The following is a 57,671-nucleotide window of genomic DNA, read 5'->3' on the forward strand; positions in this document are numbered from 1 at the left end:
CTTATCAATCCCCATAGTCAGCTATTTCTACCCGGTTGTCGGCAACACGCGCGCTCAGCCTTTGGTTTGCAACCAGGCAGAACGCTTAGTTGTTATGCCTAGTTGTTTATCATTTCATTCAGATTTATTATCTCATAATTTTTTATTTTCGATGGTGGAGTTTCTCCCATATAAACCGTTTGAAATCTAAAGGTTTTTCCTTTGTAGTAAAGGTCATTTATTGAGTTATTGAATACAAAGTATTTCTTAGTAAATAATATGACATAAATTGTTTTTTGAAGGGATTCAAGTCCGTTTAATCTGTTGATATAGATTTCTGTTTGAATGAAAGAAGATACAATTTTATTTATTTCATCTTTAACGCTATCGATATCTTTATTCCAGCCAATTTGCTTGTATTCAACCAGAAATGAATTACTACCATTTATGGCTAATGTATCTAATCTGCCATTTTTTAATTGCACTTCTGATAATGGGAAGTAACCTTTATGAAAAAGAAATGTTTCAAATTCTTTTTGGAGTTGTTTTTCTCCTTCTGGAAATTCATCTGCTTTTCTAAAATTTTCCATGAAAGTTATAAATTGGTCAATAGAAACATCGATGGAAAAGCCTTCAAGTATTTTTTGTTGAAGGTATTCCTTTATTTTCTTACAGTCTGTTAAATAGGTTTTATCATCTGTCAACTTATCCCCAGAAGCTACAATTTCATGAAAAAATCTTTCATTAAAACTGTTAGGAATTCCTATTGGATTTATGGCTTTATACAAATTAAATAATCGTAATGCACTATTAGCTTCAGTTTGTTCCTTTAAAAAACCAGTTAAATATTCAAGTTTTGATATTTGCTGACTGTAATTCTCCATTAAAGCAAATGTATTTCCCCAGTTTGTTTTAGGTTTTGTGTAGTCCCAACGGGTGAAAATCTCAACCAATATTGAATATATTGCCTTTAAAACAACGGTCTCCTGTGGTTTTGGTAGGGCATCATATTTTATCAATTTCAGAAATAAGTCTTTCGCTTGAATTGATAATTCAGTTTTAAAGGGATTTTTCCAGCCGTCATTAATTTCTTCCGGTAAGTTGTCAAGCCCAATTTCATTTATTATGACGTTTGATACTTCTCTAATTGAGGAGCAAATTTCAGAGATTATGTCCCGGTATGTTTTGTCGTTAAATAGATTTTTGTCATACGCTAATAACTCTCTAAAAGGTAGTTTAATAATATCGTTTGTATATATAAAATGAGTAAAGAATGCAACTTCTTTATGGTAGTTTAAATAAGCACCTTTCGCATTATTATTTGAACTATTTATTGCTTGTTGGAAAGCATCTTCAACGATTTCTATTCTAAAATCAAGCGCTTTTAGTATTTTTTCAATCATCGGCTATTTTTTTACAATTAGGCATAACGGATTGTGTATGAAACGTGGCAGTCTGCGGAGAGCGACATTGTCCACCGACAATGACGTTAGGAGCGGGCTGATACGTTTCATGCTTGTACAACCTCTGCCATGTTTTATACACTTTGTTAGCGGTTGTTTTTTTCGGTCCAATAATTGCTTTCTCTATTTCTAAATGGAAACTCCTCAAGGTCACTTATATGGTTAGTCCGTTTCAAAACACTTTTAATTAGAAAGCTTTGTAAAGAGTCTGCATATAGTGAAGCATATACAGAAGGTTTATTCAGGTCGTGGTTTTCAAATCCAGTTGAAATATAATAAATGGGATTTGTCAGATTGTCTATTACCATGTAATAGAACCTCTCAATTGGAAATATAAATGGAATATTGTTTTTAATCATTGTTGTAGGACTAAGTCCTGAAATTTCCAATTTTTCATTAATCAACTCTTTTATTATAGTTACGTGTACAGGATAGCTATAATAAATTGGTTCATAGTTATATTGCATTCCGCTTTCTCCAAATGTATTTACGCCAGGTACATTTGTTCCATTTACAGTTTTATAGAACTGTTTTAGTTCATACGGGAATTCAAAGCCTAATTCCTTTTGAAATTCACCTATTTCTCTATCTGATAAACCGATATTCCACTTGGTTCCTTTCTGAAAATCAAGACCATAAGCTTCTTTATCTAATTCAAATTCCTCAAAGTGTTTTTCACTAACATCTTTGAACCAAGTCATAAATTCGTCAAATCGCTCAGGATGTTTCATGTTGTTCTTTTAATAACCGCTAACTATTCTGTAACCGTCATTGTATGACGGTTATATTTCCTTTGTCCGTTGTTCCGCTTTCTAGTTTGCGGCCATTAGTATTGATAATATCCTTTAAGTGGCTTTTAATCATTATAGTGTGTTGATTGCTCATATAGTAATGCATATCAATATATTGTTATAAAATTAAAATTTTAAATCGTCACTTCCTCTTTTATCATAATCCGATACAAGTTGGTAAGTAATAATTCTATATTTCAGCCAAAGTAATCCTCCATGCATATGTATTCTTAATCTTTTATTGACTTGCGATGGAATTTTGCTAGCTCAGATCGTAGAATATTTTCATAAATTCTCCTTCTACCAAAAATCCAGTTAGTTTATACGCTTTTAATATTGTCTCAATTCCTTTAAAATAAGCACATTGTTAATAATTATATTGATTTTAAGATGAATACTACATGGTTGACCATCATAAGCATAATTTCTGTCTTAAAAGATTATTAATCGTCTAGTTACGATATTAAACGTTTAATAATACGGTTAAATCACTAGAGAAATTTTTATTGGAACCTATGGTTATATGATTGTAAAATTCAAATGTGTCAGTATAATTCAAATTTAATCCTGAATAGTCTATATAAGTTTGATTAATTGGCAAATAATAAACTTTAAGTAATGCTTCGCCGCCTCACTCACAATTGCGTGTTAAGAGTAAGTCGATGTTTTTAAGTCAATGACTATACTCTTGAAAGCCAAACATCACTCATCACGCTCCCACACAAACAGCTATTGTATAATTCCGACTTAGGTTTGATTGCTATCATAAAAAAACATATTTAATTTCAATAATCCAAATCAAGAAGATGATCAAACCTATACGAATAAAAGGAGATAATAATATCATATGGTATGAATATGCGCTGCAAAATGTATGTGCTAAATGTCTTTAAAAAGGTATGCTGAAGCATCAATAGGGGAGTGTAAAAACAAAAAAACCTGATAGTTAAACTATCAGGTTTTTGTTTGGTACCCAGAGCCGGGATCGAACCGGCACGATATTGCTATCACTGGTGTTTGAGACCAGCGCGTCTACCAATTCCGCCATCTGGGCAACATTCAAAAGATCGTTTTGCTTTTGCGGTTGCAAAGATAATTCAAGTTTCCATTTCTGCAAACTAAATCTTTAAAATGTTCTTAATTTTATTAGTTGATCTGAGGTGCTCCTTTTTTACTGTCGAGCCATGTTGTGACTTTGCCATAGATAATCAGTGAAATAGCTGAAATAGTTGCAATTCCCACAAACACAAACCATATATAATGGGCATGATCATAAGCCGTTAGTTTTTCAGTCTCCGATAACAAATCCGGATCAGGGCAATACTTTTCCAATAAGAAACCAGATAACCCAAAACCTAAGATTGAAGATAAGAAAGAGTGAAGATGACTAAATCCAAGGTAAAGACCTTCTTCTCCTTTGGGTGCCTGTAAGGAGAAATATTCCAAAAAGCGGGGTGAGATAAATGATTCAGCAAGACCTTGAAAAGCAATCCCTACAATCATCATAAAAGCTACCGGATGCATGGTTGTGAAGCCCAGGTCAATACTTTCACCGTTAAGCATATTTCCAGCTGCCATCGCAAATGCCGAGACTGGCATGATAAACATACCAATAGTCATAGAAAATAGTGCTGTTCTTTTTTTGAATAACGAGGTTATTAATCCAACAGTTGTAAATACAACCAATGGGTTAACGTTGGCATACCACGATGGAGATGCACTTTCACCTGCCATTCGAAGTACATATTTAGGCATAGTTGCATACAACTGATGTTGAACCATCCAGAAACCCGTAATAATTAATATCAGAATAATTAAACGGGCATTGGTTACTACTCTGATCAATGCATTCCAAATTTCACCAATTGATTTTCCTTCTCCTTTGGTTACCGATGGTCGGAAGAAGAAAATGACAGCTATCAGGGCCAATAAAGTCATTCCGGCAGAGAAGAAACTGATATCGATTAAGCCAACATTACCCATTGCTTCGCGCAAAGGTTTAACGATGGTTTTACCGGAGAAAGCTCCAATATTAACAATGGTATAAAAAATTGAGAAGCCGGTTGCTCTGCTTTTTTCATCTGTTTCTTTAGCAACAGTACCTGTAATAACAGATTTAATAAAACTACCCCCAATAATAATCAAAGCCATTATGGGTATAATGATGTACTTATCGTTTGATTCGCGCAGTCCGGTAAACTCGGTAGTAAAACCATATTTAGCCAGTCCAGCTGATTCAAGAAGTGTTGGGAAGATACCTAACCCAAAATATCCGACAGAAAGAAATCCGAAAGCGACAATTAATGATTTTTTAAATCCAATTTTATCGGCATAGGCACCAGTGAAAGTGGGTAAGAAATAGAGTAGCGCACTAAAAACTCCCGAGATCGACGCTGCTTCAAAATCAGTGAAGGCTAATATTCTTGATAAATAAAGCGTAATTACAATAAATACACCATAATATGCTGCTCTTTCGAGTAATTCGGCAAAGTTGGCTACCCAAAAAGCTTTGCCAAAACGTTTAAAAAAATTAACGATGTTCATATGTTTATAATTTGTTTTTCAAATTAATCTATTGATTATCAATAGTAAATATTGATGACTGATATTGTATTTTAAATGATTTGATATGTGTTTGAATCTATTGAACCTACAAACTAATGTTATTTAATCTATTTTTGCAATGATGATAGTCAGTACAAAAGGCATAGTATTAAATCATATTAAGTATAAAGAGAGTAGCATTATTGTAAATGTTTATACTCAACATTTTGGCCGGCAATCGTATGTTGTAAACCGGGTTCGTTCCACCAAAAACAAGGGAAACACAGTTTTATTACAACCTCTGAGTTTAATTGAAATGCAGGTTTATCATCGTCCTAAAGCTGATCTGCAACGAATCAAAGAGTTCAAATTGCTTCATCCACTCACAAGTATACCATTTGATCAGACTAAAAGAGCCATCGCTTTTTTTCTTACTGAAGTAATGTCTAAAGTACTTCGGGAAGAAGAGGCCAACGATGATCTGTTTCGTTTTATTTATCATGGAATTGAGGTGTTCGATACAGGTGTTGACGGAGTCTATAATTTTCATTTGTTCTTTCTTTTTCATTTAAGCCGTTTCTTAGGTTTTGGCCCTGGAGCTAACGACGAAAATGATAAAGTGTTTGATTTATTAAACGGACGTTTTGTTTCGTATGAACCCACGCATGGATATTTCATAAAAGATCAATTGCTTGATAGATGGAAAGATTTGTTTCAACTAAATATTAATGAGCTTAGCCGTTTAAAGATGAGTGCTGAAGTCAGAAGTCAGCTTTTGGAAATACTAATCAGGTATTACGAACTCCATTTGGATGGATTGGGAAGCATTAAATCATTTGAGGTTTTACAGGCTTTATTTCATGGCGAAGGCTAGTCTGCAGAGTAATGTTACATTTTTGGTCAAATATTTTCCTACGTTGGTAATTAAATCTGGATAGAAAAGCACAATATCAATGCATTTTATTGCCAGTTTATTTACATTTAATCATCAAATAAACACTGATAATACTCGTCACCCAAATTATGCACATTAGCACCAAATATCAAAACCTGAAATCTAATTTCTCGTCTACCATTGCACCGTTAATTAGCGAATACAATGCCATTAATCTGGCAGATGGTTACACTGGTTTTCATTGCAATTCAAAATTGATTAATTTAGTTGAAAAGCATCTGCGTGAAGGGTTGAATCAGATTGCTCCTTTTCAGGGCGAGATGGCTTTACGAAAAAAAGTAGCTCAAAAAACCGAAGAGTTATATAGCAGGGTGTACCAGCCACAAACCGAGGTAACAATAACTGCTGGTGTACAGCAGGCGATGTTTACCGCCATTTCAGCATTGGTAAAAGAAGGTGATGAAGTAATTGTTTTTGAGCCGGCTAATGAATATTGTGTTCCGGCCATACAGATGAATGGTGCTCAACCGGTTTTTGTTCCGATGAAAGAGCCCGATTTTCATATCGATTGGGAACAGGTACAGATGATGATCAATTCTAAAACCCGCATGATTATCATTAATACACCACATAATCCAACTGGCTGGGTAATGAAGGAGATTGATATGCTGCGCCTTCAGCGAATGGTTAACGGGACTAAGATTGTGATTCTGAGCGAAGAAACATTTGAACACATCGTGTTTGATGAAGAGTCGCATCAGAGTGCTGCTTTGTATCCAATTTTGGCAGAGCGAAGTATTATTATTGCATCGTTTGGCGAGAGTTATCATGTTACCGGCTGGCAAATAGGTTTCTGTCTGGCTCCTGAAGAAATTATGCGCGAATTCCGTAAAGTGCATCAGGTTATGGTACAGAGTGTTAATTCACCATTTCAATTGGCTTTGGCCGATTTTATGGAAGAAAAAGAAGAATATAGGGGATTACGTAGTTTCTACCAGGAAAGACGTAATTTCTTTCTCGATCTGATGGAAGAAAGTAAATTCAAACCCATCGTTTCGCAGGGAACCTTTTACCAACTTTTTGATTTTTCAGAAGCATCTGATGAAGCGGATAAGGATTTTGCCATTCGTCTGATAAAAGAGTTAGGAGTTGCTGTGATGCCTATTAGCGCCTTCCTGCATGAGAAATCGAAGCGTCAGGTGGTGCGTATCAATTATGCCCAGCCTGATGAAATATTAATCGAGGTGGCCAATCGACTTAAGCAATTGTAAAGGCTAAAACAGGTTGTTGTTTAAAGCAAAGGCCACCAGTTCAGCAGTATTGCACAAATGTGATTTGGTCAACATATGTCGGCGATGAGTATCAACGGTATGTTTGCTGATAAATAGCAGATCTCCAATTTCGGCACTGTTTTTACCGGAAGCCAGTAAGGTAAGTACTTCTCTTTCGCGGGGTGTAAATAAAAGAGCGATATTATTTAATTCTTCATCGGGGAAGATGAAATCAATAGGAGTGCCATAATTGATTAAATCAAAGTCAATTTTGTTGCTTGTTTTATAGTGTGTTATATCAGAATAAAGCGAAATGGTCTGACAATTAGAGTTGTCTAAGCTTTTGTCAATCATGCTGTTTTGATTTAAAACCCTTATATAATTGCCATCCTTATTTTTTATTCTGTAATCGAAAGTCACAATCATTTGATAGGGTTCTAACCTGTGCATATTTACAATCAGAAATTCTATCAGTTTTTTAGAAGCCAGTAAAATTAAGGGTAAGTCTTCAGGATGAATAAGGCTGTAAAGATGTTTCAAAGTTGTGTTTCGGGGATTCAATCCCAGTATATTCGCTATATTTTCTGAGATGTAATTGATTTTGAATTGCGGAAAACTGACAATGTGGTAAAATTGGTTGCTTAAAAGAGTTAGCTCAAAATCAAGTTGTTCATTCTTATTCGTTACTTTCTTTTTATTCTTTGTACTGGTTTGAGTATTCAACAAATCAATAACGGTAACCAGGTCTGTAAAAGAAAGGGGTTCCATACTAATAGGTTTAACTGGCTGCAAAGTTATTCATGGTGATCGCGATATGTCAATTTATTTCACGGTTTATTTTTTGTCTAAAGGATAACTTATGCAGACATAATCCTTGTTCTCAAATTCATCAGGAATTAAAACAGAGAGGTATTCATCCAGTTTATCTTTCATCATTGATAAATCGCCTAATCGCTCAAATGCTTTAGATTGCCAAAAGATAATAGCAGCTTCTTCGGCCTGGAGTTTTTTGGCTTCATTAAAATGATTTAATGCGTATCGATATTGGCGGTCTGCCTTTTTTAGTTTTTTGTCCTCAGCAAGGAAGTAATCAGTTCTGATTTCGTCTCCTTTAACAATGTATTGGATGCCATTTTTGTAATGTTCTGCAGATAGTTCACCAAGACTTTTGTTTCCTTCAATATCAAAGGTAACATACAGTTTATGAACCGATTCAATTGCCTGACCATGTTCAATGGCCGGAGCCCACAAACCACTTGTTTTTTTCAGACAGTAAACAACCTGATCATCAAGTAATTTAGAAACAGGATTGATTACTTTAAGGTCTCTTATTTCACCATCTGTTTCAATAATAAATTGAACAACTACCTGGCCTTCTTCGCCTATTACGGCACATTGTTCAGGATACTCAATCTCTTTTTGCATAAAGCAGCATAACGGACTTTGAGGGAGAACAGTTACTTCTTCCAATCTTTGAATTTCATTTGTTTTTAATCTGGCAGGAAGGTCTCCTTCATCGATGCTCTTAGTATTATTTTGAGCAATTAATCCCAGAGCCATGATTCCGAACGCCACAAGACTCAACACTTTTTTCATGACACATAGTTTAAAGTTTACAACAATTTTGAGCTAACACATAATCAAAACTACGATAATAGCACCTTGTTGTCGATACTCAATAATGAGTATAATGAGAAAGTGAAGTGTTGTAAGAGGAGTGAAGTGTTAGTTCAGCAATGGGTTATGTATTTTAATGGTTTATTCATCTTGATACAGTTTAATTGTAATGGATGAATTTGCTAATTTCATAATGTGGCCTGGTATTCTTTGAGCTTTTCTTCCATTCTCTGCATATCTCCCAATTTCTGATAAGCATACGATTGCCAGTAAAAGATGGATCCTTCCTCTGCCTGGTATTTTGCTGCTTCATCAAAATGAAATAATGCTTTTTTGTACTGTCTGTTTAGTTTTTTAACTTTTTTATTGTTGTTAATTGGGTTTTCTTTTTCATAAAGTTCGGCCTGGTATATCAGTTTCATCCCTTTGGTAAAATGATCGATAGATTGCTCATTTAGTGGAAGGTTATTCATAATATCAAAAGTGATATACAATTTATGTTCCGATTCAACTGGTTTGCCATTCTCATATGCAGGTAGCCATTTGCCACTTGTTTTTTCAACACCGTTTATCACTTGTTCATCAATTGCCTCCGAAACAGAGTTAATAACTTTTATATCTCTGATGGCACCATCGGGTTCAATAATAAATTTAACAACCACCTGTCCTTCTTCCATTTTGGCAACTGAATTTTCGGGATACTCAATGGTATTCATCAGAAAATAACTAATTGAACTTTGTGGTAAAATGGTTATCTCCGATATCTTCTGAATTTGATCGGTTTGTAACTTAGCAGGAACTCTTTCGTCTTGTTTTTTACTCCTTTCTGTGTTTTGGGCGTGAATTCCCATCGTCATGACTCCCAACCAAAATATAAAAAGTAAATATTTCATGACATTGGGTTTAAAATGATTAAGAAAGCTGAACTAACACTTAATTAAAGTTACAATGTTTTAATCCTTGTGTCGAGGGTTTTAATAAAGTAATATCACCCTTCTATATGTAATTCCAGTGCTTTGAAATTAAATTTTAAAATTCTGCTAATTTGCTTATTTTTGCAGCCGAAATAATGGTCCCTTAGTTCAACGGATAGAATAGCAGTTTCCTAAACTGTAGATATGGGTTCGATTCCCGTAGGGACTACTAAAAAGCCTGCAATCAATAGATTAGCAGGCTTTTGTATTTTGTGTTGGCAAATTAGGTGAAATATAGATTCTTAATTCCCCATATAGCTATCAGGGGGATAGAAGTGCAGTTTCTTAAACTGAAGACTTGGATTAAATCGTTGTTCGTATAGAACGACTAATTAGACCTGAAAAGCCATAGGTAAGTATTTCTGTATAATGTTAAAGATAGCTTTTTGGACTACAATATGCGTTTAAACAAAAGAGAGAATATAAAGTGCGAATTATAAATGAACTTCTGATTTGAGAATAACTGTTGTAAATTAAAATATTTGTGTCATAGAATATACCATAATGACACAAATTTTTGGTTACGAGCATTTACATCTCAGGCATCCTATTTGAAGTTGTTACTTCTATAACCCTGTCCAGCCCTAGTAAACCTTTGGAAAAAGTATAGGTAATGCAACTGTTTCTAATTATGCGGTCTGAATCGAAAAACAATCGTATGCCAGTGTAGTTATCGTATCGGTGATCATCTAATTTGATGGTGAAAAATATTTTGCTATTAACATTAGGAGGATATGTATACCAGTAGGATTCAGTGTAAAATGTTTTTGTTTGCAGGCTGTTAACAAAGAAAATTAGCCCTACAAGTCCGGGGACCAGCACCAATCGGATCAGATATCTGTAATATCTGGATAATACTTTTCGGGATGCCAGATAGGCGATAAAAAAGGTTACAGCATATGCAATCAATAGTGTTTGCCAGGTAATAACGGTATTAAGTACGGTGTTAAAAAATACAATGCCGTTAATGACTGTAAAAATCATTAATCTGAATATTTTTGACCGGATTGTTGAGGCATGCCAACCTATTAGTGATAAAACAAACTCTTTATTAAAGGTGCTGACCAGAAATTTTATCCATAATGGAAAGGAGGGAAGAATGATAATCAAGCCAATCCATAAGGCATCTTGCAGGTAAGCAAAAATAGGGATGCCAAAAATAAATAACATCAGAAAAGCAGCACCAATAAAATCAACGATAGAATTGACGGCTTCGGTGGTTCGGTATACATCCGATTTTAAATAAGCTTCATATTTCATGCGGGCATGTTCACGTGCCCTTTCGCGGGCTTTTTGTCGTTCTAAATCGTGCCATGCCTGCCAGAATTCTTCCATGGCGCTGGCTTGCGCTGCTTTATATTGTTTTGATTTTTTGTGATTATGCAGTTGGTCGAAATATTCAAAAGCCTCATTGATTAAAATAAATTTTTCATGAGCATCCGGGGCTTTATTGATATCGGGATGGTAACGCTTTGCTTTTGTTCGATAGGCCTTTTTGATTTGTTCCATCGAAGCATTGCGGGGTACTCCAAGTATTTGATAGTAGTCGTTCATTTAAATTTTCTGAGGTCTTAACATATAAGACCTCAGGTTTTGGTTTGGAAAAAATAGAAACGGATATAATTATTAAAAAAGGCCATGTATCTGAGCATCCACCTTATCAATAATCATACTCAAGTCTGATTTATTTTTTATAAAATCAATTTCGTTGGCATCAATAATTAAAAGCTTACCACTGTTGTAACCCTGAATCCATGCTTCATAACGTTCGTTTAGTCTCTTCAGATATTCAAGGCGGATATTGTTTTCATAGCTTCTGCCACGCATCTGAATCTGATTAACAAGAGTTGGAATAGAGGCTCTAAGGTATATTAACAGGTCGGGAGCCTGAACAAAGCTACTCATCAGTTGAAACAGAGAAAAGTAATTGTCAAAATCTCTTCGGCTCATCAGTCCCATATCATAAAGGTTAGGTGCAAAAATATAAGCGTCCTCGTAAATGGTTCTGTCTTGTATTACCGTTTGACCGGCTGCGCGAAACTGCTGTACAGAAGAAAATCGGCTTTTTAAGAAATAGACCTGCAGATTAAACGACCAGCGGGGCATATCGTCATAAAAATCGGCCAGATACGGGTTTTCATCCACATCTTCGTAATGAGGTTCCCAGCCATAGTGATGAGCCAATAATTCGGTTAAAGATGTTTTACCCGATCCAATATTTCCTGCAATAGCAATATGCATATTTTTGTTATTTGGTATTTAACTTCAATAATTCTTCAATATACTCGCGATTATTCGCCAGCCGTGGCACTTTGTTTTGTCCACCCAGTTTGTTTTTGCTTTTGAGCCAATCCATAAACAGATGCTCACGTGCTATTTCAACATGAGGCATTTCCAGGGTCATGTTCTTATAGCGTTTGGCTTCGTAATCGCTGTTAACTTTTTTCAATGTTTCGTCCAGCAATTGTTTAAATGCTTCAAGGTTTTCAGGAGCCTTCTCAAACTCAATCAACCATTGATGAGCTCCTTTGGATTCCTTACCCATAAAAATAGGAGCAGCGGTGTATTCTTTAATTACTGCACCTGTATTTTTACATGCTTCGTCCAGTGCTTTTTCGGCATTTTCAATCATTAACTCTTCCCCAAAAGCATTGATAAAATGCTTGGTTCTTCCTGTAATTGCAATACGATGAGGGAAAGTAGATTCAAATCGAATGGTATCACCAATTAAATAACGCCAGATTCCTCCGTTGGTTGAAATGACTAAGGCATAATCTTTTCCTATTTCCACTTGTTCGATGGTAAGTGCCTTAGGATGAGATTTTCCCAACTCCGATAAGGGTACAAATTCGTAAAAAATACCGTAGTCCAGCATCAAAAGCATGGATTGCGTTTTTAAATCATCCTGAATGGCAAAAAATCCTTCGGAAGCATTGTAGGTTTCGAGGTAATTCATCTTGTCTGATGGAATTAACTCTTTGTATTGATTGCGATAGGGAGTAAAATTAATTCCACCATGAATAAACAGCTCCAGGTTGGGCCATATCTCCAACAGGTTGGTTTTACCACTTTTATTTAATAAATGCTTTATCAGTACAAGAAACCAGCTGGGAACACCTGCCAGCGAAGTAACATTTTCTACCAGTGTGGTCTCTGTAATTTTTTCGAGTTTGGCTTCCCATTCATCCATCAGAGCAATGGATTGCTCGGGAGTACGCATAAAATGAGTCCAGAAAGGAAGGTTCTCAATCAAAATGGCTGATAAATCACCATAATAGCTATCGTTGCTAAAATTATTTATCTGATGGCTACCTCCCAACGTCAGGCATTTACCACTGAACATATCCGATTCAGGTCTATTTTCAATGTATAATGCCAACACATCTTTTCCGCCCCTGAAATGGCAGTCTTCCAGTGATTCTTTCGAAACAGGAATAAATTTACTTTTGGTTGAAGTAGTTCCTGACGATTTGGCAAACCATTTTATTTCGCCAGGCCATAAAAGGTTTTTTTCACCTTTTTGCATTCTCTCAACATAGGGTTTCAATCCTTCATAATCTGAAACAGGAATTCTCTCGGCAAATGCTTCGTAATTTTTTATGCTTTCAAAGTCATGCAGTTTACCAAAGAAGGTATGTTTGGCAGATTTTATCAGACGCTGAAGCTGTTCGTCCTGTATTTGCCCCGGATTAGACTTGAAATCTTCTATTTGCGAAAGTCTCCGCGTATTAACCAGGGATATGATGGAATTGAGTATTGGCATAAATCTGTTTCAAAGTCATTAAAGATACGCAAAAATGCATTCTTGCAAAGCGATTTTTATATCAAACAGCAAGTACATATTTTGGTTTTCGGCTAGTTGTTGAAACACAGTTAAATGATTAGTAAATAACGGTTTTGTTAAATTGAATGTGTCAATAGAATTTCTACCTTTACGACAGAAGAATACAACTATGAACTATTTTGATATTGTTATTGGGCTTATTCTGGCTTTTGCCTTATTTAAAGGGTTTAAAAACGGATTGATTATTGAACTGGCATCGCTGGCAGCTTTAGTGTTGGGCTTATTAGGAGCGATCAAGTTCAGTAGTTTTACAGCCGATTATTTATCACAACATATTCATTCCAATCATTTAGGTCTGATATCTTTTATTGTGACCTTTATAGTAATAGTAATTGGAGTTCATTTGATTGCTAAAGTGGTTGATAAACTTGTTTCGGCTATTGCTCTTGGTCCTGTAAACCGTATTTTAGGAGCCATCTTCAGTTTACTTAAATATGCTTTTATTCTTAGCGTGCTAATTGCAGTAATTAACGGATTTGATAAGGATTCAAAATTGCTATCCCAGGAGATGAAGACCGAATCATATCTTTATAAACCAGTTGCCTCCTTAGCTCCTATGGTTTTTCCATACCTGAACTTCGACTCTGTAAAAGAAAAATTTGAAGATGTTAAAGAAGGCGTTGATGTTTAGTTTAACTGCGATTTATGAATTCCTTTTAGGGCAATATTGATTTTCTGTAACAACTCATCTTTTTGTATAGGTTTACTTATCGAATCATCAAAGCCAGATGTTAAAAGAGCATTTGCTTTCTTTTCATCAATGTCGATGGATTGTGCAATAAACGGAATGCCAATACCCAGTTGCCTGATACTCTGAATAAATTCGTCGGCATCCAGACCCGGCATATTAATATCCATCAACACAAGATCGATATCGTTACGTTTCAGCAATAATTCTCTTGCTGAATTAGGTGTACGTGCTGAAATCAATGTAATTTTTGTTTGTTCCAGATTTTTGCGCATTTGCAATTGAGCAGTACTGGTTGCATCAACCAATAAAATTATCTTGTCAGGCCAGCTTACATTAACAGGTATTGTAAGATTAGGAGTTTCTTTAACCTGTTTTGGTATTTTTATAATGATTGGTTCAGATTTCTTTTCACTGATTGGTAAAAGAAATGAAAACTCAGATCCTTTGTTTTTTTCCGAAGAAAGTTCCAGTTTACTGCTCATGGCTTCCACCAGACGTTTCGAAATAGACAAGCCTAAACCTGTTCCACCATAATGCTTGGCAGTGTTTTCTTCTTCTTGTCTGAAAGGATCGAAAATGATGGCTTGCTTTTCCGGACTGATACCAATGCCAGTATCTCGAACATAAAATCTCAAATCATCATCTTCTCTTACATAACCCATCTCAATAAAGCCTTTCGGTGTAAATTTAAAAGCATTACTAAGTAGATTAGTGAAAATCTGGTTAAACCTTTTCAGGTCACATGGTACCAGGTACTGAGCGCTGTCTTCGGGCAGATTCAGGTAAAACTTAAGATGTTTTTTCGAATCCAGATCCATTCGTTTTTCATACAAATGAAATAATTTCTCCAGCACCTCATTAGGATTCGATTCCTGCAGGTGAATGCTCAGTTCTCCACTTTCTATTTTGGCCAGATCTACAATATCGTTAATCAAAGCCATCAGGTGTTCTGAGCTTGTATTGATAATTTGAATATATTCTTCTTTTTCTTCGTCGCTGATGAAATCTTCATTCAGTAAGTTGGTAAAACCAACAATTGCATTTAATGGCGTTCTGATTTCATGACTCATATTTGCCAGGAAGGCTGATTTAAGATTGTCAGCACTTTCAGCCTTTTCTTTGGCAACAATCAATTCCTGTTCCGCTCTTTTGCGCAAAGTGAAGTTTCTGCCTACCAACAGAAGTGACGACAAGTTATTATTATCATCTGTTTCGGGTGTAATAGTCCAGTCAAAAGCGTAAGTCTGTCCGTTAAAGTCAAATTCTAACTCAACCGGAGTGATGGTTTTTGAAATCAATACATCCCCAATGGCATTGTTAAGGCCTGAAATAAATTCTTCAGGTAGCATATTGAGCTCATTCATTTTTTTACCAATGCAATCAGTGGCATCGAGATTGAAATCTTTTAGAAATGCAGCATTGCAGAATGATAAAGTACCTTTACGATCGATCCTGATAATATGATCAGGTGAGTTCTCGGTGAGAGCCCTGAATTTGTATTCGCTTTGCTTTAGTTCTTCTTCTTTTCTTTTTCTTTTTGAGATGTTGTGAAGCGAAAAGTAGGCATGAAGCGTACCCTCTAACTGGATACCTGTTGCATAAATTTCGGTATGAATGATCTCTTTGTTGTTATGAAGTAATTGAACGTCTCCTATAAAATCTTTTCCTTTTAAAATTTGTTGCATGGCTTCTTCGAAGCGTTCAACAAAAATAGTATCAGGAAAGATCTCATCCAGATCTTTATCTGCGAGTTCATCAAATTGATATCCCAGCATGTTAAGCCCTGCGGTGTTTGCAAAGATCAGATCTTTCTGAATACTGAAAATGAAAATGCCATCAACAGTTGATTCTATGATTTTTTGGTTGCGAATCTCGCTTTCTTCCAGATTTTTTACAGCTTCTTTGATGGTTGAGATATCTTCTGAAATCAACAAATAGCACATGTCTTTGTCGTTATCAGGCATTTGCTTGCCTAACACACGTAACTCAACCGGATCACCTATTTTATCTCTCAATGTTACTTCCATCGAAGCAATGCCTTCATCATCAATTTGTTGATAGAAAGCATTTATCTTTTCTTCGTCTTCTTTGTCTTGGTAATAATAATCGGCAAGTGGACTGCCAATAAGCTCCTCCTTCAAATAACCAGAGGTTTGCATGATGGCCGAATTAATATATTCGATCTTTCGGTTACGAACCAGAATAATTCCGATTGGTGCCGAACTTAGCAGATTCTGCAAGAAAGCTTCCTTCTTCTCAATTTCTCGATTGATGTTAAGAATCTCGTCGCGGTTTTGTTTTAATTTCAGATTGGCATTTTCACGCTCATAGGCACCTGCCAGCATATCAGCCACCGTTGAAAAGGCTGTTTCATTGAATGAGTTGCAGGCTTTGTTTATGTTGCCAACCGTTACCAAAAAGCCCCAGAAAGCTTCTTTGGAACGTATGGGTACTGCAACAATCAGATTATTAGGCAGTATGTTAACAAAGGCATTGTTTGAACGATATTGTAAAGGTGCGGTTGCAGAGCAAAATACACCTGTTTGTTTAAATATATCAAGCCAGCCAGGAATATCTTTCTCGTAATTCAATAATTGAATTGAATCAAAAGATTTATGAATAGAATCATCCTGATAGAAATTGGTTAAACAACAATATCCGTTTTCATCACCATTTTCATAAACAAAGACTTGATCTAAAAGATGATGTTCGGCTAGCTTTTTAATGCTGCCATCAATCTTTTCTCCGAACGATAGTTTTGACACCAATAAACGACTGATATCAAGGAGTAATTTCTGATCGGAGCTTTGCTTAATTATTTGTTTCTGGTTTAATTCATTTTCATAGGCATTGGAAATCAATCGGGAAGCCAGCTTTAATAAATCAAATTCATGAGGTAGCCATTCGCGATTGAAGCTACACTCATCAAAGCCAATGAAACCAAAAAAAATGCCATTCACATGGAGAGGAATGACAAGAATGGATTCGATACTCTGAGAGGCCAGGATTCCATGCAGTTCCTCAGGCAATGATTTTATGTCGGATGCTTTTATAAAGCCATCTTCAGTTAATAATTTTTTCCAATGAGGAAACTCATCATATTCTATATCCTGAAGGAATTCAATTTGCGGGATAACTCCATCATTGCACCATTCAAAGGTGTTTTTCATCCGTTTGTTATCGGCCCAGTTTTCAAAAATATAGATGCGGCTGACTTCTGTAAATGTACCGAGGGCTTCGAGTACTTTGTTAATTCGTTCTTCAAATGGGAGTTTAGCAACCAGGATAGAGGTGATGTATAGGGGAAGTTGTTCCTGTTCATCTTCATTTAGCGACAAATCTCCTCCTTGTTGAATGCCCCAGATGCCCCGGTGCATTCGTGTAATCAATCTCTTGAGTCTTTTATTCTCAGCCTCAAGACGATGTAATTCCTGCTCTTTTTTGTTTGTCATCTAAATTTCGCCCCCTGTTAAAAGCCTTATGCAATATACTAAATCCTTGATATCGTGCAAAAAGACCTTGCATAAATTATTATGCAAATGTAACCATTCAAATATAGCTATTGTTTTTGTTACTAAAATAAAAACAACGGTTGGTGTAAAAAACTTAGAATAATAGTTAACAATTAGAATGTAAATTTCGAATCAATCTCTTATTTTTGAGAAAAATGCTTCTATGGATAGAAAGGAAGGTCTAGTTATTAAGTCTACAGGTAGCCGTTACACGGTTTTGCTCAATGATTCAACCTCATTGATTTGCCGTATCAGAGGTAAAATCAGATTGGATGAAATCAGGAGCACAAATCCCGTGGCTGTTGGTGATGAAGTTTTTGTGGATGTTATGGGTGATGAGGGAGTGATTTCAGAAGTTAAGGCACGTCGTAACTACATTATTCGAAAATCAACAAACCTTTCAAAAGAATCGCAGATTCTGGCTGCAAATGTTGATCAGGCGGTGTTAATTGTAACCATTAACTATCCAATTACAACCCGTGTTTTTGTCGACAGGTTTATTGCTGCTGCCGAAGCTTATGGAATTCCTGTTCGTTTAATATTTAATAAAACAGACCGTTATGATCCGCCTCATAGAAGGATGCTGGCTGAATGGCGGGAGTTATATGAAGGCATTGGATATCCAACCCTTGCTGTATCAGCAAAAAAAGAGGAAGGCCTGGATGAAATTAAAGAATTGCTAAAGGATAAAATCAGTGTACTTAACGGCCATTCCGGTGTTGGTAAATCAACTCTCATCAATCGTGTTGAACCGGGCTTGAATTTGAAAACTGCAGAAATCTCAGAAATTCATCAATCAGGACGACATACCACAACATTTGCTGAGATGCATCCGCTCAGTTTTGGTGGTTATATTATTGATACTCCTGGGATCAGAGGTTTTGGTTTGATACATATAGAAAAAGAAGAACTTTATCATTATTTCAGAGAAATATTTAATGCTGCAAAAGGCTGCCGATTTAATAATTGTACACATAACAATGAACCTGGTTGTGCTGTAAAAGAAGCAGTAATAAATGAGGAAATAGCGCAGTCGCGTTATGAGAGTTACCTGAGTATCCTTCTAAATAAGAACGAAAAGTATCGTTGAGGTTGTTTTTAACGGAACTTTATTCTATGTTTAACGTATTGCGTTTAAACATAAAACACGTTACTGCTAAAATTAACAATGAAGAAAGCCATCATTATAGCTATTGTTAGTATTGTCTTTCTTATACTTTCCAATGTATACTATTACGTTGATACTTATAAAAGTCAGATAAATACTCAGAAGGACATTCTGCTTAAACAATCATTAATTGTTGGCGAACAATTAAATCAATACTTCAATAAAACACATACAAATATCTCTATATTAGTATCTGAGGTTGAGCTTCGAAAATTATTTAAGGATAAGGCAGAGTCAACTGAAGTACAAAAACGACTGGAACTACTTTTTCATAGTTATTCAGAGCATCTGAATTCGTTAAAGATTACGGATGTTGATGGTAATACGTTCGAGTTGACAAAAGGGCAGGGTAATACCTTTATTTCATCTTTTGGTGTAGGTGATGTCGAGGAGTTTATTACAAGTCAGATGTATATAAATCCTCAAGGTACAAAAATTACGTATGTTCAGCCCTTGTTCAATCAAACCAGGGTTGTTGGATATATGCAGTTTGAAATGATGTTGGACGCATTCTTTAATTCTGCCTTTTACAATTTTAATCTCGAAGATTTTCATTTTCAATGGGTGATGAAGCCCAATGGATGGGTTGTTTACAATACTTTGCATAAGAAAGCCTTTTATCCTGTACTGGAAGGTTCTTCGGACTATATTAAAGGAAAAAAATGGTTTTATAAGATTCATACGATTCATGCTGAATATGAAGAATTAAAGGTGCTTACTGTTTTTAACCGATTGGATTTTAGTGGTAATGATTACTATCTGGCTTTTTCAATGCCTATGGATGTGATAACTTCTTCAATTGCCCGTAATTCAATTGTTTTAGTAGCCATATCCATATTTGTTGTTACACTCATTGTTGTCGTATTTACTGTGTTTTTCAGGCGACATGTGCAGGATGAGCGGAGTTTAAAAAAATCAGAAGAGGCCTTAAGGCAGATTATTCATTATCTGCCGGTAGGAGTGGTGTTACTGGATGGATCAAACAGAATACGACAGGTAAATAAAGCTGCCTTAAAATTATTTGCATTCGATGATGAAGATCAGTTGGTTGGCCGTAAAGCTAATGATGAGGTCTTATTTGAGAATAAAACCCGACTGGAAAAAACAACCTATTCAACACAGTCGAACAAATATGTATTTACCAATAAAAACAATGAAGAATCGGTAATACTGCACGAGCAAATCGTATTCTATTTATTGCGTGAAGAATACAGTTTACAGGTTTTTGTTGAGGTGTCTTTTCTTGAAAAAGAAAGAAGGAATGAAGAATTGGCCAACAAAGCAAAATCCACTTTTATTGCCAATATTAGTCACGAGTTACGAACTCCTCTGAATAGTATGATAGGGATGACAGATATAATGCTGACATCTGATTTGAAAGAGGATGACCGTGAAATGTTGAATGTTGTAAAACGTTCTGCCGATACTCTATTAGTATTGATCAATGATATTCTTGATTTTTCTAAAATTGAAGCCGGTCGTTTTGAGATAGAATCCATTCCTTTTAACATGCAAAACGAGGTTGAAAATTGTGTTCATAATTTCCTACCTAAGGCGCAACAGAAAAATCTGGATTTAACCTGGACTAGTAACCTCTTGTTGCCAAGTAATTACATGGGCGATCTTATTCGTTTTCGACAGGTGTTAAATAATTTATTTAGCAATGCAATTAAATTTACCGAGAAGGGTAAAATCCATCTCAGTATAAAAGAGGTCAGAGGTTTAAATGGGTCGCCGGCAATTTCATTTACCATTAAGGATACAGGTATTGGAATAAGGAAAGAAAAGCTTAAAACAATCTTCAACTCATTTTCGCAGGCTGACGAAAGTATTACAAGAAAGTATGGGGGTACAGGATTAGGTATTACCATTTCGAAGGAGCTGGTGAATATGATGGGGGGAGAAATCTGGGCAGAAAGTCCGTCTGAATTATCCAACGATCCGGATAATCCGGGTGCATCATTTACCTTCACGTTACCATATCGAACCAAAGGATACACTAAGGATTATAATAAAACTAACATTGTTTCCTTTAAACAGATTAAGACTTTTATCATCACAGATGAGCTGATGCATGTAAATATCTTGTTGAAGAATTTATCAACATTAGGTATCGATTATAAGGTGTTACCACCATCCAATGATAGTATTGATATAATTCGAACAGATGATAAGCATCAAATGATGGTGGTTGATCACCGGCCGGATTTTAATGGATTAGAATTTCTGCAGGAGATTTATAACCATAAACTGCACAAGCGAATGCCGGTGATTATTCAAAGTTCAGATTTTGAGCCGAGTAATACTGCTGTCGCTAAGCGTCTTGGAGCAGATGCCTATTTTCGTAAGCCTGTAAATTATCAGGTTTTGAAAGATTTTATATTAAAATCGTTCCCGAATGTGGTGAATCAAATTGCAATTGAACCGAAGCAATTAAACGTGTTGGTTGCTGAAGATAATAGGTTAAATCAACGATTAGCTAAGAATCTTTTCAGGAAAATTGGACAGGAAATTGATGTGGCCAATAACGGAATGGAGGCTTTGAATAAGATGCGAAGCAAGAAGTATGACATTGTTTTTATGGATGTGATGATGCCGGAGATGGATGGGCTAGAAGCAATGAAACAGATTAAAACAGAGATGTCTGAATGCCCTGTTATAGCAATGACAGCCAGTGTTGATGAAACCGATAAACAGGTGGTAATGGAAGCTGGAATGGATGATTTTATTATGAAACCAACGCGTTTGGATGATTTATCACGTATGCTTGATAAGTGGTGTAATTTATAATGATGGTAATAATTTGCCTTTAAATACGTTTAAATACTCAGCCCTGTCATTTTAGGATAAAAAGAGTATCATGAGTTATCATACCCGCAAGAAAGTCTGGAAATTACTTTTGCTACTGGGAGCTGTTGTTATCGGCTCTTTCACATTGCTATATACCTATCGACTAACAAATCAACTAAAGGAAGAAGAGCGTAAAAAATTAGAACTCTGGCAGGAAGCATACCGGCAATTAACAGATGTTGATGCGCCGGAATCTGTTATACCTCTTATCTTACAGATTATTAGTCAGAATACAACCATTCCCTTAATTATAGCTGACGGCGATGATAATATATTGGTTCATCGAAATGTTGCCATCAATCAGCGCGACAGTGTTAATTACCTGAATAAGGTATTTACTAAGATGAAAAGTTCGACTGAACCCATTATTATTGATTTGGGAAGCCAGGAGTTTCAATATTTATATTATCAGGATTCATTATTAATTAGAGCTTTAAGCTGGTTTCCGATTGTTCAGTTACTGGTGGTTGCCTTGTTTATAGTTGTTGCATACTTGGCATTTAGCTCTGCTCGTAAGGCTGAACAGGATCAGGTGTGGGTAGGCATGTCAAAAGAAACAGCACATCAGTTGGGAACGCCAACCTCCTCATTACTGGGATGGGTCGATGTTTTACAGATGCGGGATGAAGATTCTGAAATCGCCAATGAACTGGCTAAAGATGTGAAACGGCTCCAGGTTATTACCGATCGTTTTTCAAAGATAGGATCAAAACCGGAACTTAAAAATGAAGAGCTGCTACCAGTAGTGAATGATATTGTAAACTATCTGCAACGAAGGATAGCCAGTCAAGTTGATTTACAGGTGATCTGTGATGAAGGTTCAAAACCCGTTGCACGTATCAATAATGTATTATTTCAATGGGTACTCGAAAACCTTTGTAAGAATGCCATAGATGCCATAAAAGGGAGCGGTAGTATTGTTATTTCTTTGATTAGTAAAAATGATAGTGTAATTATTGATGTTAAAGATTCGGGTAAGGGACTGCAACGAAATCAGTTTAAATCTGTTTTTCAGCCTGGGTATACCACCAAGTTGCGCGGGTGGGGATTTGGACTGTCATTGGCTAAAAGAATTGTGGAGGGTTATCATAACGGTAAAATATTTGTAAAAGAATCTGAAGTTGGCAAGGGTACTACTTTCCGAATCATTCTTCCCTTAAATAACAAGTGATTGCATTAGGTTATCAGCAGTAAATTTGCAAACTTTAACATGTCGGACTATAATTTGCTGTTAAAAAAGATCTGTTTTCTTTTTTGGCGTGTTTTTATTTTATACTTTTGCAAAGTTTTTTTAGATAGGGTAAAGTGGACAGACGAAGAGACTACGATATCCCGTTCAAGGGTTTGAAAGAGGGGTTGCATGAATTCAATTTTGAAATCAGCGAGTCGTTTTTTAAGTTATTTGAGCAACCGTTGGTTGAAAACGGAAATGTGAAAGCAAAGGTTGAGTTGAAAAAAAGCTCAGCATTAATGAGTTTAACATTTGATATCAGCGGAGAAGTGGAATCGGTTTGCGATCATTGTCTGGATGCACTTAATCTGGACGTCAATTATCATACTCTGGTTTATTTGAAATTTGGGGAAGAATATGATGAACCAACAGATGAGATTATCGTATTGCCGCACGAGGCACACGAAATTAATGTTGCCCAATTGTTGTATGAGTTTATCTGTGTGGGTTTGCCAATAAGGCATGTTCACCCGGAAGACGAAGATGGGAATCTTACTTGTGATCCTGAGATGTTGAATCGCTTAGATGAATATCTGGTTGAAGAAGCATCAGACGAAGAGCAAGACGATTATATAGATCCTCGATGGGAGGCTCTCAAAAATTTAGTGAATAAAAACAAGTAAAATTAGGTTGAAAAATGGCACATCCTAAACGAAAGACCTCGAAAACGAGGAGAGACAAGAGAAGAACTCACTACAAAGCGGTAACTCCGGCTTTAGGTGTTTGTTCAAACTGTGGTGCGACTGTGAAAATGCACACAGTATGTGGAGAATGTGGATACTACCGTGGAAAATTAGCTGTTGAAAAAGAAGTAACAGCTTAATTTATTGAATGAGTATTCAATAAAATTTGCCTGCAATCTTTTTGTGGGCAAATTTTGTTTTGGGGCCATAGGTTAATTTGTATACTATTATTGAATTTGTACTTTTGTATCCGCCCCTTATAATATATATAGAGTAACATATTGCTTTTTGTTTGATTTAACTTAATAGGGTGCTTTGTAACAGGAAGCATTAGAGCAATGATCTGTTTTTTGATGGAAAGTATTTCATTGCTCATGGATAATATTTGTTCGCATGAAAAAAATCAATGCAGTCATCACAGCCGTTGGAGGATTTGTACCTGAATATATCCTTAACAACGAAGAGTTGAGTCAGATGGTTGATACCTCTGATGAGTGGATTATGACCCGTGTGGGTATTAAAGAGCGTCATATCTTAAAAGGCGAAGGACTTGGTACTTCCGATATGGGTGCAGAGGCCGTAAAAGAAGTTTTAAAGAAAACAGGAACAAAACCCGAAGAAATTGATTTGGTTATTTGTGCAACGGTTACTCCTGATCATCCGTTTCCGGCAACTGCTAATATTATTGCCGACAAATGTGATATCAGAAATGCACACGGCTTTGACTTAAATGGTGCGTGTTCCGGATTTTTATATGCATTGGATACTGCAACCCGATTTATTGAATCAGGAAATAAAAAGAAAGTAATCGTAGTTGGCGCTGATAAAATGTCATCTATCGTTGATTATACCGATCGTACTACTTGTGTGTTGTTTGGTGATGCAGGAGCTGCTGTATTACTTGAGCCAAGTGAAGAAGATTATGGTATTAAAGATTCTATTCTTCATAGTGATGGTTTTGGACGTAAATATCTTAATATGAAGGCTGGTGGTTCAGTAAACCCTGCTTCACATGAAACCATTGATAATAAAATGCATTACATCTTCCAGGATGGACGTCATGTGTTTAAACATGCTGTTTCTAATATGGCTGATGTTTCTGTGGAGATTATGAAGCGTAACAATATGACTGCAGATGATTTGGCGTGGTTAGTTCCACATCAGGCTAACTTGCGTATTATTGATGCTACCGCTCAACGTATGGAGTTGGATCCTAAAAAAGTGATGATCAACATTGAGCGTTACGGTAATACTACTGCAGCAACTATTCCATTGTGTTTGTGGGAGTGGGAAAAGCAATTGAAAAAAGGAGATAACATTATTTTAGCTGCTTTTGGTGCCGGATTTACCTGGGGTTCTATTTATTTAAAATGGGCTTACGACGGACAATAACTTTCTTTATTGGAATATACAGAGGGCTGCCAATTGGCAGCCTTTTTGCAATATATAGGGTTATTAATCGTTTTGTATAAAATGAAATTATGAAACGATTATTCTATTTACTGGTGATTATTTTGCTGACCGGATGTTCACAAAAAAGTGTACCATTTAAGTTTATTGGAATTTGGCAATCGTTGAATGAATACAATGCCTATAAGTTTACTGCAGATAGTGTTGATTTTTACCTGGAAGGAGAACCTTTTTGGAGTAAAGCCGCGAAATCAGGATCTCTTAGCTATACAATTAATCAGAAAGATAACTTATGGTATGACTTACGAATCATGGATGGTGAAGAGCTGTTTGTTAATGGCAAAATAGAAGTTGTAAATTCAGATCGAATTCGTATCTATCTCTATAAACATCACAATATTCTCGATCTGGCAGATGAATACATTCGTGCCGAGGATTTTGATAGTTTTCGGAAGATAATGAATAAGATTTTAAAGGAGCCAGAGGAAGAAATTTAACTTCCCAGCTCATCGTGCAATAAAAAGTCTTTTACTTCTAAAAAGGCTTTTTCCAAACGTAACATACGGTTGATCATAAACTTCATGGTTTCGGGCCACAATTCTTCACGATAAATATCTGAAGGTATTTCTTCATATACCCTGCAAACCTCCTTTTCTTCATCTTTATTGTACAAATAATCCCATGTAAGTTGTCCTTCATAGGCTGTTTCGAAAATTGCTTTACAAGCCTCTAATTTTTCGTAAAGTTGCAATCTTCGTTCTTCATTTCTATGGTTAATCTCAAGGGCTACAATGGCTCTCTCCCGATTTATATCAAACCGAAGATCCAATCCCTTGATACCCGTATTATCAAAAATCCAGCGTATTTTTTTACCTTTTTGTCCCGGTATACGTCGGGTACGGTTTTCCAATTTATGCCAGAATTGTTGACGAAGTTCTTTTGCTTGCTCTTTTGAGAACATGACGATTTATTTGTTACTTTTTTTGCTAAGCAGCAAAAATAAGAGAAATGCAGCACCTATGCCAATCATTAACAAACTTACCACCTCCATTGTGGAGGTGGTACTGTGTATCATGCCGAAACCGGCTATTATCATTAGTACTGCAAGTACTGCTAATTTTTCTTTCACAATATCTAAAAAATGTACTTCAACATAGTGGTTATTCTATGATTGGTAACATTTTCCAGATTAATTGGTTTAGCATTTTCATCAAAATCACTACCATAACCGGCAACTGCATACATCCATTCGATTCCTAAACAAACTTTTTGAGTGGCATAGAATTTGATTCGAGGAGAGATGGTATACATCTCACCAATTGTACCTCCTAATGTATATTCCGACAGATAATTAGCCTCTTCTGAAGCGCCCAGATTCTTAGTGTATCCTGCAAATATACCCGGTTGAATTTTCTTGTGGTTAGTTTGTATATCAGTCCATAAGGCCATTGTATTAATAGGTGTATATTGGCGTTGTGCGCTGCCATTATTTTTTTCAGCAAATCCGCCCAGCATAACCAGGTTCGACATTGCCCCACCATAAATTCCTTCAGCTTTTATTGTAAATCCTTGGAATTTTTGTCGGATAGAACCTGCAAAATAACCAGCCTGTGCTAATTCATCGGTTTTAAGACCATTCAATGGATCCAATAAAGATGGTTTCAGTGTTTTGTATCCGGCTGTGAATGCAGCAAAGAAATCTCCGTTATTGTATTTCAACTGTACATCAATCTCAGGTCGTAATGAATTCTCAACCGCATTCGTCATTCCCCTGTCACTAAAATCATTCTGACTCATCAAAAACGCAAGAACCTCCAACTTATCGCTCATTTTGTATTCATAGCGCAACATTGGCTGACGGTTTAGAGGATGATAGGGTGAGCCCGCACTAAGCGTAACAGCAGAAGGATAATTCTCAGGAATAAATAAAGGATGCCAGTATTGTCCGAAAAGGATACTGCTTTTTTCCCAGTTTAAACGGATAAAAGCATGACGCAATCGAAAATATAAATCATTTCCCTGTGCTTTATCTCCCAGGAAATCGCCTTCAACAAAAGCTATTGTTTTAGCACCCCAGATATCGGGTCCGCTTACTCCAAGATTAACACGGCTGAATGCAGCATCAATATCAAAGCTAGATGCAGAATTCAGATCCTGTCCTGATCCATCCAAACTTGGAGGTAAGGGCCAAAGATAAATATTGCCGTTTCTGGCTGTGGCACTCTGACGTGAGTCAAAGAAAGCATTGATTCCAACATAACCATGTAACTCAATCTTTATTTTTTTCTCTTCTTCCTGTGCATTTATTTTTAGGGCAAATGCTACAACTGTGATAAAAAGTAATAATTTCTTCATTTTAATCGGTTTACCAACCTTTTTGATTTTGGTTTATTTTTAAAAAATGCAAAACAAATAAATAATTCAATCCTATACAATCTGAAAAATCAATTCCTCTACTTTAGTTAATTTTGAAATAACCTATTGTTTTCTTTAGTATTTCAGCTTGTCGTGATAATTCTTCTGAACTGGAAGCCATTTCTTCAGAGGAAGCTGAATTTTGAGAAGTAATACTTACTAATGATTGAATAGCACTGTTAATATGAGTAGCTCCTGTTTCCTGCTCCTGACTTGATACCAATATTTCTTTTATTGCTTCCAAAATTGATTGAATATCAGGTAAAATTCTCTCCATTTCACTCCATGATTGCTGAGCAATAGAAAGACTAGCCGAAGATACCTCATCAATTTCCCCAGCGGCTTTCTGTGTGAACTCAGATAATTTTCGCACTTCTGATGCAACAACTGCGAATCCTTTACCTGCATCACCTGCTCTGGCTGCTTCAACTGATGCATTTAATGCCAATAGGTTTGTCTGGAAGGCAATATCCTTAATTATGGCAACTTTTGAGCTGATTTGCTCCATAGCAACCAGGTTTTTGTTAACGGTTTCCTTCAGTTGTTCAATACCATGTCCAGTTTTATTTGCGGTAGATTCTGTTCTTCTTGCGTTTTCTGAGTTAGAATGTATATTTGCAACCATCTGTTCTATAGAAGTTGAAATTTCTTCGGTTGAAGCTGCCTGCGAATTAGCCCCATTTGAAATATGCTCAGCTGATTGCGCCATTTGCTCACTTGCAGTAAAAACATTCTCTGAACCTTGTATTACTTCTTCTATAATGGTTCTCAATTTCGCAAGAGTTGCTTTTAATGATTCTTGTAAAGTCCCAATTTCATCGTTTTCAGATGTTTCAATTTCAATTGATAAATCACCTTTTGCAATTGATTGAGTATGTTTTGAAAGTTTAATTATAGAGCGAGTGATTCTTTTACCAAAGAAAACAGAAAGAAGTCCAAAAATTATCAAAGTAATTAACGATATGCCTGATGATAGCATTATTCCAGACTTTAAATTATCATTCATTTTTTGTCTGGATGATGCAATAGCCGTATCAATTTCATCGATATAATTTCCTGTGCCTACAACCCAGTTAAAAGGTTCAAAATATGCAGAATAACTTCTTTTGGGTAAAGGAATATCACTGCCGGCTTTCGGGAACCAATATTCAGTATAACCGTCTCCATTGATTGCAGAGTTAATAATCTCTCGGATTAGGTATTTGCCGTTAGCATCCTTTGCATCCCAACGGCTCTTCCCTTCAACATCTTCACGACCAAGTAGAACAACATTAACACCCTCTTTGGTATCAATCCAAAAATATCCATCCTTTCCGTATTTTAAATTTCGTACTGAATAGGCTGCCAGAAATTTGGCTTCAGCTAACGAGAGTGAATCCTTCTTAACTAATTCGTAATAGCTTTCCAATAATGTCATTACACTTTGCACCTGATGCTTAACTTCTTCATCAAAATTGTTGCGAAGAATTTTTTCCAGCTCTTCAAGGTCATCTTTCTGAGATTGATAATTTATTATTGTTGATGGGATTGTAATAGATAAGGCAAGTATGGCCAGCATCCCAACAGAAAAAGCAATAACCTTAGCAGTTAATTTCATGGATTTAGATATTAAAGTAATTTTTGCCAGTCTTACGGCTGAATTATGTAGAACGTTTCGTGAATTTAGTCGAATTGGGAATTGAACTTAACTTTTTCCTTATTTAGAATGAATAATAGAAGTAATCTTGTTCTTATTTACTATTTTAATCTCCGTATAGTAAAGATAAAATGGCTAAATACAGACGAACTAATTATATGATAAATTGTTAATAGTTTGAGAATCCAAATCCAAAGAAGAATAATATGAAAAGACTTTTTGATGCTCTTACATCCCATTGGTTAATGGGAACTCTACTCTTATTTCTGGCTGCTGTGATGGGTGTTGCTACATTTATCGAAAACGACTTTGGCACCAATGCCTCCAAAGCCCTTGTTTATAATAGCTGGTGGTTCGAATTGGTTTTTTTAATACTAACCATTAATATGGTGGGCAACCTAATGAAATTCAAAACTTTTTCGTTAAAGAAGCTACCGGTATTGGTTTTTCATCTGGCTTTTATTTGTATCATGGTGGGTGCTGCCATTACCCGATACATTGGTTATGAGGGAATGATGCACATACGTGAAGGCGAACAGTCGGATCAGATTTTATCGAGTGATCAATATGTAAAAGTAAAAGTTACTTCAGATAGTTTTGAACAAGCCGATGAAGAGCATGTGCTTTATTCAATAGTTAGCCCTAATGAATATTCATCGAGTTTTTCAACTCCTAAAGGAAAGTTAAAACTAAAAAGCGAATTATATATTCCTCAGGCTACAACAAAAGCTGTTGAGAAAGAAGGAGGAGAACCTGCCATTCAGATAGTTTTATCAGCTGCCCGCGGACGTCAGGAATTTTCGTTATTCAAAGGTGATGTTATAAATGTTGGTAATTATTCTCTGGGGTTTGAGCCATCCGATGCAAATCAGGATATTGTATTAAAACTTATTGATGGTATGGCTTACTTTATTGGTAAGGATACCGTTAGTATGATGCAAATGCAAACAGGTGATGTGCAGAAATTTGAGCCCGATTCGGCACATAAATTATATAACGGTGTTTTATATAGTTTCGGCGACTTACGAATGGTATATACTAACCTAATGGAAAGTGCGGTAGTTGAACCGGTTTCTGTTGAAGGTCAAAACGGAAGTGGTTTGCCTGATGCCATAAAGTTTGTGGCAGAATTGAATAATCAAAAGAAAGAATTTTTTGTGTTTGGTCAGAAAGATGTATTGGGCCGAGATTATACAGTGGACATAGACGGGGTTGAGGTGAAGGTTAGTTATGGTGCCAAACAAATTCATATTCCGTTTGCATTACATCTTAATCGGTTTGAGCTCGATCGTTACCCGGGAAGCGAGAGTCCAAGCTCTTATGCGAGCGAAGTAACCCTATTGGATGAACGTACCGGTATCAAAGAAGACCGGAGAATATTTATGAATAATATTCTTAATTATAAAGGCTATCGATTCTTTCAGTCATCATATGATACCGATGAAAAAGGAACAATATTATCAGTAAACAGAGATTTTTGGGGTACACTATTTACCTATATCGGTTATTTAATATTGGCCATTGGAATGACACTGGCATTGATAATGCCAAATACGCGTTTTCGTAGCCTGGGCAGAAGGATTGATGAAATCTATAAGGAAAAGAAAAAGTTTCTTGCCATTGGTTTATTCCTGTTGGCAGTTCCGGCTATGAGTCAGGACTTAAATCCAAATATTAAGATCAGTCCTGAATCAGCGGAGGCTTTCGGAAGACTATGGGTGCAGGATCAGGGCGGAAGAATGAAGCCCGTTAATAGTTTGAACAGTGAGATTGTTCGAAAGCTGGTAAAACACCATACATTTCATGGATTATCGGCTGATCAGGTTGCATTAGGTATTATCATTGATCCCGGATTTTGGCAGGAAACACCTCTGATTACCATTAAGCATGATGAACTTAGAGCCATACTGCAGGTGACCGATAAAAAATCTTCTATCAACAATTTCTTTACACCCGATGGGCAATATAAAATCAGGCAGTTGGTTGAGACATCTTACCGTAAAAGGCCTGCATACCGCAATAAGCTGGAACAGGAAGCTGTGAAGGTGGATGAACAGGTTAACGTTTTCTTTATGCACAAAATGGGAAGCTTTTACAAGCTTTTCCCTCTGCCTGAAAGTGAAGATAATAAATGGGTGCTGTCAAAAGATAAAATAACCGGGGTAAGCGACCAGGATAGCCTGTTTATTAAGAATGTGCTTAACATGTATTTGCAGGCATTAACGTCTGGTGATAAAGCTTCAGAAGCTACTTATTTAGATGCAATAGATAAGTATCAGCATAAATATGGTGGATCAATATTGCCGTCAGATTATAAAAAGGACATTGAGATTATTTATAATGAGAGTAGCATTTTTATGTCGTTGATGCCTTACTTTCTGGTACTAGGTTTGATTCTCTTGTTTTTTCAGTTAATGAGACTGGTTCAACCTCGTTTTCAATTTAAATGGATTTTGCGAACCGGACTAATATTGGTTATTCTTGCCTTTGCTTTATATACAATTGGTTTGGCAATTCGTTGGTATATATCAGGCCATGCTCCATGGAGTAACGGATATGAATCGATGTTGTACATTGGTTGGACAACTCTTGTTGCGGGTTTAAGCTGGACCAGAAAGAATCCGATTGCTTTGTCTGTTTCAGCTATTTTTGCAGGTATTATTTTAATGGTTGCTCATCTTAGCTGGATGAATCCTGAGATTACCAATCTGGTACCGGTATTGAAATCATACTGGTTAACCATTCACGTTGCAATTATTGTAGCCAGTTATGGATTTTTGGGTAATGGCTTCCTGTTAGGTTTTCTGAATCTGTTATTGGCCGGAGCTAAGAATAAGAATAATAAAAAGGCCTTTACAATTACAATAGAAGAACTTTCAGCTATTAGTGAAAGGGCTATGACTGTTGGTTTGTATCTGTTGACAGTTGGAGCTTTTCTTGGAGGTGTCTGGGCCAACGAATCGTGGGGTCGTTACTGGGGATGGGATCCTAAAGAAACATGGTCGGCCGTTACCATTCTGGTTTATGCCTTTATTTTGCACATGCGTTTTATCCCCGGAATGAAGAGCATAACAACCTTCAATATATGGTCAGTTATTGGCTTTGCATCGGTAATAATGACCTATCTGGGAGTTAACTACTATCTGGCCGGAATGCATTCTTATGCAAAAGGTGATCCGGTTCCGGTTCCTGCATGGGTTTATTATTCTGTTGCCGTAGTTGCTGTGGTTATTTTTTATGCTATGTATAACGAAAAGAAACTGGCAAAAGAAGAAGAGGAAGAGTCTTAAATTATTTGTTCTATATGCATGAATGACCGAAGAATACAAAAGCTTCGGTCATTTTTTTTTATTTTTTTGTAAACAAAAGTAACAAAGGCATTGTTTAGGTTTTAAATAAATTGATCGAACAAAATGGCAAAAATAACTTTTAAAGGTTCACCTGTTGAAACAGCAGGCGACTTACCAAGAGTGGGAGCTGAGGCCCCGGAATTTACTTTAGTAAATACAGAATTAGGCGACGTTTCGTTAAACGATTATAAAGGACAAAAGGTAGTATTAAATATTTTTCCAAGTGTTGATACTTCTGTTTGTGCTGCGTCGGTAAGACGATTTAATGCTGAAGCATCGAAACGCGATAATACAACCGTTTTATGTATTTCTCGTGATTTACCTTTTGCTCATGCACGTTTTTGCGGTGCTGAGGGTTTGGATAAGGTAATTTCATTATCAGAATACAAAGACGAAGTGTTCAGTCAGAATTATGGAGTTAAAATGGTAGACGGACCGTTGGCAGGTCTTTTATCTCGTGCTGTGGTTGTAGTTGACGAGAATGGGAAGGTAGTACACAGCGAACAGGTAGATGATATTGTTCACGAGCCGGATTACGAAGCTGCATTAAAAGTTTTGTAATGCCTTAGTGCAGATAATTGTTTAGTTTTATTTAATGTTCTTAAGAAAGCCGGATGGATAGACCACCCGGCTTCTTTATTATATAATTTATTGAATTCCCTGTTTAAAAAATTCCTCCTCAGCCATAGTGTTTAAACGGCTGTTCACAAACTCCTTTAATCGAATTCTTGTTACGTCTTTCCCTTTTTTTGTATCCAGTGAATCGGGTAACTTGTCAAGAAAAGCCTGGTATAATTCCTGAGCTTTTTCTTTATCCTTTAAGTCAAAATCGTAAATAGTTGCCTGATTATACAAATACATTGCCGTGGTTGGAGAATAGCTGTAGGCTGTATCATAATAAGCAATGGCTTTTTCGTATTCGCCCGAATTGGCGTGCATCATAGCCAGTTTAAGATGTATTTTTTCCATTAAATCAGGAGAGGGGTTTAGAAGGCCCGCAGCCATTTCAAGATAGGGTTTACCTCTCAGAGGAATATTTGATTCACCCAGGCTGGAGCCCAGAAAGAAACAAATCTCAGGATCATCGCTTTTCAATTCAAAAGCATCGGACAAATAAGTTATGCTCTCGTTAAAGTTATCCATTCGGTAATATGCAATGCCAATGTGTTTTTTGGTGATTAGTGAACTATCACCCTGGGATTCCATTCTTTTAAATATGTTAACCGTATTTCCGTTTGCACCAGACTTAAAACTTGCCAGACCTGCCATGGTTAGAAAGCGTTTTGAGTAACCAAGCGTATCAACAAACTGCATACTCAGGTCGAAGCACTCAACATACATCTTTTTACCGTAATATACCTGCGCCAGTTTTATTCCAACCTTTTGATTAACAGGATAGGCTTCCAAAATGCGTTTGTAGGTGTTAATAGCCGACAGAGGTTGATTCACCTTCTGAAAAGCTTCTGCTAACAGCATATTGGCATTGTAGTTCAGAGAATCAAGCTTAAGGTAGTTTTCAAGAATTACAATGGCACTGTCGTACTGACCTTCTGTGCTTTGAATTTGTGCATAACGCATCAGATTACCGTAATGTGTGGAGTCTTGGGTATATCTTTGTTGACATATATCCAATGCCTGTGGATACTGACCAACTTCGAAATAACTTTTACATAGTAAATCCTGATGTTTAATTGGTAAGGGTTTATTTATACTAGCCAATGTTTCGATTGCCTTGTTGATCGTTCCTGATTGATAATATGCGGAAGCCAACAGGTAGAATCCATCTTCATCCAATGTATTTCTTTGCGACTCCAGCTGATCAATTATTTCGGGATAACGTTCTTCGGAAAACAGCAGATTAAGATTTTCCTGGGCAATTGCATTAATGCAGAAAATTACCAGAATACCTGAGAGCAGATATTTTTTCATAATACAGAAAGTTAAGATAGGCCTTAAATGATAGCATCTTAAAATTAAGGTATTACCCGAAAGTCGACAAATTAAATTAACATATTTAGCATTTTTTAAGATATGTCACTTGATCAACAGGATATAAAAAAAGCCCCTTTGGGGGGCTTTATCTGCTTACATTTCCTTTTCTTCTAGTTCTTTCTTCTTTTCTTTCATTTCAAGCTCTTTCTCCTTCATCTTTTCCTCCATTACTTTTACTTTTTCCTCCTGCTGCTTGACTTCTTCAATTTTTTTCTCCAGTTCTTCAGTTTGTCTTTCAGCCCTGTCTATCTTTTCTTTCCTTTTTTGGTATTCTTCATCCGAAATTTTACCTTCTTTTCTTTCTTTATCAGCTCTTTCTTTGGCATTTTTTATTCTCTCGCGAGCCTCTTTGGTCTTCATTTCGCCTTCAGTAACTGATTCGTCCAGTTTTTTCTTATGCTCTTCGTGCTTCATTTTAGCTTCTTCTGCACGTTTCTGTCCAAATTCTTTACCTTTAAGATCTCCTTTATCTTTTCCGTAAGCATTACCGGTTTCTTTCTCTGCTTTTTCCTTAACCTCTTCTTTAAGTTTTTCCTTCTTCTCCTGCTTGCCTTTTTCTTTCTTATCCTTATTATTTTGCGCCTGGCTTGCCAAACTTAAAGTAAATAGTAATGCCAGTAGTAGGGTGATTTTTTTCATTTCGATAGATTTTGAATGTTTATTCCAGTTCTTTTAGAGCTTCGTCCAACTTTTCAGTTGTTTCTTTAATGTCTTGTGCTGCTTCTTCAAGGGTAACCTGAAGTGTATCAGCAGCAGCTTCTACCTTTTCAACCACTTCTTGTTGTGGGGTTGCTTCAGTACTTTCAGTATCTTTCTTTTTCTTTTCGCCACATGATGCCATTACGAAGGCTAACACTGCGGTAATTAATAATAATTTTTTCATACAGATTGTGTTTTATAGGTTTAAAATACAGAAATCTAGTGTTTTATTAGATCTAAGATAACAGGAAATTTTGAATAAAATGGTTGAAATGTGCTATATTTTACCAAAGCACAAACACTTTAGTACCTTTTTTAAAGTATGGAATTTCCTATTTGTTTCTTTGCTGTTAAGAGCCAGTAAATGAATTATTTTAACCCAAGTCCGCTTATTTTACGATAAAGATCCAGTGCATAAACGTCAGTCATACCTGAAACAAAGTCCAGAACCGATTGAATTTTATTAACCAAAAGATCGTTTTCGGTTACTTTAAATTGCTCCGGAATAAAAGGAAGTAGCATTTTAGAGTAGAAATCATTGGGATTAATCACTGCTTTAATAAATTCATCAAGGAGAGTGCCCAAAATTTTAAAACCGGCTATTTCAATTTCAACCACTGACTGATGTTTATAAATACGCTTAAAGGCCAGTTTTTTGCATGTTTCCATGGCTTCCAACTCCACACCAGTCAGGTGATCGACCAATCCCTTTTTGAAGGTACCATTGAGGATCTCATCCTGATTCTTCCAAAAGATATCAGTACAAAGTCCTACCAGTTTACCAATCACTTTGGCTCGTAAATAAACAATTCGCTCGTTTAAGTCGCTCACCTCGTTAAATACATCTGCTATCTTGTCAAATTCTTTGGCTTCCGTTTTCTTATCAAAAAAGGCTGTTAGCAGATTGTAGGTTTCCTCGTATGAAAGAATCTTCAGCTTATGCGCATCTTCAATATCCATTACCTGGTAACAGATATCGTCGGCTGCTTCAACCAGGTAAACCAATGGGTGACGGGCATAAATCTCTTTTTCTTTATCCAGCACTTTTAGCTGGAGCTCTTCGGCAATATGCTTAAATATTTCTTTTTCCGATTGAAAGTATCCATATTTTTTTAATCCCAAATCAGAGGCATAAGGGTATTTAAGTATGGATGCTACAGTCGTATAGGTCATTGCAAAACCACCCTGACGGCGCCCCCGAAAGGCATGTGTAAGTATGCGCAAGGCATTTGCATTTCCTTCGAAACGGGTAAAATCAGTCCATTGCGATGGGGTGAGCTGATCTTTGAATGCTGCTCCGGCACCATTGGTAAAATAATGACCTATAGCTGCTTCACCGGAATGACCAAAAGGTGGATTACCCATATCATGTGCCAGACAAGCCGCAGCTACAACAGAACCTATCTCGGCAACTAATTCGGGATTACCCAAACCTGCTTCCGTTAACTTTCGCGACAGATTGTTACCCAGAGAACGCCCCACACTGGCAACTTCCAGACTATGAGTTAGACGGTTATGAACAAACACGCTTCCGGGTAAAGGGAAAACCTGAGTTTTATCCTGTAAACGACGGAAAGGAGAGGAGAAGATAAGGCGATCATAATCACGTTGAAATTGTGTGCGATCGTGTTTTATTTCTTTCAGGTTTTCCTGTCCGGTTCGTTTGGTTGATAGTAGGTGATCCCAGTTCATATATGTTTCTTAGTATATTTTTGTTTGATAATCTTTCATCCTGCCATCAAGCTGGCGGGCTTGTCCGTTCGTCATGGTATCGAGACGAGCCCAGAAATGCGGGCCATGATTTTTTTCGTGTACATGGCATAACTCATGCAAAAGTACATAATCTATCAGTTCATCAGGCAATCGCATCAGGTGCAGGTTTAAATTAATATTGTTACGTCCGGAGCAGGAGCCCCAACGCGACTTCAGATTTTTTATAACAACATTCTGATAACGAATGGAATGTTTCTGCGCTAATTCGGCCAGCCTGTGAGGTAAATATCGTTTGGCCTCCAAACGTAAGGCCTCTTCAATACCGTAGCGTATATTTTCCTGTATACCCGGATGGCTTACCGGTACATTACCGGGATAATAAATATGCAATATGCCCTGATGAAGGTGTAATCTCACATTCGACTTATTGTGTTTCGAAATTTTAAGAGCAAAGGAGCGGGAAGTAAATTGGGTGGTCTCATCAAAAATAGTCAGTAGGTCTTCTTTCTCTTCCAGTTTTTTGAGGTTTGATAGTATCCACTGCTTTTTCTCCTTCAGAAAATTAATGCCTTCATGTACATCACCCCCGACCGGAATCACGAGAGTAACTCCTTTAAAAGGCCTAAGTTTAATACTAATACGACGAGCTTTTGTACTCTGGCGTATCGTTACCTGGCCCAGCTCCGGTATTTCTACAACAGCTTCCTTCATTGATGGTAAAAGTAAGAAATGTTGGCTTATTTTCTGTTTGTATGATAAAGTATCTCCAACAAAACTCAATGACTGCAAAACAATTTTTATCCAATCTTTTAACTAATTTCATCCCGTAAAATATTACACATCAGCCATGAAAATTAAATTATTACCTTTTCTATTTATTCTGAGTCTGCTGTTTGCATGTGTTGCAGAGGATAAAACATATCAGCCTGAATTTCATTACACCGTATCGCTTGATGATGCATCAAACCAAAATTTTGGTATGACTCTTACGGTAAAAGGAATGGATCAGGACACAATAGTTTTAAAATTACCTCAATGGACTCCCGGATACTATCAGCTGATGGATTTCACTTCCGATCTTTCTCAATTAAAAGTGATGGATGAAATAGGTAATGAACTGAAAGCTACCTTTAATGAACCTAATGCCTGGACCGTAACCGAAACAAAAAATAAAGAACTGACCATTACCTATTCCATCAAAGCCGATCGTAAATTTGTGGTGCAAAGTTACATTGACACTACACATGCTTATATCGTTCCAACCAATAATTTTCTTTATATCGATGGATATCTGAATCAACCCGTGACGATTGATGTGGCCGGAATGGAAACTTGTGGATTTTCTGATCTTATTACCGGGTTAACCAAAACGGGTGACTTCGCCTGGTCAGCACCGGATTTTGATATTTTATATGACAGTCCTTTATTGGCAGGTAAATTAGATCGCTTGCCTGTTTTTGAAATAGGTGGAATCAGGCATCAGTTTGGTGGTTTTATGCTGGGTGATTTTAACCGCGAAGAGCTTAATTCTAATCTTGAGAAGGTGGTAGAAGCAGCTACGACGCTTATGGGAGATATCCCATATGGTGATTACCATTTTATTGCTATCGGCCCTGGATTTGGAGGCATAGAACATTTGAATAACACCACCATCAGTTTTGATGGAAATAAAATACAAACCGAAGCGGAGATGAAAGATGTAATGAGTTTTATTGCTCACGAATATTTTCATCATTACAATGTTAAGCGCATACGTCCTTATGAACTGGGACCGTTCGATTACGATGGCATCAACCGTACTGCACAATTATGGATCAGTGAAGGATTAACCGTGTATTACGAGTACATGCTTACCCGCATTGCAGGTATTACGAATGAAGATGATCTGATATCCTCTTTTGAGCATCATATCAATCATGTTGAAAACAATGAGGGAAGATTAAAACAATCGCTGGTACAATCGAGTTACAACACCTGGGAAGATGGACCTTTTGGAGTTCAGGGTAAAACAATTTCTTATTATCAGAAAGGTCCTTTGGTTGGTTTGCTGCTCGATCTGAGTCTTCGCCAGGCTACACAAAACCAAAAATCACTCGATGATGTAATGCGCTATCTTTATCAACAGTATTATCAGCAGGAGCAACGTGGATTTACCGATGCTGAGTTTCAGCAGGTGTGCGAAAACATTGCCGGAACCTTATTGACCGATGTGTTTGAATATGTACATACTACCCGCGAACTGGATTATAACCAATATCTGCAGTATGCCGGTTTGGATCTTGTTAAAACAATGGATCGAAACACTGGTAGGATTCAGTACAGCATTCAAAAACTTAATAATGTTAATGCCTTACAGCAAGAGATTTTAAAATCGTGGTTGAGGGAGTGAAGAAATAATACTGAGCCATTCAGCGACATCCTTCGTTTGGTTGGGTTTAACTTTAGTAGTCAGAATTGCATCAAATTCGTACCATAAAAAACCATCCAAACCAAAGGCATTTACCTTATGAAATCCAAAACGAGGTATTTGCCAGCGATCTGGATCAAACCATCTACCTTCAATCAAACCTTTTTCAATGGTGGTAATAACAAATGCAATGGCTAGATTATGTTGGTTAGTGAAAACCACCTCTCCAAATGTCTTGTAGTTTCCTGCATCGCGAAACAAGTATTCAAATTGAATATTCATTTTTTGAAGACAAAACTAATTTATGTCGTATTAGCTGTCAACGGACTATGAGTCACATATGCCTCTCAAATACATTCTGGCGATGCCAAGTTAAAAAAGTTGTACTGGGTAAGTATTTATTTGGTAATAGAATTGTCTGATTTTCAATTTTTCCGAAATGAATATCATAAAATTCCTTTGTAGAATAATCTTTTATGGTTTGTGATAAAACAATTTTGTATTCACTATCAATGGTCAGTAATCCTCGATCAAATGCTTTATCATATAATGCAGATAAACAAAGACCATTTTCGGGGTTAAGCCTTTCTGCTTTATTCGATGCCCATGGAATTATGTGGCTAGCAATTAAAAAGGTTGGGATATTTATTCCAGTAATGGCGCAGGTACTTTGGTAATTTGAAAGTACCATATCGCGAAAGAATTTTTGATTAACTCTTGTTTTTACATAGCTTTCACGATCTTCTCCAACTAAGAGATCTAAATCAGGTAAGTAATTTCTGTATTTCTGTTCTATGGATTGTTTCTCAAGCAGAGCTAAGACTTTTTCACTTTCGAAAGCAAGTTCTTCCTGGTTTGTATAGAATTCATTAAATATTTCCTTGTCTGCTTTTGCAGCATTTTTCATTCCTTTGATACCTCTTCTTTGTAAAGCGGGATCAAAACTTGCAAAATTCGATAGTTTAAGACCTACGGCACTTGGAGTTCGTCCAATCTGTTTAGCTAAAGACTTTATTTGAGGATTTGTGTTGCTTATTTTGCCAAACGGTATCCTACAATATAAATTAAAAGCAGCTACTAATTCTTGTCGTGTCCAAGCCGTTCGGGTCATTTAGTTCTTTATTTACTAGCTTAAATATAGTGGAAATACTGTAATAATATGAATTATGAGTTCATGAATCTAATCAACATTTTGATTGATCATACCTTCAACCAAGGTAGTAATCTTTTATAACCGTGTAGTAATAGCTGCTGATTGGGTAGCAAAGGCTTAAAGGTGGCGTAGCAGGGTACAAAAGCAAGGTAGCAATAGAAGAAAGTGCAGAAGTTATGACAGAAAGTCAGGTAGCGACCCATAAAAGTGAGGGAGCAGGGGTTTAAAGCAAGGTAGTAATGAACAGTAATAGTAAAGATGTCATCCATTTAATGATACAGGAGACTTTTTATGAAGTCTTAGTGTTGTAATCATAAACTTGCATATATTATTTTATTTATATAATTTACTTGTGCTTTTTAATATGTTTTTTTATGTAATTATAAAATGTATCTCGTATCGCCATAAATTACTTTGTTTATTGTTATTTCTTATTAAAGCTAAATATATCCAAATAGTAACCCAGGCTAATGTTGAATATTATGTCAACATGGCTATTAAACTTAAATAAGATGAAAACAAGTTATGAAAAAACCTATGAAAAATCCCGCATCCTTATAATGGGGGTTAACCAAGTTGAAGAAATCAAACAACGGATTGCTCCGGTTTATAATGAAGAGCGTCTGGCTAAAGGCAACGAGTTACTTCAGTTGGCCAAACAAAGTATGATAGCACAGGATAAGGAAATGATAGAGGCCAGCATGGCTACCAAGGCATATCACGAAGTTGATGAGCAATTACATTCAGTATTGGTAAAGATTCGCAAAGCGATTCGTTACTTTTTTAAAAATGACGAAATAGTGCTGGCTAACATGCATATTAACGACCCCATACCAACTGATTATAATGGTTGGAAGGCATTATGTGAGCAGGTAATGAATGGTATTATTCTTTTTCCTATTGTTCAGCAAAAGCTGGAATTGATTGGAATCAATCAGGAAATGGTGAGGCAATGTAAGGCCGATTTGGATAAACTGGATCAATTAAAAAGTGATGCGGCCAGAGAAAGCGGAGAGGCACAGGTTGCTTCAGAAGCAAAACATGAAGCGTTTGATAATTTAAACGCCTACTGCATCGATCTTCGCGAATGTCTGGATCTGTTTTTTGAAGATAGTGAGCGGCAACAACTCGAAAAAGTTGGTATCATAGTTCAATAATAATCTGAATAAATTATAGGAAGCCCTGACGATTTATGAATTGCAGGGCTTTTAGTTTTATAAGTGGATTACTGTCTTTAGCTTGTTTAATTTCTGAACTACGAAATAAATGAATGTTAGTTTATAGCTTACAGTATCTGATCATGTAACTAATAGTCTAGCTAACATTAGGATCTTTTGCAAAGAAAGAAACAAATATGGATGATTATGTCTGTTTGAAAAGAAAGTGCAGACTTTGCTTAGTTTAATAGTGAAGTTATGGTTTGGCGAAGTTTGTAACTTAGTCTTAATTGACGGTTAGTTTGCAACTAACAACGTCAAATCATTTGATTAGTAATTATCTTATTTAATTCTTGTTCATAATAATAGTATCAGATACAGTGGTTCAAATTTAATACAAACAAAGTCGCAGATTTCTCATAGTCCATGGTTTTGTTTTTCTAAAGTGTGAACTGCTCTGATTTTTAAATTCAGTAAAAGGAAGTATCCATAAAAATTTAGATATGACAACAGGCTATCAAATAAAAGAGCAGGATGCTCTTTACTTCGTTACATTGCAAATAGTAGATTGGGTAGATGTTTTTACAAGGCCGATATACAGAGATATTGTTATTGACAGTCTGAAGTATTGCATGCGTTATAAAGAATTACAGGTGTTTGCCTATGTTATCATGAGCAATCATGTTCATTTAGTTGTACACAGTATAAAAGCCGATTTAAGTGGTACCATCAGAGACTTTAAAAAATATACCTCGAAAAAGATAGTCGAAACAATTCAGGTGATTCCTGAAAGCAGACGAGAATGGATGCTTAATCGGTTTTGCTATAATGCAGGTAAACATAGCCGTAACGAGAGATATCAGGTTTGGACACATGAAAATCATGCGATTCATCTATATTCAAATAAGTTTATTGCTGATAAAATTGAGTACATTCATAACAATCCTGTAAAAGCTCTGCTGGTCCAACATCCTGAAGATTATTTATATTCCAGTGCTAGAAACTATGCATCACTATCGTCTGTATTAGACATTGAACCATTGATTTTGCCAGTGATAACTGTTTAGTGCATTTGTGAATAAATTGTGTATCGGTAGTCGCAGACTACCAAATCTATCAAACGAAGTCTCAGACTTCGCTTAGCCAATGTAGAAAAACGTGAAGTTATGGTTCGGCGAAGTTTGTAACTTCGTCGTATTTAACGGTTAGTTTGCAACTAACAGTATCAAATCATATAAAACAAAAAAGCCACCCAAAATGGATGGCTTTTCAGCTCCCCAGGTTCCCGATACTTCGGGAGAACCTACGACCTACGGATTAATCCCGATGTTTCGGGACCGCTCTAACGGGTAGCATTGATAATAATAGATTGTATAAATTCCTGATCATTGAATTGAGTTATAATCTTGTTAAGAAATACTTTACTCTTTTGATTCTTAATAAAACGTTCAACTCTGATTGCATCAGAAATATTATTTGAAACTTCGAAGAAACATTTTAATTCCCATGGTTGGTGTTTGGCAGTGTATTTTGATTTATTTGTATAAGAATTGTGCTCAAGTAGTCTCTTGTGTGGATCCGGAGAGTAGCCGATATAAAATCTATCAGATTTAAGAGAATATAGTATGTATATGAAGTACATAAAATTAAAGATACTTCAATTCTAGTAATTTATATAGTGGAAATGCTGTGTTTGGATTGTTTTATAGCTCCTCAGGTTCCCTATTCTTTGGAAGAACCTACGACCTACGGATTAATCCCGAAACTTCGGGACCGCTCTAACCAACATTATTGATATAAAACAAAAAAGCCACCCAATAATGGATGACTTCATAGCAACTCAGGTTCCCAATACTTCGGGAGAAGCTACGACCTACGGATTAATCCCGAAGCTTCGGGACCGCTCTAACGGGTAGCATTGATAATAATGGATTGTATAAATTCCGGATCATTGAATTGAGCTATTAGTTTCTTAAGAAAAACCTTGCTCTTCTGATTCTTAATAAAACGTTCAACTCTGATTGCATCAGAAATATTGTTCGAGACTTCGAAGAAACATTTTAACTCCCACGGTTGGTGTTTAGCTGTGTATTTTGATTTATCTCTATAAGAATTGTGCTCTAGAAGTCTCTTGTGTGGATCCGGAGAGTAGCCGATATAATATCTATCAGATTTAAGAGAATATAGTATGTATATGAAGTACATAAAATTAAAGATACTTCAATTCTAGTATATTATATAGTATAAATGGTTTAGATATTATTAGATTCTCAACTATCAGAATCTTCAGAAGAACTTATGACCTAAGAATTAATTTTGTTACTTCAGGACTAAACATGCGATAAGACAAAAAATGGTGTTTAAATTAGAAAGCTTCATAGCACCTCAGGTTTCCGATTCATTGGGAGAAGCTACGACCTACGGATTAATCCCGAAACTTTGGGACCGCTCTAACCAACATTATTGATATAAAACAAAAAAGCCACCCAAAAATGGATGGCTTCTCAGCTCCCCAGGTAGGACTTGAACCTACGACCTACGGATTAACAGTCCGCCGCTCTAACCAACTGAGCTACTAGGGAATTTTTACCTTTTACTCTGGATAGATGTCTAAGACTTGCGGATTAATCCCGATCGTTCGGGACCGCTCTAACCTCCCGATAGTTATCGGGATGAGTACCAGGGAATCAAATATTTTTTATAAGAGCTTCGTCTAACTTTTATGAAGCTCCCCAGGTAGGACTTGAACCTACGACCTACGGATTAACAGTCCGCCGCTCTAACCAACTGAGCTACTAGGGAATTTTTTCATTTCAGTTTGTATCGCACAACCCGTGTGGCTGTGCTTTTCTCAAATGCTGTGCAAAACTATAAGGAATCTTCAAAATATGCAATATCTTTGTGAAAATTTTTGAATTAAAAATATCGAAAAAATAATAATGATTTAATTATGAGTAGTGTACTGGGATTAGGAAATGCATTAGTAGACGTGTTGGCAAGGCTGGAAAGCGATTCTTTGTTGGAAAAACTGAGCTTACCGAAAGGAAGTATGCAGTTGGTAGATAGCGAAGCTGCCAATAAAGTGATGGAAGCAACCGCTCATTTAAAGAAGAATCTGGCCAGTGGAGGTTCTGCTGCCAATACCATCCATGGCCTAGCTAATTTAGGGGTAAAAACCGGTTTTATTGGCAAGATTGGAAAGGATGAGTTAGGACAGGTTTTCAGAAACGACATGTCAAGTAATAACATTACACCTCATTTAAGCGAAAGTGAAGCAGAGTCGGGTAGAGCCATTGCTTTGATCAGTCCTGATTCGGAGCGTACTTTTGCAACCTGTTTAGGTGCAGCCATTGAGTTATCTGCCGATGATTTATTGGAGCATTTGTTTGAAGGCTACACTTATTTTCATGTTGAAGGGTACCTGGTTCAGAATAAATCTTTGATTGAGAAAGCCTACCAGATTGCAAAAACCAAAGGCCTTAAAACCAGTATCGACTTAGCCAGCTTTAATGTAGTGGAAGATAACCTAGAGTTTTTGAAGAATCTGGTTGAGAATTATGTTGATATCATTTTTGCCAACGAAGAAGAAGCTAAAGCCTATACCGGTAAAGAAGGTGAAGAAGCCTTAAATGAATTAGCAAAGGGAACAGAAGTAGCTGTTTTAAAACTGGGTAAAGAAGGATCGCTGATAAAGCGTTTTGATGAAGTAGTTAAAGTAGGTATCATTCCGGTAAAAAGCATTGATACTACCGGAGCTGGTGATTTGTATGCTGCAGGCTTCTTGTACGGATTAATTCAAAATCTTGATTTGGCCAAATGTGGAAATATTGGTTCTATTCTTTCGGGTCATGTAATTGAAGTGATTGGTCCTAAAATGACAGAAGATACCTGGAAGGAGATTCACGGGAAGATTAAGGAAATCCTTAATTAATAAGGGTTGAATAGTATGCTTAATATCATATTTCTTTAGTTTCAGTACTGTTACATTTGAAAAAGATTATAAACTAACTCAACCAGCAAAAAACATTAAGCTATGTACGGTAAGTTTCAGGATTTTTTGAAGAATGAAATAGAAGGCATTAAAGAATCAGGCCTTTATAAAAACGAACGAATTATTACCTCACCTCAGGGTGCCGAAATTCAGGTAGGTGGTAAGACTGTTTTGAACTTTTGTGCCAACAACTATTTAGGATTGTCATCTCACCCAAGAGTTGTAGAAGCAGGTCAAAAAGCTATGGATACCCATGGATATGGTTTGTCATCAGTTCGTTTTATTTGTGGCACACAGGATATTCATAAAGAACTGGAAGCTAAGATTGCTGAATTTCTGGGTACTGAGGACACAATTTTATATGCCGCTTGTTTTGACGCGAATGGTGGCGTTTTTGAACCCTTATTCACAGATGAGGATGCCATTATTTCTGATGCATTGAATCATGCATCCATCATCGATGGAGTTCGTTTGTGTAAGGCAGCCCGTTATCGATATGCACACGCTGACATGGCAGATCTGGAAGAACAACTGAAAAAAGCTCAGGCACAACGATTCCGTATTATTGTTACTGATGGTGTTTTCTCAATGGATGGCGATATTGCCAAATTGGATCAGATCTGTGATCTTGCAGATAAATATGATGCTTTGGTAATGGTGGATGATTGTCATGCAGCCGGATTTATTGGAAAAACAGGTCGTGGCACGCATGAATATAACAATGTTATGGGAAGAGTGGATATCATTACAGGTACCTTAGGAAAAGCTTTAGGTGGAGCCCTGGGAGGATACACAACCGGTCGCAAGGAAATTATTGACATGTTGCGTCAGCGCTCACGTCCTTATTTGTTTTCTAACTCTTTGGCACCATCAATTATTGGAGCTTCATTAGAAGTATTTAAAATGTTGACTGAGTCAACAGCTCTTCGCGATAAGGTGATGGATAATGCTGAATATTTCAGAGCTAAATTAACTGAGGCAGGTTTTGATTTAAAACCGAGTAAATCTGCTATTGCAGCATTGATGTTATACGATGCCAAATTATCGCAGGAATTTGCTGCCCGTTTACTGGAAGAAGGAATTTACGTTATCGGGTTCTATTATCCGGTGGTTCCTAAAGGTCAGGCACGTATTCGTATTCAGCTGTCGGCTGCTCACGAACGTCATCATCTGGATCATGCCATTGAGGCCTTTGTAAAGATCGGAAAAGAGCTAAAAGTGATTGAATAGATATTTTTCAATTGATATAGTACCCCGTTGAAAAGCAGCGGGGTTTTTTATTGCTTTATTCATTGATGGCTGAATGAGAATAATCTTATATTTTTGAAATATGAAAAAGCTATCTGTCGTTTATTTTCTGATATGTCTTTGCACCATAGTAGATCAGTCGGTTTTGGCCCAGCAAAAAGATGTTTTTATGGGTGGAAGAATTGGACTTACATTACCCACAAACATTTCTAAACCCAAGGATTTAAATTATGGATTTAAGGATATGTCAAGAGCCGGTATACAGGTTGCATATTTTGGCAGGTGGTTTTATATGGAAAACCTAAGCCTGGGATGGGATCTGGGATATCAGTATCAATCAACAGCTGATGATTACTGGAATGTTTCCAATTGGGGAGAGGTGAATGGCAGTTATCAAACCATTCAATTGCTGGCCGAAGGAAATATCTACTTTGATTCCGATGAAGTAAGACCATACGCAGGAGTTGCTTTTGGAGCTTTTGCTTTATTAAACAGACGTACATATAGCTCCAACAATGAAGTGGCTGCTTCATCAGAAACATATAAGTACCAAAAAGTAATGCCCGGGTTAGCTCCCCAGGCAGGTATACTTTTTGATTTAGGCGGTAATGTTCTTTTAGATATTCATACACGGTTGGTTTTTATGCCCAATCTGAAAGATGAGTATGTAACCATTGACGGTTCTGAAATATCAACCAATCCTCACGGAGCTCAAAACCATTTGAGCCTGAGTATCGGGTTATTATTTTAATGTTTTATTTTAAAGAAACCCAGTTTTCTAATCAATTCAGCTGCCTGATCTGCCAGTTGATTAGAGGTTGAGCTCATCTCCTCCGAAATAGCAGCATTACTCTGCGTTGTAACATTGATATTCTGTATGGCGGAGTTAATCTGACTGGCTCCAATATTCTGCTCGCTACTGGATGTGGTTATTTCATTAATAAGATTGGCATTTTTCTCAATCAATGGCAAGGTACTTTGTAATTTCTGCATGGCTTCTTCTGCCACTACATTACCATTGCCTGCCAGCTCCAAGATGTCCTTGGCAGCTGTTTTACTTCGTTCAGCTAATTTGCGTACCTCACCGGCAACCACCGCAAAACCCTTGCCTTCCTCACCTGCGCGTGCAGCTTCCACCGCTGCATTTAAGGCCAGTAAATTGGTTTGTACCGCAATCTCATCAATAATATTAATCTTCTCGCTGATTAGCTGCATTGCATTCAAAGCTTTTTGTGTTTTATCAAAGCTTTCCAAAACAGCTTCATTGGTTTGATTGGAATTAACCATGGTGTCAGCAGCATTTTTAGCATTGGCTTCAATATTGGCAGCCATTTCTTCCATGGAAGAAGAAACCTCTTCAACTCCTGAAGCTTGTTGGCTTGCTCCTGAAGAAAGATCGGTTGCTGTACTATTAATGGTTTCGCTCATTTTACTAACCTCATTGGCTGAAATCTCTACAGCGATAATGGCATCACTTAATTGCTTCTGTAATACATCAAGCGAATTATGAATATCCAGTATTTCACCCTTTAGAGTACCTTTAAACTCGCTGGTTTGACTTGAAATATAGCCATCAGATAAATGATTGAGTTTGGCAACGATTTCAAGCAATGGCTTACGAACCTGCTTGTAAACAATAGATTGTAGTACGATGGTTGTTCCAATTCCTACTACCATGGCAACCCAATACGTGTAATGATCCGGATAGTCGTGCAGTAAACGACTGTTAATTACCGTTATAAATACGTTTAATATCCATAACGCACCAATACGGAAAAAAATACTATTCTTAAAAAGTAGTTTTAATAAAAAATAGCCCATTACAAAGGCTACAAAGCCTAAAAAGGCTATTCTCCCCCAAACAGATAAAAAAATCATACAATTATATCTCAGTTCAACATTGACAGTAATTATACATTTCCCCCGATGATAATGTATAATAGACACATAGAATACGAATTAATTCGTAACATGTTACAACTAAGTTATAAAGAAAGACGTCTGACCAATTGGAACAGACGTCTTTTAAGTTATTTTAGGGAAAATTACTATCCTTTTTTCTCCTCTTTCTTTTTATCGCAAGATTTTTTCTCACTGCATTCTTTTTTGCAGCATTCTTTCTTGGTTTCTTTAGTACATGCTTTCTTTTCTTCCTTCTTCTCTGTTTTTACAGGTTCTTGTGGAGAAACTTCTGCCATAACAGGTGAAGCAATTGCTAAAGTAAAAAGTACTAAAAACGAAAATGCCAATGTCTTTTTCATAATGATATTAATTAAATGATTAATAAAGTTTCTTAATTTGATGAATCAAAACTAGGATCCTTTGAACCAAAAATAGGTTATCCCGATGTTAATCGTTGTTAACGCGTTGTTAAAATCGGACAAGGATATCTTTTAATAGGTAATTTTGAAGAGTAGTTTGTAAAAGTAAATGAAAAAAGAAAAGAGTAATACCTGGCTTTCCATTATAACCTTTGTGGCCTTGGCTGTTTTACTTGCCATTCAGGTTGTTTATTTGTTAAAGGCAGCTCGCATGGCTGAGCAGAATTTTAACCACAGGGTAGTAATGGCTTTAAAAGATTCGAAAGATGAACTGGCCCGACGGATCTGTCCTGAGATGGATAATTTTTTGTGCGGTAAAGATTGTCCGAGAGCAACGGAGAAGAAGCGAAAGACAGAGGTTGACAGCATTATAAGAGCCAACTTATGTATGTATCATCTGCCATTGGAGTTTACTTTTGTATTGAGTGATAGTATTGGTGTTGAAAATTCAAACAAGATGTTTGGCGCTAAATTCTATCAACAATCATTGAATGGATTGCTGCAGGAGCAGGGAATAGGTATTCAGATTCAATTCCCGAACCGTACCCGGTTTATTCTTAATCAAATGAAGGGGCTATTTATTGTTTCTGTTATCGCAATCGGGTTTCTGGTATGGTCGTACATCATTCTTTTACGAATGATCAGACGAGAGAAGATGCAGATGGCTCAGACGCGTGAGTTTGTAAATAACATGTTGCATGAGTTTCAAACTCCTTTGGCTAATATCAGATTAGCTACCAACCTTATCAGAAAGAAAAAAGGTGATCAGGAAAAGACCGATGAATATACCGGTGTTATTCTGAACGAATATGACCGAATGCAGTCACATGTGAACGAAATACTCAATATCTCATGCGATTCACCTGAGAAATGTAAAAAGAACAGGGTTGATATGAATGCCGTGCTGAAAGAAGTAGCCGATAGTTATCAGTATCGTATTCAGGAATTGAATGGCCAACTGGAACTTGACCTGAAGGCTGAATTTGCAGAGATTGATACCAATAATGGCAGACTTTCTCAGGTTATTTCCAATTTGCTTGATAATGCTTTGAAATATGTTGATAAAGAACCTTTGATTAAAGTGTCGAGTTGGTCGAAAGACAAGGAGCTGATTTTCTCGATTGAGGACAATGGTATTGGAATTGCCAAGAAAGATCAACCTTTTATATTTGATCAGTATTTTCGTGTTGGAACAGGTGATGTGCATAATGTTAAGGGTTTTGGGCTGGGACTTAACTTCGTTAAAAAGGTGATTGAGGAACACAATGGAAAGATAAAACTGGAAAGTATAGTAGGTAAAGGCACAAAATTTATAATTATACTACCTTTAGCAAATGGCTAGAATACTACTTGTTGAGGATGATACAAGCATGGGTTTTTTGCTTGTTGATTTTTTAGAGACTAACGGCTTTGATGTAAAGTTATACAAAGATGGCATCAAAGGACTGGAGGCTTTTAAGAACCATTCTTTTGATTTCTGCATTTTAGATGTTATGCTTCCGGGTATGGATGGTTTTTCCATTGCCGAAAATATTCGACAGGTTGATAAACGAATACCCATTATCTTCTTAACGGCCCGTTCGATGAAAGAAGATAAGATTAAAGGTTTTAATCTGGGAGTAGATGATTACGTTACCAAACCTTTTGATGAAGATGAACTTTTGTTGCGTATTAAGGCCATTTTAAACCGTCTTCAACTGCAGGAGGAAGATCAGGAAACTGAATTCACTATCGGACAGTATACTTTTGATTCATCAAACCAGATGCTGACATTAGGGGATGACTCTAAACGTCTCACCCAAAAAGAAAGCGATGTTTTGAAGATGCTTTGTAAATCGATGAATAACATTGTTCGTCGCGAAGATATTTTGGTTGCTATCTGGGGCGAAAATGATTATTTCCACGGACGTAGTCTGGATGTGTTTATTGCTAAACTGCGTAAATACCTTAAGGATGATACCTCAGTAAACATCGAAAATGTGCCCAAAGTGGGATTTGTGCTTAATACCTGATATTATTCTTGTTTAATTGGAGGGTTGGCTTTGACTGAACCAATCATCAGCATTACCAGGAAGGCAAGTGCCAGATATGAGACAAATCCATACTGACCAGTAAGATTAAATGAAAGGCTGAAAAGATAGGGGCCAACTGCACTTCCCATAACCAACATTGACATGGCTTTACCCGAGATGGCTCCCAAATGCAGGCGACCAAAAAATCGTGGCCATACAATCGACATCAATACAGCAAATAAACCCGAACTCATACCAAAGCCAATTGAAATCAGGTAGTATCCTACAGGCGAATTAAGTATCATTAATCCAATAGTGGATAATATGGCACCGAAAATCATGATGTAAAGAAGGATTTTTAGTTTAATCCAGTCACTGATAATGTTTCCGGCAAAAGATATGAGTGTCGACACAATTGTAATTGGAAAAAATATCGAGATAGCTTCACTACGTTCATAACCGGCCTCGCCAAAAATGCTAACAACATGAAATGTAAAACCGGTTACAAAAAAGGAATGAAACGAAAGTATTAGTGCATACATCCAGAAACTTCTTGTATTGAGCGCTTCTGCAAGGGTGAAATTTTGCTCCGAAGTAAGAGAAGTTTTACTTCTTTTTTTATCCGAACTTTTCCCATCAACCTGCAATCCATATTTTTCGGGATTGTCTTTATAAAACAAAAATACGATTACCAAAACAACCATCAAGGAGGCAGCCATGATACGCCAGGCATTTTGCCAACCATTGTTTTGAATTAATCCATCAATGATTAATGGTGAAATTGAAAATCCAAAAGCCACACTGATACTGCTGATGGAATTAATTCTTCCGCGCAGGCGATCAAACCATTTCATTACCATGTTACGCGACACCATGGTTAATACTCCCTGACCACTAAACCGGATGATGGCAAAAAGTATTGTCATTAAAGTAAACGGTATAGTCCAATGTTTGAAATGAAAAACGTTGAAAATGCCTTCGCTTACCACCTGGCTGTATGAGCTTATTACCAATGATGCTGAAAGTATCAGAATGGAGAAGGTGGCAGACCAGATAACGCCATATCTATCATAGAGTTTTCCGGCATATGTAAGTAACAATGAGCTTATAAATGTTCCAATGCCATAGGCAAAACTAAACTGATCGCGGCTCAATCCCAAAGCGTCTTTAACAGGATCGGTAAAGGTTGAAATACCAATAGTTTGTCCCGGAATACTGGCCAATATTCCAACGCTTCCAAAAAATAGTACTATATAACCGTAATAAAACGGGAAAGATTGTGGTTTTATTAAAGCCCCTGTTCTCTTCATTCCTCAAAAGTATGATAAATCAGAATGGTAGACAGATTTGGTACAAAGCTTGTTCTAATTTTAAGGATTATTAATATTTAAGGGATATCTTATCTTTGAATTATGAAAAAAGTAGGTGTTTTTATGGCGTTGGTAATGTGCAGTATGAGTGTTTTTTCGCAGATAGATTCTGAGTTGATTCAAAAAGTATCGAACTTTCCCACATCATTCAAAAAAACAGAAGATTTGGCGGATATCATCAACAGGGATTTTAAAACTGACTTGGATAAAGCTGCTGCCATTTATACATGGATCGCATTGAATATTGAATACGATGTTAAAACATTTTTTTCAGGCAAGAATATGTCGGTGAAATTTTCTTACCGTACTTTGGAAGAGAAGGAAATCAAAGAGAAGGAAATCCGCGATAAAATGATTCAGACCACTTTGCGAAAGAAAGAAGCTGTATGTGAAGGCTATGCTTCGTTATACAAAGCTTTGTGCGATTTGTGTGGTTTGGAGAGTGTTGTCATTAGCGGAGCATCAAAAAATACGTATCAGCTCATTGGAAAAGAACCAAAGGGTTCGGATCATGCATGGAATGCTGTTAAGATAAATAATCAATGGCACCTGTTGGATGTTACCTGGGGGGCAGGTTCGGTTGATCCTTCAACACGTAAGTTTGTAAAGGAATTTACAGATGGATACTTTATGATGCCATCTGATCGATTCTTTACACAACATTTACCGGAAGATAAAAATTGGAGACTGGTAGAAATGAATGAAAAGGATTTTGCAGAGGCTCCGTTTTATCATCATGCATATCTTTTTTCAGATGATGAATTGATAACACCGGACAAAGGAATTATTACCAGGGTGAAAAAAGGAGAAGTATCTTTTTTATTAAAGACAAACAAAGGGATTAATAATCTTTATTTTGCTTTTGACAGAGCAAAGAAGTCAACTTCAATTGAATTTTCAAAGAATGGAGATCAACTTACATTTAGCGTTCCAGTAGGTAATCGAAATTCAGGATATTTTACGGTTTATGCGGATGGGAGTCCATTATTTTCGTTCAAACTTAACATCAAATAAAAACACCCTGCTTGATGGCAACAGGGTGTTCACTCATTCATCCCTCAGCGTAACTTAAGCTTCGGCTACTGCTGTGCGGGCAATTTTAATGACAGTAGGGTGCACAAGCCGCTGATAATCTTTGTATGTCATCTGTATCAACTCTGCATGGTTGCAGGCATTAAAGGCAATATTGGTGTCTTCAGTAAGTTTTTCGGCAACAAAAACTTCCAGATTGTACAGATTGCCGAAAGGAGGCTGGGCACCTACTTCACAATCTTTAAATAAATCCTTGAATTCAGTTTCGGTTGCTAATCTAACATCTTTAGCACCAGTGGCACGTTTCAATTCATTCAGGTCAAGCTGGTACGAAGCCGGAACAACTGCCATAGATATTTTGCCATTAATTTTTACAATGACTGATTTAGCGATTTCATTTCCTGAAATATGCGCATAGGCGGCAGTCTTTTGAGCTGTATAAGCCCTTGAATGAACAATTCGTTTGTAATTAATTTTTTCTCTGTTGAGGAATTCCTCTAGGCGTGTAAATGGCATAACGTTTCCTCCAATTAAAGGGGTAAAAGAATAATTGTGTCTGAAATGAACTAAGAATTTACAACATTTTAAGAATCTTGTAAAGAGGTATTTTTTTCTATTTGCATTAAAAATCCCATTTTTGGGCGCAAATAGAATTGATGATGGCTAAGGGAAAGATAATGACTCAGGAAGAACTTCATTTTCTGGGAATAAAGGTGGTTTACAAAGATATGATTGACAACGGCTACGAAGTATTGAATGTTCGTAAAGAAACCGATGTTAATCCTCAGATATTAGCTACCAAAGATGGCAAGAGGTATTTTGTAGTGGTTCGCACCACTGCTTACCCTGAGATGGGAATTTTGGTTCCTCATATAGCTGCTGATGTATTGAAACATGGAACCAAACACAACGCAATTTGTTTGTTTGCCAGTGTTGGAATTGCGAATGCAAACGGTGAAACAGAGGAAGAAATGGCGCATCCGGTTGTAGATGGAGAATATTACATTAACTACAAAGGGCTGCAGGCCTTTCCAAAATATTCGTGATGAAAAAATACCTGGAGGAACTAAAAGCATTTTATTTTAAATACCGGCTTTGGATCATAGGTGGTTTGTTTTTTCTAATCATGATGCAGGTTTGCAGTCAGGGTGGCCGTATCAACAGAACTACAGATATTGATTCCAATCCAACTGAACAAGTTGAGCATTCGCTGGAGGAATTGGAGCCCCTCACAAATTCAAATACGGATGATCTTATTCAGGAACATAGAAAATCGTTTAACAGCGAATATCTTTTACTTTTAATGGGATTAGGGTTACTGTATTATGTAGCCTTCAAAAGAAAATGGTTTCACAAGATTGCTCCTTCTATTTTGTGGGTTTCGTTAGTAATTAAACGTCAGAAAGAATCCAAAACAAGGCTGGCACGAATGACCGTGATTAATAAAACCAAAGATAGTATCACACTGGATGCTCCGGTTTTGGTTTTTGGCGGAGTTTTTAAAAAATCGAGAAAATTTCGTTTGAAAAGTGGTGTCAATAGTGTTTTCCCATTAGTGCTAACTCCTGATGCCTCTCATAAAATAACCATCGATATTGATCAATTCAGACTTAAAGCAGGAGTAGACAAAAGTTACAACATGGTAAAGACAGAATTAACAGATTCTGCTCAAAAAACACATTCATCCTTCTGGAAATTGTTGCTTTAACCAAATAAGACTACGTTTGTTATATTCTAGCTAAGCAAAGGTATTTTTATGGAAAAGAAGAAAGGATTTTGGTCAGACCAATGGAATAAATACAGGCGTAAAAAAACAATTTGGGGAATTGCCTTTGATTTTATTTTTACTGCGTTGTTAATTTCAATGTTGTTTCCAACATCGCGAAAGATTGTATCGGCAACAATTATCCGTTACAGCATGTTTCAACCTCGCCAAACAGAAGATGTAATTTACTTGAAGGATAATGATTTCAATTGGTATCTGACCGGTATGAATGGAGAGCGACACACATTCTCCGAATTTAAAGGACAACCGGTATTTTTGAATCTGTGGGCTACGTGGTGTCCTCCTTGTCTGGCAGAAATGCCATCGATACAGCGACTTTACGAGGAGTATGGCGATAAAATGGTTTTTGTATTGGCCAGCAACGAAGAGGCAGATATTTTGAAGAAATTTGTTGAATCAAAAGGTTATACTTTTCCTATTTATAATCTTTCGGGACGATTACCCGATGTTTTATCATCGCGCAGTATTCCGGCCTCATTTCTGATATCACCTGAAGGAAAACTATTGATGAAGAAGCAAGGTGCTGCTAAATGGGACGGAAATAAAGTGAAGCAGCTACTGGATGAAATCATAAATTAAAAGTTTCATCGAAAAAAGAGAATGGATTGGAATCCGTTTTATTTGATGAATTACCATTTGAATCAATAAAAAAGCCCCTGAAGAAAGTATCAACAGGGGCAGTCGTTAGGGGGTTTATAGGTTGCTAGTATACTAAAGTTTGGATAGCCTTAGCTGGTATGGTTGTTTCAGTTTCCCACTCGCCCACAATTAATTTATAGGTTACAGCTTGTTCTTTATCGTTCATCACAACAGTTACCATTTTACCATCTTCGTTTAAGAAGGATGTGCTGATAATGGTGCTTCTACTTACTGTTGTGCTTATACGTTTAGCTTCAGGACGAATAAACTTAGAGAAATGTCCGATGTAATAATACGAAGGTGTATAAATCAGTTCTCCGGTATTAATATCGGCATGGATAGGAGCAAAGCAGAAGTTACCAACATGGTTAGGGCCACCGTTTTGGTCCAAAAGAATATTCCAGTCGGTCCAGCCAACTGTTCCACAGTTGAAGTCATTTATCATTGAGCGACCATAACGTTCGGCGTTGCTCCAGCGCTGGTATCCTTCCTGCGAAAATTTTTCCACACAGCCTTCGGTAAAAAGTAATTCCTTATCAGGGAAAGATTCTTTTACGTTGCGCAGATTTTCCCACATAGGTTCTCCACCAGCCCATGTTTCGTACCAGTGAAAACCAACTCCCCAGGCATATTTGGCCGCTTCCGGATCGCCCAGAATGGTGTTGGCCCGTTGCGAAATCAAATCGCGGTTATGATCCCATACAACAATATTTTTATCACCCAGTCCTTCTTTTTCCAATGTAGGCCCCAGGTAATTCTTCAGAAAATCACGTTCTTCTTCGGCAGTATAAATACAAGATTCCCAGGTTTGAACAGCCATTGGTTCGTTTTGTATTGTTAATCCCCAAACTGGCATTCCTTCCGCCTCATACGCCTTGATAAACTTAGCATAGTAATTGGCCCAGGCTTGATAGAATTCAGGTAATAATTTACCACCCTGCAGCATGTTTTCACGGCCTTTCATAAATGCAGGAGGGCTCCAGGGACTGGCATAAAACACCAGTGAGTCGCTTGCATTTGCCATGGCTCTTTTAATCATTGGGATACGATATTGCTGATCATGCTCAATTGAAAAACTGCTAAGTTCTTTATCACCTTCTTCAATATAGGTATAGCTTCCGCTGGCAAAATCACTACTGTGAATGGTGGTACGAAGCAAAGTATAATCTATTCCATCTGGTCCATAATAGGCATTGATCAGTTCCTCTTGCTTGCTCTCAGGGAGCTGTGCAAAAACTTCGGCCGATGCATCGGTTATGGCACCGCCAATTCCCAGAAAAGTCTGAAACTGTTTATCAGGATTAACAAATACTGCAATTTCAGTTTCCAAAGGTTGTGCAGCCTGACCAAAAGCCAATCGATCGCCAATAGACATTTTACTCTCACTATCCTTTGAAGTGGTATAAACCGTTATAGTTTTTCCTTCAGCTGAAAATTGCGTTTCAGTGCTCAAATCAGCATTTTGCTTCTGTGGTGAGGAGCAGGCAACAAAAAATAGGCTAAGCCCAAGCAAGTAATTTATTTTCATTTTATTGTTGGTTTTTCAATCGTAATCCACTTTTAGTGCTCTAAAACTATAGCACTAAAGTGAATTAACGAAAAGGTCTCTCTCAGTTGTGAGTTATTTGTGAGTTTTTTGAACTAAAAATGTGTTTACATCTAATCCTGATTCCAGACATAGGTGGCAACAGCCTTGCCAGCTAAGCTTGCACTAATCAGTTGGTCGCCCCACTCAAGGTTAAATGTTTGATTAGAATCGTTGTTGTTAACCACAACAATGACCAGCGAACCATTTGGAGCAACAAATGCAACATTAGCCAGATTACC

52 protein-coding genes and 4 tRNA genes (1 of these 56 running past the window's edge) are annotated in these 57,671 nt (G+C 36.8%); 25 read left to right on the forward strand and 31 right to left on the reverse strand.

Annotated features, from left to right (window positions below; genetic code table 11):
* Positions 1 to 98: 98 nt before the first annotated feature.
* The 4 genes from ACRD62_RS15435 to ACRD62_RS15450 all read right to left on the reverse strand — a co-directional run bounded on the left by ACRD62_RS15435 (position 99) and on the right by ACRD62_RS15450 (position 4,777).
* Positions 99 to 1,382, reverse strand: coding sequence for a hypothetical protein (locus tag ACRD62_RS15435; RefSeq protein WP_430821012.1), 1,284 nt, complete (start codon positions 1,380 to 1,382; stop codon positions 99 to 101).
* Between the two features lie 146 nt (positions 1,383 to 1,528).
* Positions 1,529 to 2,173, reverse strand: coding sequence for an SMI1/KNR4 family protein (locus ACRD62_RS15440; protein ID WP_430821013.1), 645 nt, complete (start codon positions 2,171 to 2,173; stop codon positions 1,529 to 1,531).
* A 1,027-nt stretch (positions 2,174 to 3,200) separates the two neighbouring features.
* Positions 3,201 to 3,287 (reverse strand) — tRNA-Leu (locus ACRD62_RS15445).
* A 92-nt stretch (positions 3,288 to 3,379) separates the two neighbouring features.
* Positions 3,380 to 4,777, reverse strand: coding sequence for an MFS transporter (locus tag ACRD62_RS15450; RefSeq protein ID WP_430821014.1), 1,398 nt, complete (start codon positions 4,775 to 4,777; stop codon positions 3,380 to 3,382).
* A gap of 139 nt (positions 4,778 to 4,916) precedes the next feature.
* On the opposite strand from ACRD62_RS15450, the gene recO reads away from it, so the two are divergent.
* Both recO and ACRD62_RS15460 read left to right on the forward strand, forming a co-directional pair.
* Positions 4,917 to 5,651 carry a DNA repair protein RecO gene (gene recO / locus ACRD62_RS15455; RefSeq protein WP_430821015.1) on the forward strand — a complete coding sequence of 245 codons (735 nt, stop codon included), beginning with the start codon at positions 4,917 to 4,919 and terminating at the stop codon, positions 5,649 to 5,651.
* A 149-nt stretch (positions 5,652 to 5,800) separates the two neighbouring features.
* On the forward strand, positions 5,801 to 6,943 hold the full coding sequence (locus ACRD62_RS15460) for a methionine aminotransferase (protein ID WP_430821016.1): 1,143 nt from the start codon (positions 5,801 to 5,803) through the stop codon (positions 6,941 to 6,943).
* Positions 6,944 to 6,946: 3 nt separating this feature from the next.
* Here ACRD62_RS15460 and ACRD62_RS15465 read toward each other — a convergent pair whose 3' ends face one another.
* From ACRD62_RS15465 to ACRD62_RS15475, 3 genes are all read right to left on the reverse strand, one after another.
* Positions 6,947 to 7,711: a LuxR C-terminal-related transcriptional regulator gene (locus tag ACRD62_RS15465; RefSeq protein WP_430821017.1), complete on the reverse strand. Its 765-nt coding sequence runs from the start codon at positions 7,709 to 7,711 to the stop codon at positions 6,947 to 6,949.
* Positions 7,712 to 7,777: 66 nt separating this feature from the next.
* Positions 7,778 to 8,539, reverse strand: a complete 762-nt coding sequence (locus ACRD62_RS15470; RefSeq protein WP_430821018.1) for an energy transducer TonB — start codon at positions 8,537 to 8,539, stop codon at positions 7,778 to 7,780.
* 209 nt (positions 8,540 to 8,748) lie between these two features.
* Entirely contained in the window at positions 8,749 to 9,453 is a 705-nt protein-coding gene (locus ACRD62_RS15475; RefSeq protein WP_430821019.1) for an energy transducer TonB, read from the reverse strand.
* Between the two features lie 178 nt (positions 9,454 to 9,631).
* Here ACRD62_RS15475 and ACRD62_RS15480 point away from each other — a divergent pair.
* A tRNA-Arg gene (locus tag ACRD62_RS15480) sits at positions 9,632 to 9,703 on the forward strand.
* Between the two features lie 362 nt (positions 9,704 to 10,065).
* On the opposite strand, the gene ACRD62_RS15485 is transcribed toward ACRD62_RS15480, so the two are convergent.
* The 3 genes from ACRD62_RS15485 to ACRD62_RS15495 all read right to left on the reverse strand — a co-directional run bounded on the left by ACRD62_RS15485 (position 10,066) and on the right by ACRD62_RS15495 (position 13,297).
* Positions 10,066 to 11,088 carry a J domain-containing protein gene (locus tag ACRD62_RS15485; RefSeq protein WP_430821020.1) on the reverse strand — a complete coding sequence of 341 codons (1,023 nt, stop codon included), beginning with the start codon at positions 11,086 to 11,088 and terminating at the stop codon, positions 10,066 to 10,068.
* 72 nt (positions 11,089 to 11,160) lie between these two features.
* Entirely contained in the window at positions 11,161 to 11,775 is a 615-nt protein-coding gene (locus ACRD62_RS15490; RefSeq protein ID WP_321406432.1) for a deoxynucleoside kinase, read from the reverse strand.
* A 7-nt stretch (positions 11,776 to 11,782) separates the two neighbouring features.
* Entirely contained in the window at positions 11,783 to 13,297 is a 1,515-nt protein-coding gene (locus tag ACRD62_RS15495) for a GH3 auxin-responsive promoter family protein (protein ID WP_430821021.1), read from the reverse strand.
* 190 nt (positions 13,298 to 13,487) lie between these two features.
* Between ACRD62_RS15495 and ACRD62_RS15500 the strand changes: the two genes are divergently transcribed.
* Positions 13,488 to 14,009, forward strand: coding sequence for a CvpA family protein (locus ACRD62_RS15500; RefSeq protein ID WP_430821022.1), 522 nt, complete (start codon positions 13,488 to 13,490; stop codon positions 14,007 to 14,009).
* On the opposite strand, the gene ACRD62_RS15505 is transcribed toward ACRD62_RS15500, so the two are convergent.
* Positions 14,006 to 17,521 carry a PAS domain S-box protein gene (locus ACRD62_RS15505; protein WP_430821023.1) on the reverse strand — a complete coding sequence of 1,172 codons (3,516 nt, stop codon included), beginning with the start codon at positions 17,519 to 17,521 and terminating at the stop codon, positions 14,006 to 14,008. The two genes, ACRD62_RS15500 and ACRD62_RS15505, sit on opposite strands and share 4 nt — an antisense overlap.
* Positions 17,522 to 17,744: 223 nt before the next feature.
* Here ACRD62_RS15505 and rsgA point away from each other — a divergent pair, with 223 nt between their 5' ends.
* From rsgA to ACRD62_RS15540, 7 genes are all read left to right on the forward strand, one after another.
* Positions 17,745 to 18,671 (forward strand): ribosome small subunit-dependent GTPase A, encoded by a 927-nt coding sequence (gene rsgA, locus ACRD62_RS15510; RefSeq protein ID WP_430821024.1) that lies wholly within the window; start codon positions 17,745 to 17,747, stop codon positions 18,669 to 18,671.
* A gap of 78 nt (positions 18,672 to 18,749) precedes the next feature.
* Positions 18,750 to 21,539 (forward strand): response regulator, encoded by a 2,790-nt coding sequence (locus ACRD62_RS15515; protein ID WP_430821025.1) that lies wholly within the window; start codon positions 18,750 to 18,752, stop codon positions 21,537 to 21,539.
* A gap of 70 nt (positions 21,540 to 21,609) precedes the next feature.
* Positions 21,610 to 22,770 carry a sensor histidine kinase gene (locus ACRD62_RS15520; RefSeq protein ID WP_430821026.1) on the forward strand — a complete coding sequence of 387 codons (1,161 nt, stop codon included), beginning with the start codon at positions 21,610 to 21,612 and terminating at the stop codon, positions 22,768 to 22,770.
* Between the two features lie 134 nt (positions 22,771 to 22,904).
* The gene (locus ACRD62_RS15525) at positions 22,905 to 23,453 is read left to right on the forward strand and encodes a YceD family protein (RefSeq protein ID WP_430821028.1); all 549 of its coding nucleotides are present in this window, start codon (positions 22,905 to 22,907) and stop codon (positions 23,451 to 23,453) included.
* Positions 23,454 to 23,467: 14 nt separating this feature from the next.
* The gene (gene rpmF, locus ACRD62_RS15530; protein ID WP_321406424.1) at positions 23,468 to 23,653 is read left to right on the forward strand and encodes a 50S ribosomal protein L32; all 186 of its coding nucleotides are present in this window, start codon (positions 23,468 to 23,470) and stop codon (positions 23,651 to 23,653) included.
* A 253-nt stretch (positions 23,654 to 23,906) separates the two neighbouring features.
* The gene (locus tag ACRD62_RS15535) at positions 23,907 to 24,905 is read left to right on the forward strand and encodes a beta-ketoacyl-ACP synthase III (RefSeq protein ID WP_430821029.1); all 999 of its coding nucleotides are present in this window, start codon (positions 23,907 to 23,909) and stop codon (positions 24,903 to 24,905) included.
* Positions 24,906 to 24,994: 89 nt separating this feature from the next.
* Complete coding sequence (locus tag ACRD62_RS15540; protein WP_430821030.1) at positions 24,995 to 25,420, forward strand: hypothetical protein; 426 nt, start codon at positions 24,995 to 24,997, stop codon at positions 25,418 to 25,420.
* Here ACRD62_RS15540 and ACRD62_RS15545 read toward each other — a convergent pair.
* The 3 genes from ACRD62_RS15545 to ACRD62_RS15555 form a co-directional block, all read right to left on the reverse strand.
* Positions 25,417 to 25,884, reverse strand: a complete 468-nt coding sequence (locus ACRD62_RS15545; RefSeq protein WP_430821031.1) for a DUF4268 domain-containing protein — start codon at positions 25,882 to 25,884, stop codon at positions 25,417 to 25,419. The two genes, ACRD62_RS15540 and ACRD62_RS15545, sit on opposite strands and share 4 nt — an antisense overlap.
* A gap of 173 nt (positions 25,885 to 26,057) precedes the next feature.
* Complete coding sequence (locus tag ACRD62_RS15550; protein WP_430821032.1) at positions 26,058 to 27,278, reverse strand: hypothetical protein; 1,221 nt, start codon at positions 27,276 to 27,278, stop codon at positions 26,058 to 26,060.
* A 103-nt stretch (positions 27,279 to 27,381) separates the two neighbouring features.
* The gene (locus ACRD62_RS15555; RefSeq protein WP_430821033.1) at positions 27,382 to 28,935 is read right to left on the reverse strand and encodes a methyl-accepting chemotaxis protein; all 1,554 of its coding nucleotides are present in this window, start codon (positions 28,933 to 28,935) and stop codon (positions 27,382 to 27,384) included.
* A 245-nt stretch (positions 28,936 to 29,180) separates the two neighbouring features.
* Here ACRD62_RS15555 and ACRD62_RS15560 point away from each other — a divergent pair, with 245 nt between their 5' ends.
* Both ACRD62_RS15560 and tpx read left to right on the forward strand, forming a co-directional pair.
* The gene (locus ACRD62_RS15560; protein ID WP_430821034.1) at positions 29,181 to 32,264 is read left to right on the forward strand and encodes a cytochrome c biogenesis protein; all 3,084 of its coding nucleotides are present in this window, start codon (positions 29,181 to 29,183) and stop codon (positions 32,262 to 32,264) included.
* 123 nt (positions 32,265 to 32,387) lie between these two features.
* Entirely contained in the window at positions 32,388 to 32,885 is a 498-nt protein-coding gene (gene tpx / locus ACRD62_RS15565; protein ID WP_321406415.1) for a thiol peroxidase, read from the forward strand.
* 87 nt (positions 32,886 to 32,972) lie between these two features.
* On the opposite strand, the gene ACRD62_RS15570 is transcribed toward tpx, so the two are convergent.
* The 5 genes from ACRD62_RS15570 to ACRD62_RS15590 all read right to left on the reverse strand — a co-directional run bounded on the left by ACRD62_RS15570 (position 32,973) and on the right by ACRD62_RS15590 (position 37,439).
* Positions 32,973 to 34,253: a tetratricopeptide repeat protein gene (locus tag ACRD62_RS15570; RefSeq protein ID WP_430821036.1), complete on the reverse strand. Its 1,281-nt coding sequence runs from the start codon at positions 34,251 to 34,253 to the stop codon at positions 32,973 to 32,975.
* 156 nt (positions 34,254 to 34,409) lie between these two features.
* Positions 34,410 to 34,955, reverse strand: coding sequence for a hypothetical protein (locus ACRD62_RS15575; RefSeq protein WP_430821037.1), 546 nt, complete (start codon positions 34,953 to 34,955; stop codon positions 34,410 to 34,412).
* 19 nt (positions 34,956 to 34,974) lie between these two features.
* Entirely contained in the window at positions 34,975 to 35,199 is a 225-nt protein-coding gene (locus ACRD62_RS15580; RefSeq protein WP_430821038.1) for a hypothetical protein, read from the reverse strand.
* A 185-nt stretch (positions 35,200 to 35,384) separates the two neighbouring features.
* Positions 35,385 to 36,707, reverse strand: coding sequence for a deoxyguanosinetriphosphate triphosphohydrolase (locus ACRD62_RS15585; RefSeq protein WP_430821039.1), 1,323 nt, complete (start codon positions 36,705 to 36,707; stop codon positions 35,385 to 35,387).
* Positions 36,708 to 36,716: 9 nt separating this feature from the next.
* Positions 36,717 to 37,439: a M48 family metallopeptidase gene (locus tag ACRD62_RS15590; RefSeq protein WP_430821040.1), complete on the reverse strand. Its 723-nt coding sequence runs from the start codon at positions 37,437 to 37,439 to the stop codon at positions 36,717 to 36,719.
* Positions 37,440 to 37,575: 136 nt separating this feature from the next.
* Between ACRD62_RS15590 and ACRD62_RS15595 the strand changes: the two genes are divergently transcribed.
* Positions 37,576 to 39,117 (forward strand): M61 family metallopeptidase, encoded by a 1,542-nt coding sequence (locus ACRD62_RS15595; protein ID WP_430821041.1) that lies wholly within the window; start codon positions 37,576 to 37,578, stop codon positions 39,115 to 39,117.
* On the opposite strand, the gene ACRD62_RS15600 is transcribed toward ACRD62_RS15595, so the two are convergent.
* Positions 39,094 to 39,417, reverse strand: coding sequence for a hypothetical protein (locus ACRD62_RS15600; RefSeq protein WP_430821042.1), 324 nt, complete (start codon positions 39,415 to 39,417; stop codon positions 39,094 to 39,096). The genes ACRD62_RS15595 and ACRD62_RS15600 overlap by 24 nt on opposite strands.
* Before the next feature lie 52 nt (positions 39,418 to 39,469).
* Positions 39,470 to 40,246, reverse strand: coding sequence for an HNH endonuclease (locus tag ACRD62_RS15605; protein ID WP_430821044.1), 777 nt, complete (start codon positions 40,244 to 40,246; stop codon positions 39,470 to 39,472).
* Positions 40,247 to 40,800: 554 nt separating this feature from the next.
* Here ACRD62_RS15605 and ACRD62_RS15610 point away from each other — a divergent pair.
* Both ACRD62_RS15610 and ACRD62_RS15615 read left to right on the forward strand, forming a co-directional pair.
* Complete coding sequence (locus ACRD62_RS15610; RefSeq protein WP_430821045.1) at positions 40,801 to 41,445, forward strand: PQLLE family protein; 645 nt, start codon at positions 40,801 to 40,803, stop codon at positions 41,443 to 41,445.
* 503 nt (positions 41,446 to 41,948) lie between these two features.
* Positions 41,949 to 42,512, forward strand: coding sequence for an REP-associated tyrosine transposase (locus ACRD62_RS15615; RefSeq protein WP_430821046.1), 564 nt, complete (start codon positions 41,949 to 41,951; stop codon positions 42,510 to 42,512).
* Between the two features lie 275 nt (positions 42,513 to 42,787).
* Here ACRD62_RS15615 and ACRD62_RS15620 read toward each other — a convergent pair whose 3' ends face one another.
* From ACRD62_RS15620 to ACRD62_RS15635, 4 genes are all read right to left on the reverse strand, one after another.
* Entirely contained in the window at positions 42,788 to 43,087 is a 300-nt protein-coding gene (locus tag ACRD62_RS15620) for a GIY-YIG nuclease family protein (protein WP_430821047.1), read from the reverse strand.
* Between the two features lie 263 nt (positions 43,088 to 43,350).
* Positions 43,351 to 43,650, reverse strand: a complete 300-nt coding sequence (locus ACRD62_RS15625) for a GIY-YIG nuclease family protein (protein WP_430821048.1) — start codon at positions 43,648 to 43,650, stop codon at positions 43,351 to 43,353.
* Between the two features lie 303 nt (positions 43,651 to 43,953).
* Positions 43,954 to 44,027, reverse strand: a tRNA-Asn gene (locus tag ACRD62_RS15630).
* A gap of 146 nt (positions 44,028 to 44,173) precedes the next feature.
* Positions 44,174 to 44,247 (reverse strand) — tRNA-Asn (locus ACRD62_RS15635).
* A 148-nt stretch (positions 44,248 to 44,395) separates the two neighbouring features.
* Here ACRD62_RS15635 and ACRD62_RS15640 point away from each other — a divergent pair.
* From ACRD62_RS15640 to ACRD62_RS15650, 3 genes are all read left to right on the forward strand, one after another.
* A complete protein-coding gene (locus ACRD62_RS15640) occupies positions 44,396 to 45,376 on the forward strand; it encodes an adenosine kinase (RefSeq protein ID WP_430821049.1) in 981 nt (326 codons plus the stop codon).
* A gap of 102 nt (positions 45,377 to 45,478) precedes the next feature.
* Positions 45,479 to 46,666, forward strand: coding sequence for a glycine C-acetyltransferase (gene kbl / locus ACRD62_RS15645; RefSeq protein ID WP_430821050.1), 1,188 nt, complete (start codon positions 45,479 to 45,481; stop codon positions 46,664 to 46,666).
* A gap of 100 nt (positions 46,667 to 46,766) precedes the next feature.
* Entirely contained in the window at positions 46,767 to 47,435 is a 669-nt protein-coding gene (locus tag ACRD62_RS15650) for an outer membrane beta-barrel protein (protein WP_430821051.1), read from the forward strand.
* Here ACRD62_RS15650 and ACRD62_RS15655 read toward each other — a convergent pair.
* Together ACRD62_RS15655 and ACRD62_RS15660 are read right to left on the reverse strand one after the other, a co-directional pair.
* Entirely contained in the window at positions 47,432 to 48,562 is a 1,131-nt protein-coding gene (locus ACRD62_RS15655) for a methyl-accepting chemotaxis protein (protein WP_430821052.1), read from the reverse strand. The two genes, ACRD62_RS15650 and ACRD62_RS15655, sit on opposite strands and share 4 nt — an antisense overlap.
* Before the next feature lie 170 nt (positions 48,563 to 48,732).
* Positions 48,733 to 48,945, reverse strand: a complete 213-nt coding sequence (locus tag ACRD62_RS15660) for a hypothetical protein (protein ID WP_430821053.1) — start codon at positions 48,943 to 48,945, stop codon at positions 48,733 to 48,735.
* A gap of 169 nt (positions 48,946 to 49,114) precedes the next feature.
* Here ACRD62_RS15660 and ACRD62_RS15665 point away from each other — a divergent pair, with 169 nt between their 5' ends.
* Complete coding sequence (locus ACRD62_RS15665; RefSeq protein ID WP_430821054.1) at positions 49,115 to 50,347, forward strand: sensor histidine kinase; 1,233 nt, start codon at positions 49,115 to 49,117, stop codon at positions 50,345 to 50,347.
* Complete coding sequence (locus tag ACRD62_RS15670; RefSeq protein WP_430821055.1) at positions 50,340 to 51,017, forward strand: response regulator transcription factor; 678 nt, start codon at positions 50,340 to 50,342, stop codon at positions 51,015 to 51,017. The genes ACRD62_RS15665 and ACRD62_RS15670 overlap by 8 nt, the downstream gene beginning before the upstream one ends.
* 2 nt (positions 51,018 to 51,019) lie before the next feature.
* On the opposite strand, the gene ACRD62_RS15675 is transcribed toward ACRD62_RS15670, so the two are convergent.
* On the reverse strand, positions 51,020 to 52,327 hold the full coding sequence (locus ACRD62_RS15675; protein ID WP_430821056.1) for an MFS transporter: 1,308 nt from the start codon (positions 52,325 to 52,327) through the stop codon (positions 51,020 to 51,022).
* A 102-nt stretch (positions 52,328 to 52,429) separates the two neighbouring features.
* Here ACRD62_RS15675 and ACRD62_RS15680 point away from each other — a divergent pair, with 102 nt between their 5' ends.
* Positions 52,430 to 53,401, forward strand: coding sequence for a transglutaminase domain-containing protein (locus tag ACRD62_RS15680; protein ID WP_430821057.1), 972 nt, complete (start codon positions 52,430 to 52,432; stop codon positions 53,399 to 53,401).
* Positions 53,402 to 53,455: 54 nt separating this feature from the next.
* Here the strand turns inward: ACRD62_RS15680 and ACRD62_RS15685 are convergent, their stop codons facing one another.
* Positions 53,456 to 53,935, reverse strand: a complete 480-nt coding sequence (locus ACRD62_RS15685; protein WP_430821058.1) for an aminoacyl-tRNA deacylase — start codon at positions 53,933 to 53,935, stop codon at positions 53,456 to 53,458.
* A gap of 143 nt (positions 53,936 to 54,078) precedes the next feature.
* Between ACRD62_RS15685 and ACRD62_RS15690 the strand changes: the two genes are divergently transcribed.
* The 3 genes from ACRD62_RS15690 to ACRD62_RS15700 are packed head-to-tail and all read left to right on the forward strand — an operon-like array spanning position 54,079 to position 55,784.
* Positions 54,079 to 54,465, forward strand: coding sequence for a DUF8840 domain-containing protein (locus tag ACRD62_RS15690; RefSeq protein WP_430821059.1), 387 nt, complete (start codon positions 54,079 to 54,081; stop codon positions 54,463 to 54,465).
* Positions 54,465 to 55,127 (forward strand): hypothetical protein, encoded by a 663-nt coding sequence (locus ACRD62_RS15695; RefSeq protein WP_430821060.1) that lies wholly within the window; start codon positions 54,465 to 54,467, stop codon positions 55,125 to 55,127. The genes ACRD62_RS15690 and ACRD62_RS15695 overlap by 1 nt, the downstream gene beginning before the upstream one ends.
* Positions 55,128 to 55,175: 48 nt before the next feature.
* Complete coding sequence (locus tag ACRD62_RS15700) at positions 55,176 to 55,784, forward strand: TlpA family protein disulfide reductase (RefSeq protein ID WP_430821061.1); 609 nt, start codon at positions 55,176 to 55,178, stop codon at positions 55,782 to 55,784.
* A gap of 124 nt (positions 55,785 to 55,908) precedes the next feature.
* On the opposite strand, the gene ACRD62_RS15705 is transcribed toward ACRD62_RS15700, so the two are convergent.
* Both ACRD62_RS15705 and ACRD62_RS15710 read right to left on the reverse strand, forming a co-directional pair.
* Positions 55,909 to 57,372 (reverse strand): glycoside hydrolase family 30 protein, encoded by a 1,464-nt coding sequence (locus ACRD62_RS15705; protein WP_430821062.1) that lies wholly within the window; start codon positions 57,370 to 57,372, stop codon positions 55,909 to 55,911.
* 131 nt (positions 57,373 to 57,503) lie between these two features.
* Positions 57,504 to 57,671, reverse strand: the final stretch of a protein-coding gene (locus ACRD62_RS15710) for a glycoside hydrolase family 30 protein (RefSeq protein WP_430821063.1). It continues 1,290 nt past the right edge of the window; the window shows 168 of its 1,458 coding nt (coding positions 1,291-1,458); the start codon falls outside the window, past its right edge — the gene reads right to left on this strand; the stop codon is at positions 57,504 to 57,506.

Origin of the sequence: Carboxylicivirga caseinilyticus, assembly GCF_050589785.1 — a bacterium.
GTDB lineage: Bacteria > Bacteroidota > Bacteroidia > Bacteroidales > Marinilabiliaceae > Carboxylicivirga > Carboxylicivirga caseinilyticus.

Bases quoted from the DNA above. Each gene is read 5' to 3' on its own strand.
- ACRD62_RS15650 (WP_430821051.1), top strand. From the start codon at position 46,767: ATGAAAAAGCTATCTGTCGTTTATTTTCTGATATGTCTTTGCACCATA.
- ACRD62_RS15580 (WP_430821038.1), bottom strand. From the start codon at position 35,199: ATGAAAAAATTATTATTAATTACCGCAGTGTTAGCCTTCGTAATGGCA.
- ACRD62_RS15550 (WP_430821032.1), bottom strand. From the start codon at position 27,278: ATGAAGAAATTATTACTTTTTATCACAGTTGTAGCATTTGCCCTAAAA.
- ACRD62_RS15575 (WP_430821037.1), bottom strand. From the start codon at position 34,955: ATGAAAAAAATCACCCTACTACTGGCATTACTATTTACTTTAAGTTTG.
- ACRD62_RS15570 (WP_430821036.1), bottom strand. From the start codon at position 34,253: ATGAAAAAATATCTGCTCTCAGGTATTCTGGTAATTTTCTGCATTAAT.
- ACRD62_RS15540 (WP_430821030.1), top strand. From the start codon at position 24,995: ATGAAACGATTATTCTATTTACTGGTGATTATTTTGCTGACCGGATGT.
- ACRD62_RS15625 (WP_430821048.1), bottom strand. From the start codon at position 43,650: ATGTACTTCATATACATACTATATTCTCTTAAATCTGATAGATATTAT.
- kbl (WP_430821050.1), top strand. From the start codon at position 45,479: ATGTACGGTAAGTTTCAGGATTTTTTGAAGAATGAAATAGAAGGCATT.
- tpx (WP_321406415.1), top strand. From the start codon at position 32,388: ATGGCAAAAATAACTTTTAAAGGTTCACCTGTTGAAACAGCAGGCGAC.
- ACRD62_RS15435 (WP_430821012.1), bottom strand. From the start codon at position 1,382: ATGATTGAAAAAATACTAAAAGCGCTTGATTTTAGAATAGAAATCGTT.
- ACRD62_RS15705 (WP_430821062.1), bottom strand. From the start codon at position 57,372: ATGAAAATAAATTACTTGCTTGGGCTTAGCCTATTTTTTGTTGCCTGC.
- ACRD62_RS15465 (WP_430821017.1), bottom strand. From the start codon at position 7,711: ATGGAACCCCTTTCTTTTACAGACCTGGTTACCGTTATTGATTTGTTG.
- ACRD62_RS15700 (WP_430821061.1), top strand. From the start codon at position 55,176: ATGGAAAAGAAGAAAGGATTTTGGTCAGACCAATGGAATAAATACAGG.
- ACRD62_RS15520 (WP_430821026.1), top strand. From the start codon at position 21,610: ATGAGTTATCATACCCGCAAGAAAGTCTGGAAATTACTTTTGCTACTG.
- recO (WP_430821015.1), top strand. From the start codon at position 4,917: ATGATGATAGTCAGTACAAAAGGCATAGTATTAAATCATATTAAGTAT.
- ACRD62_RS15675 (WP_430821056.1), bottom strand. From the start codon at position 52,327: ATGAAGAGAACAGGGGCTTTAATAAAACCACAATCTTTCCCGTTTTAT.
- ACRD62_RS15490 (WP_321406432.1), bottom strand. From the start codon at position 11,775: ATGCATATTGCTATTGCAGGAAATATTGGATCGGGTAAAACATCTTTA.
- ACRD62_RS15555 (WP_430821033.1), bottom strand. From the start codon at position 28,935: ATGAAATTAACTGCTAAGGTTATTGCTTTTTCTGTTGGGATGCTGGCC.
- ACRD62_RS15585 (WP_430821039.1), bottom strand. From the start codon at position 36,707: ATGAACTGGGATCACCTACTATCAACCAAACGAACCGGACAGGAAAAC.
- ACRD62_RS15655 (WP_430821052.1), bottom strand. From the start codon at position 48,562: ATGATTTTTTTATCTGTTTGGGGGAGAATAGCCTTTTTAGGCTTTGTA.
- ACRD62_RS15670 (WP_430821055.1), top strand. From the start codon at position 50,340: ATGGCTAGAATACTACTTGTTGAGGATGATACAAGCATGGGTTTTTTG.
- ACRD62_RS15595 (WP_430821041.1), top strand. From the start codon at position 37,576: ATGAAAATTAAATTATTACCTTTTCTATTTATTCTGAGTCTGCTGTTT.
- ACRD62_RS15665 (WP_430821054.1), top strand. From the start codon at position 49,115: ATGAAAAAAGAAAAGAGTAATACCTGGCTTTCCATTATAACCTTTGTG.
- ACRD62_RS15610 (WP_430821045.1), top strand. From the start codon at position 40,801: ATGAAAACAAGTTATGAAAAAACCTATGAAAAATCCCGCATCCTTATA.
- ACRD62_RS15605 (WP_430821044.1), bottom strand. From the start codon at position 40,246: ATGACCCGAACGGCTTGGACACGACAAGAATTAGTAGCTGCTTTTAAT.
- ACRD62_RS15615 (WP_430821046.1), top strand. From the start codon at position 41,949: ATGACAACAGGCTATCAAATAAAAGAGCAGGATGCTCTTTACTTCGTT.
- ACRD62_RS15685 (WP_430821058.1), bottom strand. From the start codon at position 53,935: ATGCCATTTACACGCCTAGAGGAATTCCTCAACAGAGAAAAAATTAAT.
- ACRD62_RS15515 (WP_430821025.1), top strand. From the start codon at position 18,750: ATGAAGAAAGCCATCATTATAGCTATTGTTAGTATTGTCTTTCTTATA.
- ACRD62_RS15535 (WP_430821029.1), top strand. From the start codon at position 23,907: ATGAAAAAAATCAATGCAGTCATCACAGCCGTTGGAGGATTTGTACCT.
- ACRD62_RS15500 (WP_430821022.1), top strand. From the start codon at position 13,488: ATGAACTATTTTGATATTGTTATTGGGCTTATTCTGGCTTTTGCCTTA.
- ACRD62_RS15475 (WP_430821019.1), bottom strand. From the start codon at position 9,453: ATGAAATATTTACTTTTTATATTTTGGTTGGGAGTCATGACGATGGGA.
- ACRD62_RS15545 (WP_430821031.1), bottom strand. From the start codon at position 25,884: ATGTTCTCAAAAGAGCAAGCAAAAGAACTTCGTCAACAATTCTGGCAT.
- rsgA (WP_430821024.1), top strand. From the start codon at position 17,745: ATGGATAGAAAGGAAGGTCTAGTTATTAAGTCTACAGGTAGCCGTTAC.
- ACRD62_RS15600 (WP_430821042.1), bottom strand. From the start codon at position 39,417: ATGAATATTCAATTTGAATACTTGTTTCGCGATGCAGGAAACTACAAG.
- ACRD62_RS15495 (WP_430821021.1), bottom strand. From the start codon at position 13,297: ATGCCAATACTCAATTCCATCATATCCCTGGTTAATACGCGGAGACTT.
- rpmF (WP_321406424.1), top strand. From the start codon at position 23,468: ATGGCACATCCTAAACGAAAGACCTCGAAAACGAGGAGAGACAAGAGA.
- ACRD62_RS15505 (WP_430821023.1), bottom strand. From the start codon at position 17,521: ATGACAAACAAAAAAGAGCAGGAATTACATCGTCTTGAGGCTGAGAAT.
- ACRD62_RS15440 (WP_430821013.1), bottom strand. From the start codon at position 2,173: ATGAAACATCCTGAGCGATTTGACGAATTTATGACTTGGTTCAAAGAT.
- ACRD62_RS15660 (WP_430821053.1), bottom strand. From the start codon at position 48,945: ATGAAAAAGACATTGGCATTTTCGTTTTTAGTACTTTTTACTTTAGCA.
- ACRD62_RS15470 (WP_430821018.1), bottom strand. From the start codon at position 8,539: ATGAAAAAAGTGTTGAGTCTTGTGGCGTTCGGAATCATGGCTCTGGGA.
- ACRD62_RS15620 (WP_430821047.1), bottom strand. From the start codon at position 43,087: ATGTACTTCATATACATACTATATTCTCTTAAATCTGATAGATTTTAT.
- ACRD62_RS15485 (WP_430821020.1), bottom strand. From the start codon at position 11,088: ATGAACGACTACTATCAAATACTTGGAGTACCCCGCAATGCTTCGATG.
- ACRD62_RS15460 (WP_430821016.1), top strand. From the start codon at position 5,801: ATGCACATTAGCACCAAATATCAAAACCTGAAATCTAATTTCTCGTCT.
- ACRD62_RS15590 (WP_430821040.1), bottom strand. From the start codon at position 37,439: ATGAAGGAAGCTGTTGTAGAAATACCGGAGCTGGGCCAGGTAACGATA.
- ACRD62_RS15695 (WP_430821060.1), top strand. From the start codon at position 54,465: ATGAAAAAATACCTGGAGGAACTAAAAGCATTTTATTTTAAATACCGG.
- ACRD62_RS15680 (WP_430821057.1), top strand. From the start codon at position 52,430: ATGAAAAAAGTAGGTGTTTTTATGGCGTTGGTAATGTGCAGTATGAGT.
- ACRD62_RS15560 (WP_430821034.1), top strand. From the start codon at position 29,181: ATGAAAAGACTTTTTGATGCTCTTACATCCCATTGGTTAATGGGAACT.
- ACRD62_RS15450 (WP_430821014.1), bottom strand. From the start codon at position 4,777: ATGAACATCGTTAATTTTTTTAAACGTTTTGGCAAAGCTTTTTGGGTA.
- ACRD62_RS15690 (WP_430821059.1), top strand. From the start codon at position 54,079: ATGGCTAAGGGAAAGATAATGACTCAGGAAGAACTTCATTTTCTGGGA.
- ACRD62_RS15640 (WP_430821049.1), top strand. From the start codon at position 44,396: ATGAGTAGTGTACTGGGATTAGGAAATGCATTAGTAGACGTGTTGGCA.